General features: G+C 58.1%; 55 protein-coding genes and 3 pseudogenes (1 of these 58 only partly in view). 31 read left to right on the top strand and 27 right to left on the bottom strand.

Annotated elements, in window-relative coordinates:
* Window positions 1-2,176, top strand: a pseudogene (locus FYB76_RS19565) (Tn3 family transposase); it begins 780 nt to the left of the window's first position.
* Window positions 2,177-2,218: 42 nt separating this feature from the next.
* Here the strand turns inward: FYB76_RS19565 and FYB76_RS19560 are convergent.
* The 7 genes from FYB76_RS19560 to FYB76_RS19530 all read right to left on the bottom strand — a co-directional run bounded on the left by FYB76_RS19560 (window position 2,219) and on the right by FYB76_RS19530 (window position 9,957).
* Window positions 2,219-4,567 carry a heavy metal translocating P-type ATPase gene (locus FYB76_RS19560; protein WP_370516381.1) on the bottom strand — a complete coding sequence of 783 codons (2,349 nt, stop codon included), beginning with the start codon at window positions 4,565-4,567 and terminating at the stop codon, window positions 2,219-2,221.
* 77 nt (window positions 4,568-4,644) lie between these two features.
* On the bottom strand, window positions 4,645-5,073 hold the full coding sequence (locus FYB76_RS19555) for a hypothetical protein (protein ID WP_077235353.1): 429 nt from the start codon (window positions 5,071-5,073) through the stop codon (window positions 4,645-4,647).
* A 141-nt stretch (window positions 5,074-5,214) separates the two neighbouring features.
* Window positions 5,215-5,676, bottom strand: a complete 462-nt coding sequence (locus FYB76_RS19550; protein ID WP_229297034.1) for a DUF411 domain-containing protein — start codon at window positions 5,674-5,676, stop codon at window positions 5,215-5,217.
* Between the two features lie 25 nt (window positions 5,677-5,701).
* The gene (copD, locus tag FYB76_RS19545; RefSeq protein WP_139347064.1) at window positions 5,702-6,625 is read right to left on the bottom strand and encodes a copper homeostasis membrane protein CopD; all 924 of its coding nucleotides are present in this window, start codon (window positions 6,623-6,625) and stop codon (window positions 5,702-5,704) included.
* A gap of 7 nt (window positions 6,626-6,632) precedes the next feature.
* Window positions 6,633-7,019: a copper homeostasis periplasmic binding protein CopC gene (gene copC, locus FYB76_RS19540; RefSeq protein ID WP_077235354.1), complete on the bottom strand. Its 387-nt coding sequence runs from the start codon at window positions 7,017-7,019 to the stop codon at window positions 6,633-6,635.
* Window positions 7,020-7,065: 46 nt separating this feature from the next.
* The gene (locus FYB76_RS19535) at window positions 7,066-8,061 is read right to left on the bottom strand and encodes a copper resistance protein B (protein WP_077235355.1); all 996 of its coding nucleotides are present in this window, start codon (window positions 8,059-8,061) and stop codon (window positions 7,066-7,068) included.
* A 30-nt stretch (window positions 8,062-8,091) separates the two neighbouring features.
* Window positions 8,092-9,957: a copper resistance system multicopper oxidase gene (locus FYB76_RS19530; RefSeq protein ID WP_077235356.1), complete on the bottom strand. Its 1,866-nt coding sequence runs from the start codon at window positions 9,955-9,957 to the stop codon at window positions 8,092-8,094.
* Between the two features lie 150 nt (window positions 9,958-10,107).
* Between FYB76_RS19530 and FYB76_RS19525 the strand changes: the two genes are divergently transcribed.
* The 7 genes from FYB76_RS19525 to FYB76_RS19495 all read left to right on the top strand — a co-directional run bounded on the left by FYB76_RS19525 (window position 10,108) and on the right by FYB76_RS19495 (window position 16,793).
* Window positions 10,108-10,812, top strand: a complete 705-nt coding sequence (locus FYB76_RS19525; RefSeq protein WP_077235357.1) for a heavy metal response regulator transcription factor — start codon at window positions 10,108-10,110, stop codon at window positions 10,810-10,812.
* Complete coding sequence (locus FYB76_RS19520; protein ID WP_229297033.1) at window positions 10,809-11,726, top strand: histidine kinase dimerization/phospho-acceptor domain-containing protein; 918 nt, start codon at window positions 10,809-10,811, stop codon at window positions 11,724-11,726. Before FYB76_RS19525 ends, FYB76_RS19520 begins: the two co-directional genes overlap by 4 nt.
* A 151-nt stretch (window positions 11,727-11,877) precedes the next feature.
* Complete coding sequence (locus tag FYB76_RS19515) at window positions 11,878-14,817, top strand: Tn3 family transposase (protein WP_034302318.1); 2,940 nt, start codon at window positions 11,878-11,880, stop codon at window positions 14,815-14,817.
* 135 nt (window positions 14,818-14,952) lie between these two features.
* Window positions 14,953-15,663, top strand: a complete 711-nt coding sequence (locus FYB76_RS19510) for a hypothetical protein (RefSeq protein WP_034302359.1) — start codon at window positions 14,953-14,955, stop codon at window positions 15,661-15,663.
* Window positions 15,664-15,938: 275 nt separating this feature from the next.
* The gene (locus FYB76_RS19505) at window positions 15,939-16,217 is read left to right on the top strand and encodes a type II toxin-antitoxin system RelE/ParE family toxin (protein ID WP_034302356.1); all 279 of its coding nucleotides are present in this window, start codon (window positions 15,939-15,941) and stop codon (window positions 16,215-16,217) included.
* Window positions 16,218-16,236: 19 nt separating this feature from the next.
* A complete protein-coding gene (locus tag FYB76_RS19500) occupies window positions 16,237-16,512 on the top strand; it encodes a HigA family addiction module antitoxin (RefSeq protein ID WP_034302315.1) in 276 nt (91 codons plus the stop codon).
* 86 nt (window positions 16,513-16,598) lie between these two features.
* A complete protein-coding gene (locus tag FYB76_RS19495) occupies window positions 16,599-16,793 on the top strand; it encodes a hypothetical protein (RefSeq protein ID WP_134222396.1) in 195 nt (64 codons plus the stop codon).
* A gap of 91 nt (window positions 16,794-16,884) precedes the next feature.
* Here the strand turns inward: FYB76_RS19495 and FYB76_RS19490 are convergent, their stop codons facing one another.
* From FYB76_RS19490 to FYB76_RS19475, 4 genes are read right to left on the bottom strand one after another with little or no spacing between them, the layout of a single operon-like run.
* Window positions 16,885-17,589, bottom strand: coding sequence for a hypothetical protein (locus FYB76_RS19490; protein WP_134222395.1), 705 nt, complete (start codon window positions 17,587-17,589; stop codon window positions 16,885-16,887).
* 8 nt (window positions 17,590-17,597) lie between these two features.
* Window positions 17,598-18,569, bottom strand: a complete 972-nt coding sequence (locus tag FYB76_RS19485; RefSeq protein ID WP_134222394.1) for an ExeA family protein — start codon at window positions 18,567-18,569, stop codon at window positions 17,598-17,600.
* On the bottom strand, window positions 18,559-20,193 hold the full coding sequence (locus FYB76_RS19480; protein ID WP_134224091.1) for a DDE-type integrase/transposase/recombinase: 1,635 nt from the start codon (window positions 20,191-20,193) through the stop codon (window positions 18,559-18,561). Before FYB76_RS19480 ends, FYB76_RS19485 begins: the two co-directional genes overlap by 11 nt.
* A 4-nt stretch (window positions 20,194-20,197) precedes the next feature.
* On the bottom strand, window positions 20,198-20,773 hold the full coding sequence (locus tag FYB76_RS19475) for a recombinase family protein (RefSeq protein ID WP_134222393.1): 576 nt from the start codon (window positions 20,771-20,773) through the stop codon (window positions 20,198-20,200).
* 488 nt (window positions 20,774-21,261) lie between these two features.
* On the opposite strand from FYB76_RS19475, the gene phnC reads away from it, so the two are divergent.
* Genes phnC through FYB76_RS19450 form a run of 5 tightly spaced genes read left to right on the top strand, consistent with a single transcriptional unit; the run spans window position 21,262 to window position 25,669 of the window.
* On the top strand, window positions 21,262-22,080 hold the full coding sequence (phnC, locus tag FYB76_RS19470; protein WP_020200553.1) for a phosphonate ABC transporter ATP-binding protein: 819 nt from the start codon (window positions 21,262-21,264) through the stop codon (window positions 22,078-22,080).
* 2 nt (window positions 22,081-22,082) lie between these two features.
* The gene (gene phnD, locus FYB76_RS19465; RefSeq protein WP_088757440.1) at window positions 22,083-22,943 is read left to right on the top strand and encodes a phosphate/phosphite/phosphonate ABC transporter substrate-binding protein; all 861 of its coding nucleotides are present in this window, start codon (window positions 22,083-22,085) and stop codon (window positions 22,941-22,943) included.
* 12 nt (window positions 22,944-22,955) lie between these two features.
* Window positions 22,956-23,753, top strand: a complete 798-nt coding sequence (gene phnE / locus FYB76_RS19460) for a phosphonate ABC transporter, permease protein PhnE (RefSeq protein WP_009238668.1) — start codon at window positions 22,956-22,958, stop codon at window positions 23,751-23,753.
* A gap of 24 nt (window positions 23,754-23,777) precedes the next feature.
* Window positions 23,778-24,788 (top strand): phosphonate dehydrogenase, encoded by a 1,011-nt coding sequence (locus tag FYB76_RS19455; protein ID WP_009238667.1) that lies wholly within the window; start codon window positions 23,778-23,780, stop codon window positions 24,786-24,788.
* Entirely contained in the window at window positions 24,785-25,669 is an 885-nt protein-coding gene (locus tag FYB76_RS19450) for a LysR family transcriptional regulator (protein ID WP_080324167.1), read from the top strand. Before FYB76_RS19455 ends, FYB76_RS19450 begins: the two co-directional genes overlap by 4 nt.
* A 173-nt stretch (window positions 25,670-25,842) precedes the next feature.
* Here FYB76_RS19450 and FYB76_RS19445 read toward each other — a convergent pair whose 3' ends face one another.
* The 6 genes and pseudogenes from FYB76_RS19445 to FYB76_RS19420 all read right to left on the bottom strand — a co-directional run bounded on the left by FYB76_RS19445 (window position 25,843) and on the right by FYB76_RS19420 (window position 29,790).
* A complete protein-coding gene (locus FYB76_RS19445) occupies window positions 25,843-26,466 on the bottom strand; it encodes a recombinase family protein (RefSeq protein ID WP_003155741.1) in 624 nt (207 codons plus the stop codon).
* Window positions 26,467-26,527: 61 nt separating this feature from the next.
* The gene (locus FYB76_RS19440) at window positions 26,528-27,745 is read right to left on the bottom strand and encodes a TniQ family protein (protein ID WP_050470032.1); all 1,218 of its coding nucleotides are present in this window, start codon (window positions 27,743-27,745) and stop codon (window positions 26,528-26,530) included.
* Between the two features lies 1 nt (window position 27,746).
* Window positions 27,747-27,932, bottom strand: a complete 186-nt coding sequence (locus FYB76_RS19435; protein WP_050470034.1) for a hypothetical protein — start codon at window positions 27,930-27,932, stop codon at window positions 27,747-27,749.
* Window positions 27,933-27,989: 57 nt separating this feature from the next.
* A complete protein-coding gene (locus FYB76_RS19430) occupies window positions 27,990-28,325 on the bottom strand; it encodes a PepSY domain-containing protein (RefSeq protein WP_050470036.1) in 336 nt (111 codons plus the stop codon).
* Between the two features lie 143 nt (window positions 28,326-28,468).
* Window positions 28,469-28,834: pseudogene (locus FYB76_RS19425) on the bottom strand (chromate transporter); the annotation flags it as partial.
* Window positions 28,831-29,790 (bottom strand): chromate resistance protein ChrB domain-containing protein, encoded by a 960-nt coding sequence (locus tag FYB76_RS19420; protein WP_050470039.1) that lies wholly within the window; start codon window positions 29,788-29,790, stop codon window positions 28,831-28,833. The gene FYB76_RS19420 and the pseudogene FYB76_RS19425, both read right to left, overlap by 4 nt.
* Before the next feature lie 112 nt (window positions 29,791-29,902).
* On the opposite strand from FYB76_RS19420, the gene FYB76_RS19415 reads away from it, so the two are divergent.
* Genes FYB76_RS19415 through FYB76_RS19405 form a run of 3 tightly spaced genes read left to right on the top strand, consistent with a single transcriptional unit; the run spans window position 29,903 to window position 32,597 of the window.
* Window positions 29,903-30,172, top strand: coding sequence for a metal-sensing transcriptional repressor (locus FYB76_RS19415; RefSeq protein ID WP_050470040.1), 270 nt, complete (start codon window positions 29,903-29,905; stop codon window positions 30,170-30,172).
* A gap of 9 nt (window positions 30,173-30,181) precedes the next feature.
* Window positions 30,182-31,279 (top strand): nickel/cobalt efflux transporter, encoded by a 1,098-nt coding sequence (locus FYB76_RS19410; RefSeq protein WP_050470042.1) that lies wholly within the window; start codon window positions 30,182-30,184, stop codon window positions 31,277-31,279.
* Window positions 31,280-31,292: 13 nt separating this feature from the next.
* Window positions 31,293-32,597 (top strand): MFS transporter, encoded by a 1,305-nt coding sequence (locus tag FYB76_RS19405; RefSeq protein WP_050470046.1) that lies wholly within the window; start codon window positions 31,293-31,295, stop codon window positions 32,595-32,597.
* 221 nt (window positions 32,598-32,818) lie between these two features.
* Here the strand turns inward: FYB76_RS19405 and FYB76_RS19400 are convergent, their stop codons facing one another.
* The gene (locus FYB76_RS19400) at window positions 32,819-33,001 is read right to left on the bottom strand and encodes a hypothetical protein (protein WP_050470049.1); all 183 of its coding nucleotides are present in this window, start codon (window positions 32,999-33,001) and stop codon (window positions 32,819-32,821) included.
* A 324-nt stretch (window positions 33,002-33,325) separates the two neighbouring features.
* On the opposite strand from FYB76_RS19400, the gene FYB76_RS19395 reads away from it, so the two are divergent.
* From FYB76_RS19395 to FYB76_RS19370, 6 genes are all read left to right on the top strand, one after another.
* Window positions 33,326-34,429, top strand: a complete 1,104-nt coding sequence (locus tag FYB76_RS19395; protein ID WP_050470050.1) for an efflux RND transporter periplasmic adaptor subunit — start codon at window positions 33,326-33,328, stop codon at window positions 34,427-34,429.
* Window positions 34,429-37,524, top strand: a complete 3,096-nt coding sequence (locus tag FYB76_RS19390) for an efflux RND transporter permease subunit (protein ID WP_061286720.1) — start codon at window positions 34,429-34,431, stop codon at window positions 37,522-37,524. The genes FYB76_RS19395 and FYB76_RS19390 overlap by 1 nt, the downstream gene beginning before the upstream one ends.
* Complete coding sequence (locus tag FYB76_RS19385; protein WP_050470052.1) at window positions 37,517-37,819, top strand: DUF3240 family protein; 303 nt, start codon at window positions 37,517-37,519, stop codon at window positions 37,817-37,819. Before FYB76_RS19390 ends, FYB76_RS19385 begins: the two co-directional genes overlap by 8 nt.
* On the top strand, window positions 37,816-39,057 hold the full coding sequence (locus FYB76_RS19380; RefSeq protein ID WP_050470053.1) for a TolC family protein: 1,242 nt from the start codon (window positions 37,816-37,818) through the stop codon (window positions 39,055-39,057). The genes FYB76_RS19385 and FYB76_RS19380 overlap by 4 nt, the downstream gene beginning before the upstream one ends.
* A gap of 70 nt (window positions 39,058-39,127) precedes the next feature.
* Entirely contained in the window at window positions 39,128-40,084 is a 957-nt protein-coding gene (locus FYB76_RS19375; protein WP_050470055.1) for a hypothetical protein, read from the top strand.
* A gap of 63 nt (window positions 40,085-40,147) precedes the next feature.
* Window positions 40,148-40,678 (top strand): hypothetical protein, encoded by a 531-nt coding sequence (locus FYB76_RS19370; RefSeq protein WP_154134752.1) that lies wholly within the window; start codon window positions 40,148-40,150, stop codon window positions 40,676-40,678.
* Window positions 40,679-40,877: 199 nt separating this feature from the next.
* On the opposite strand, the gene FYB76_RS19365 is transcribed toward FYB76_RS19370, so the two are convergent.
* The 7 genes from FYB76_RS19365 to FYB76_RS19335 form a co-directional block, all read right to left on the bottom strand.
* A complete protein-coding gene (locus tag FYB76_RS19365) occupies window positions 40,878-42,284 on the bottom strand; it encodes an ISL3 family transposase (RefSeq protein ID WP_154134751.1) in 1,407 nt (468 codons plus the stop codon).
* Window positions 42,285-42,286: 2 nt separating this feature from the next.
* Window positions 42,287-42,652: a hypothetical protein gene (locus FYB76_RS19360; protein ID WP_154134750.1), complete on the bottom strand. Its 366-nt coding sequence runs from the start codon at window positions 42,650-42,652 to the stop codon at window positions 42,287-42,289.
* An 88-nt stretch (window positions 42,653-42,740) separates the two neighbouring features.
* Complete coding sequence (locus FYB76_RS19355) at window positions 42,741-43,025, bottom strand: hypothetical protein (RefSeq protein ID WP_154134749.1); 285 nt, start codon at window positions 43,023-43,025, stop codon at window positions 42,741-42,743.
* Window positions 43,022-43,366: a hypothetical protein gene (locus FYB76_RS19350; protein ID WP_154134748.1), complete on the bottom strand. Its 345-nt coding sequence runs from the start codon at window positions 43,364-43,366 to the stop codon at window positions 43,022-43,024. Before FYB76_RS19350 ends, FYB76_RS19355 begins: the two co-directional genes overlap by 4 nt.
* A complete protein-coding gene (locus FYB76_RS19345; protein ID WP_154134747.1) occupies window positions 43,356-43,616 on the bottom strand; it encodes a hypothetical protein in 261 nt (86 codons plus the stop codon). The genes FYB76_RS19350 and FYB76_RS19345 overlap by 11 nt, the downstream gene beginning before the upstream one ends.
* Window positions 43,609-44,046, bottom strand: a complete 438-nt coding sequence (locus tag FYB76_RS19340; protein ID WP_154134746.1) for a DUF551 domain-containing protein — start codon at window positions 44,044-44,046, stop codon at window positions 43,609-43,611. Before FYB76_RS19340 ends, FYB76_RS19345 begins: the two co-directional genes overlap by 8 nt.
* Window positions 44,047-44,048: 2 nt before the next feature.
* Complete coding sequence (locus FYB76_RS19335) at window positions 44,049-44,849, bottom strand: Fic family protein (RefSeq protein WP_154134745.1); 801 nt, start codon at window positions 44,847-44,849, stop codon at window positions 44,049-44,051.
* 147 nt (window positions 44,850-44,996) lie between these two features.
* Here FYB76_RS19335 and FYB76_RS19330 point away from each other — a divergent pair, with 147 nt between their 5' ends.
* Window positions 44,997-46,616 (top strand): chorismate-binding protein, encoded by a 1,620-nt coding sequence (locus FYB76_RS19330; RefSeq protein ID WP_154134744.1) that lies wholly within the window; start codon window positions 44,997-44,999, stop codon window positions 46,614-46,616.
* A 15-nt stretch (window positions 46,617-46,631) separates the two neighbouring features.
* On the opposite strand, the gene FYB76_RS19325 is transcribed toward FYB76_RS19330, so the two are convergent.
* Window positions 46,632-47,585, bottom strand: a complete 954-nt coding sequence (locus FYB76_RS19325) for a LysR family transcriptional regulator (RefSeq protein WP_154134743.1) — start codon at window positions 47,583-47,585, stop codon at window positions 46,632-46,634.
* A gap of 235 nt (window positions 47,586-47,820) precedes the next feature.
* On the opposite strand from FYB76_RS19325, the gene FYB76_RS19320 reads away from it, so the two are divergent.
* The 8 genes from FYB76_RS19320 to hpxZ all read left to right on the top strand — a co-directional run bounded on the left by FYB76_RS19320 (window position 47,821) and on the right by hpxZ (window position 55,534).
* Entirely contained in the window at window positions 47,821-48,780 is a 960-nt protein-coding gene (locus FYB76_RS19320; RefSeq protein ID WP_195724678.1) for an ABC transporter substrate-binding protein, read from the top strand.
* On the top strand, window positions 48,777-49,610 hold the full coding sequence (locus FYB76_RS19315; RefSeq protein ID WP_154134741.1) for an ABC transporter ATP-binding protein: 834 nt from the start codon (window positions 48,777-48,779) through the stop codon (window positions 49,608-49,610). The genes FYB76_RS19320 and FYB76_RS19315 overlap by 4 nt, the downstream gene beginning before the upstream one ends.
* Window positions 49,607-50,350, top strand: a complete 744-nt coding sequence (locus FYB76_RS19310) for an ABC transporter permease (protein WP_154134740.1) — start codon at window positions 49,607-49,609, stop codon at window positions 50,348-50,350. Before FYB76_RS19315 ends, FYB76_RS19310 begins: the two co-directional genes overlap by 4 nt.
* A 5-nt stretch (window positions 50,351-50,355) precedes the next feature.
* Window positions 50,356-51,477: a ring-opening amidohydrolase gene (locus FYB76_RS19305; RefSeq protein ID WP_154134739.1), complete on the top strand. Its 1,122-nt coding sequence runs from the start codon at window positions 50,356-50,358 to the stop codon at window positions 51,475-51,477.
* A 186-nt stretch (window positions 51,478-51,663) separates the two neighbouring features.
* A complete protein-coding gene (locus FYB76_RS19300) occupies window positions 51,664-52,557 on the top strand; it encodes an outer envelope protein (protein ID WP_229297031.1) in 894 nt (297 codons plus the stop codon).
* A 12-nt stretch (window positions 52,558-52,569) separates the two neighbouring features.
* Window positions 52,570-54,420, top strand: a complete 1,851-nt coding sequence (gene atzF / locus FYB76_RS19295) for an allophanate hydrolase (RefSeq protein WP_229297030.1) — start codon at window positions 52,570-52,572, stop codon at window positions 54,418-54,420.
* A gap of 18 nt (window positions 54,421-54,438) precedes the next feature.
* Complete coding sequence (locus tag FYB76_RS19290; RefSeq protein WP_154134738.1) at window positions 54,439-55,131, top strand: cysteine hydrolase family protein; 693 nt, start codon at window positions 54,439-54,441, stop codon at window positions 55,129-55,131.
* Window positions 55,132-55,156: 25 nt separating this feature from the next.
* Window positions 55,157-55,534, top strand: a complete 378-nt coding sequence (gene hpxZ / locus FYB76_RS19285; RefSeq protein ID WP_154134737.1) for an oxalurate catabolism protein HpxZ — start codon at window positions 55,157-55,159, stop codon at window positions 55,532-55,534.
* Between the two features lie 47 nt (window positions 55,535-55,581).
* Here the strand turns inward: hpxZ and FYB76_RS19280 are convergent.
* Window positions 55,582-55,875: pseudogene (locus tag FYB76_RS19280) on the bottom strand (integrase core domain-containing protein); the annotation flags it as partial.
* Between the last annotated feature and the right edge of the window lie 129 nt (window positions 55,876-56,004).

Here is a 56,004-nt window from a genome sequence, read left to right as displayed (position 1 = left end):
GATGACACCCACCGACTTGGCCAAGTTCGAACCGCAGCGGCGCAATGCCACCCTCGTGACGGTGGCCATCGAGGGCATGGCCACCGTCACCGACGAAATCATCGACCTGCACGACCGCATCCTGGGCAAGCTGTTCAATGCCGCCAAAAACAAGCATCAGCAGCAGTTCCAAGCATCCGGCAAGGCCATCAACGCCAAGGTGCGCCTGTACGGGCGCATCGGCCAAGCGCTGCTCGAGGCCAAGCAGTCGGGCCGCGACCCGTTCGCCGCTATCGAGGCCGTCATGTCCTGGGATGCCTTCGCCGAGAGCGTCACCGAAGCGCAGAAACTCGCGCAGCCCGAGGACTTCGATTTCCTGCACCGCATCGGCGAAAGCTACGCCACGCTGCGCCGCTACGCGCCGGAATTCCTCGACGTGCTTAAGCTGCGGGCTGCGCCCGCTGCCAAGGATGTGCTCGACGCCATCGAGGTGCTGCGCGGCATGAACAGCGACAACGCCCGCAAAGTGCCCGCCGATGCACCTACCGATTTCATCAAACCGCGCTGGCAGAAATTGATGATACCCGACACCGGCATCGACCGGCGCTACTACGAGCTGTGCGTGCTGTCGGAGCTGAAGAACGCGCTGCGTTCCGGCGACATCTGGGTGCAAGGCTCACGCCAGTTCAAGGACTTCGAGGACTACCTGGTGCCCACCGAGAGGTTCGCCAGTCTCAAGCAGGCCAGCGAACTGCCGCTGGCCGTGGCCACCGATTGCGACCAGTACCTGCATGACCGGCTGACGCTGCTGGAAACGCAGCTCGCCACCGTCAACCGCATGGCGCAGGCCAACGACCTGCCGGACGCCATCATCACGGAGTCGGGCCTGAAGATCACGCCGCTCGATGCGGCGGTGCCCGACACCGCGCAGGCCCTGATCGACCAGACGGCGATGATCCTGCCGCACGTCAAGATCACCGAGCTGCTGATGGAGGTGGACGAGTGGACGGGCTTCACCCGGCACTTCACGCACCTGAAATCGGGCGACCTGACCAAGGACAAGAACCTGCTGCTGACCACGATCCTGGCCGACGCGATCAACCTAGGCCTGACCAAGATGGCGGAGTCGTGCCCCGGCACGACCTACGCGAAGCTCGCTTGGCTGCAAGCCTGGCACATCCGCGACGAGACCTATTCGACGGCGCTGGCCGAGCTGGTCAATGCCCAGTTCCGGCACCCGTTCGCCGAGCACTGGGGCGACGGCACCACGTCATCGTCGGACGGCCAGAACTTCCGCACCGGCAGTAAGGCCGAGAGCACGGGCCACATCAACCCGAAATACGGCAGCAGCCCAGGGCGGACGTTCTACACCCATATCTCCGACCAGTACGCACCGTTCCACACCAAGGTGGTCAACGTCGGCGTGCGCGACTCGACCTATGTGCTTGACGGCCTGCTGTACCACGAATCCGACCTGCGCATCGAGGAACACTACACCGACACGGCTGGCTTCACCGATCACGTCTTTGCGCTGATGCACCTGCTGGGCTTCCGCTTCGCGCCGCGCATCCGCGACCTGAGCGACACCAAGCTCTACATCCCGAAGGCCGGTGCTGCCTACGAGGCATTGAAACCGATGATCGGCGGCACGCTCAACATCAAGCACGTCCGCACCCATTGGGACGAAATCCTACGGCTGGCCACCTCGATCAAGCAGGGCACGGTGACGGCCTCGCTGATGCTCAGGAAGCTCGGCAGCTACCCGCGCCAGAACGGCTTGGCCGTGGCCTTGCGCGAGTTGGGCCGCATCGAGCGCACGCTGTTCATCCTCGACTGGCTGCAAAGTGTGGAACTGCGCCGCCGTGTGCATGCCGGGTTGAATAAGGGAGAAGCACGCAATGCTCTGGCCCGTGCCGTGTTCTTCAACCGCCTGGGCGAAATCCGCGACCGCAGCTTCGAGCAGCAGCGCTACCGGGCCAGCGGCCTCAATCTGGTGACGGCGGCCGTCGTGCTGTGGAACACGGTCTATCTAGAGCGGGCAACGAAGGCCCTGAACGGTCACGATGCCGCGCTGTTGCAGTACCTGTCGCCACTTGGCTGGGAACACGTCAACCTGACCGGCGATTACCTCTGGCGCAGCAGCGCCAAGATCGGCGCGGGCAAGTTCAGGCCGCTACGACCGCTGCAACCGGCTTAGCGTGCTTTATTTTCCGTTTTCTGAGGCGACCCCAGCTAACGCTTAGCCTCGGGTTCCGCGCAGGCGCAGCGCATTCGCGATCACTGATACCGAGCTCAGGCTCATTGCCAGTGCCGCCAACATCGGTGAGAGCAATTGTCCGGTAAACGGGTAAAGCAAGCCTGCGGCCAAGGGAATGCCCAATGCGTTGTAGAGAAAAGCAAAGCCCAGGTTCTGACGCATGTTGCGCACAGTTTCTACTGACAGTTCTGTCGCGCGAGCGATGGCCCGCAGGTCGCCTTTCACCAGTGTGACATGGGCGCTATTGATTGCCACGTCGGTGCCGGTTCCCATAGCGATCCCAACATTTGCCTTGGCTAGCGCCGGAGCGTCGTTGATTCCATCACCCGCCATCCCGACGACCTTGCCTTTGGCCTGGAAACGCTCTACAAGTGCCAGCTTGTCTTGCGGTTTCACTTCACCGTAGAACTCGGAGATGCCAAGCTTATTGGCAACCGATTTAGCGGTAGTAGTGCCATCACCTGTGGCCATGACTACCGAGATCCCGGCCTCTTTTAGGCTGGCCAACGCCTCCCGTGTTGTTCCCTTAACGGGGTCCGAGACTGCCAGTAGCCCCAAAAGTGCGCCATTCCTCGCCAGATACATCACGCTGGCACCTTCAACACGCAAAGCTTCTGCTTCCGACAACAGAGATTCCGAAGAGACGCCTTCCGATTCCATCAACGTCGTATTGCCTAGCGCTAGACGCTCTCCGTTGACTACGCCTCGAACGCCTATGCCACTGGAAGATTCAAAGCGGCTGGGTGTCGATAAGGGAAGCTGGCGCCGGCGTGCCTCGGTAACGATCGCGTGCGCTAGTGGATGCTCACTTCCTTGGTCGAGGCTTGCCGCCAGTTGCAAGATCTCCGCTTCTTGACTGCCCGGTGCGGCAATTATTCGATCGAAAGCAGGTTTTCCTTCCGTAAGGGTGCCAGTCTTGTCGACGATGAGCGTATCCAGCTTTTTCATACTCTCGATGGCCGCTGCATCTCGAAACAGGATGCCTTGGGTTGCCGCACGGCCAGTGGCGGCCATGATGGACATAGGCGTGGCCAAGCCAAGCGCACATGGGCAAGCGATAATCAGGACCGCTACCGCGTTGACAAATCCATAGACCCAGCTTGGCTGCGGTCCAAAAAATCCCCAGCCTAGCAGCGTCAGCAAAGCAATACCCACCACGATGACGACAAAATAGCCGGCGACGACGTCCGCCAACCGCTGCATGGGAGCGCGCGAGCGCTGGGCTTGGGCTACCATCTGAACGATTTGGGAGAGCATGGTCTGCGACCCGACCTTCTCGGAGCGGATGATCAGACTTCCGCTGGCATTGATCGTTGCCCCGATAACCTTGTCACCAGGTCGCTTGGTAACGGGGACAGGTTCACCGGTTAGCATCGACTCGTCGATGGCGCACTCTCCCTCAACGACCACCCCGTCGGTAGCGACTTTTTCGCCTGGCCGAACGCGGAGCAGGTCGCCAATATGAACGTTGCTCAAAGGGATGTCTTCTTCCGTACCATCTGCTGTGATCCGTCTGGCCGTCTTGGGCGCCAAGCCGAGCAGTGATTTAATGGCGGCAGACGTCTGCGAGCGCGCCCGGAGTTCCAGGATCTGTCCCAGCAGCGTCAGCGAGATGATGACCGCCGCGGCCTCGAAGTAGACGCTAATCCGCCCATGTTCCATGAAGGTCTGGGGGAATAGCTCGGGGAAAACAGTTGCGACTACGCTATAGCCGTAGGCGGCTACCACGCCCGTGCTGATGAGAGTCCACATGTTGGGGCTACGGCGGACAATCGAGTCGACTCCTCGACGCAAGAACGGCCAGCCGGCATGCAAGACCACGGGCGTACCAAGCCCCAGCTCGATCCAGCTTTGACCGTGCAGACCATGTGGGAATATTCGGCCACCGGCCATGGCCAGTACCGTGACCAACACAGTCAAGGGCAAGGTGAACCAGAATCGCCGCTGGAAGTCACGCAGCTCAGGGTTCTCCTCTTCTTGCTCCGTCGGTAGCAGCGGCTCCAGGCTCATCCCACAGATGGGGCAATTCCCCGGAGAAGTCTGCCTGATCTGCGGGTGCATGGGACAGGTATAGACGGCTCCATCAGCTGGCGTACTGCTTGCCTCGGGCTTTGATGAAGCTCCGACGAATGCAGCCGGATTAGCACGGAATTTTCCCATGCACTTGTCGCTGCAGAAGTAAAAATCACTTCCGCCGTACTCTATCCTCCGGTATGGATCGGGAGTCACCTTCATGTGGCAAACCGGGTCAGTCTGGCTTTTTTCCGTGGGCGAGCTCATTTCAACGCCTGGATCTGGTGCGGTATGATGATGGTGATGATGTTCATCCATAGTTACTGCTCTCCCGTCAGGCCTACCCATTAGGTCACGTGACGGGCACACGGAGCACCCCATCACGCTATCAGTACTTACTTCGACATTGACATCGGCATTTCCATACAGTCCATCATCATCTGCATAGTCATCTGCATCATGTCCATTTGTTTCTGCATCATCGCCGGTGTCGGTGCCGATTTGTGTTCCGTCCTGGCCGCCATCATGCTTTGCATCATGGCCATACTGTCCTTCATGGTTTTCATGTGATCGGCCATTAATTGGCGCCGATCTTCAGGAGAAGCGGCGCTCATCATTTTCTGATGCATATCGCGCATGACTTTCATCTGATCATCCATCTGAGCCATGGGTGCGCCCTCAGATCCCGGTTCGGCGGCGGAGGACGGTGAAGTGACGGCCGGTCCCGGATGATGCCCTTCATGCTCAGCGGCGGTTTGTGCAAATCCGGAAATGGCGAATGATGCCATTGCGACCGTACCGATCAGGTTGGCGACGCGTTTCATGGTTTCTCCTTAATTTGAGATGAGGCCGTCGAAAGGTTGCCTCTCTCTACAGTCTAGTAAGGACCGGATCGGACGGCGTGACCCAGGTCAAACCAAGTTCATATGCGTCCTGACGGAATGAACCGCATCGCGCTATCGGCGTCAGTCTTGAGAAAAATCCTTACCGACGAAGTCCACCGTCACCAGCTTGCCATCCATCTTGCCCATGCCCGGAGAGTTGGCGGGCATGCCCGGTACCGCTACACCTTTGGTTGGCTTGGATGCAATGAGTTTTGCAACGACCGGTGCTGGGACATGGCCTTCGATCACCTGACCCGTTGCTTCTACCAGGCCGGTATGGCACGACTGCAGAGAGTCAGGCACACCCAGTCTCTTTTTGATCGCCGACATATCTTTGCTGTCAACGACCTTGAGCTTGTAGCCTGCTCGGCGCATGTGATTTGCCCACGCCGTGCAGCAACCACATTGAGGATCCTTATAGATGGTGATCGTTTCACCTGTCGCATGCGCAGCAAAAGAGGTCAGCACGAGTAGATTGGCGACAAAAAGCTCTTTCATCCATTTACCTTTACAGAGACAGGAAAAATTGGTGCGGCGTTTCATATTCCGCGCTAGCTTGGCGTGAGCCTCATTCCGTCATCGGTCCCAAGGTGCCGAGCCAAGCGACCAGAGCGAGAATCAGGAATGCACAGCATGTTTCGATAAAGAGGCTTTTGCGTAATGCAGCGATGGCTTGGCTATGTTCGCCGGAGACATGGACGCGCTCAAGCAAGGGACTGAGGCGGTACCGGTTTGCCGCGGCCAGCGCCAGCATCAACGCGAATAGCCCCAGCTTGGCGAGCAGCAGCTGGCCATAGGGCGACGACAGCAGGCCGTTGAACGTAGGGCCAACGATGAGCCAATAGTTGATTGCGCCAGTGACGACCAGCGACCCCACGATGACCGTTCCCATGAGGGCAAAGCCGTTGAGAGTGCGGCTGAGCAAGGAAACGTCAGCCGCCTCGTTACCATACCGCAGCAGAAGCAATAGGATAAATGCTGCCAGAGCGCCTATCCATCCACCCGCGGCAAGCAGATGAATGATGTCTGCCGTGAGGTGGATTTGGCCACGCATACCTTCATCCATTGCGCCGTGACCAGCCCAAGACAAAGTGGCCAGTGCGACGGCCCCCGCCATACTCATTACGGCAGCGCTCAAAGTCGGCAATGCGGCGCAAAGCAGTGACACCATTACAATCACCAGCAGCATGGCCATTCGCAAGCACCACGCCATGCCGAATGCTGTGTCGGTCAACATCATCTCGAAGACGTGCTGCTCAATCGAGCTGAAATCGGCGGCGCCGGTCATTGCCTTGGCCATGAGGAACATACTCACCACCGAGAGCGCCATGCCGATGACGGCTGATATCACCGTCAAGGTACAGAACTTCCTGCCCAGGGCGGATGAACGTTCGGTCTGGCGCAAAGCATGGAGCTGAAACAAGGGCAGACCAAAAACAAGCATCAGGTCTAGGTAGAGCGCAAAGCGCACCAAAACGGTCATCCCGTCCATTACCGGCTCACTTCACCGTGAAAGTGATCTTGCCAGTGATAGGGTGCGTATCCGACGACACCGCACGCCATTCGATGCTGTATACGCCAGGCATCAGCGGCTGGCTGGGAGTGATCACCATGGTCTTCGGGTCATCCGAGCCGGACACCTTGGCGGCCATTTTCATGGGCGACGCGTGATTCATGCCAGGCATGCTAGCCATCAGGAGGCTGGCACCGGAAAACTGCTTGGAAAGGTTCTCCGAGAAGTGCAGCTCGATCTTCTCGGGGGCACTCACCGTCGAATTGTCTTCGGGGGTCGACCCGAGCAGTTTCGGGTGAGCGAAGGCGGCGGTAGCAAAAGCGGCTGCAGCGATCGTGACGGCTGTTTTGGCGAAGAGAGACTGGTAGGACATGGCGATACTCCTTGGAGATGTTGTGGAGGGTTAAAAAAGTGGAGAATTAAAACAAGACGCGTACACCGGCCACAAGCCGGGTTTCCCCGGCATTGCCCCCGGCACCACGGACGTAGGTCGCGGTACGGCCGAAATTCTGGCTACGCTCGATCCCGACATAGGGAGCGAGCTGCCGGGAAAACTCATAGCGCAGTCGCACACCGTAGGCGGCACTGGACAGGCCACGTCCGATACCCAGCTCGGAATCCTCTTTACCGTACAGGTTGGCCTCGACGCGCGGCTGAAGTATCCAGCGCTGGGTCAGCAACACCTCATATTCGGCAGCCACACGCAACGCGGTACGGCCTTGCTCACCCACGTAGCCCGTCGCTTCGACCTCGAACCAGTACGGTGCCAACCCCTGCACGCCAAAGGCAAGCCAGTTGCGCCCTGGTCGGTTGCTGCCCACGTCAACGCGCAGCCCTAACTGGCTGTCCCAATACGGCGTAATTGCGTGGCTCCACAGCAATTCCGTACGAGAGTCGCCCACGCGGCCTTGTTCGATATCACCTTCGGCCTTGATGTAGAACTTGTCATAAGAATTGCCAATCCAGCCTTGCGTGTCATAGGCGATGGAATTTCCATCACGGGTATGCACGTGCTCCAGCCGGTCGATCAGGAAGGAGCCAAAGGAATGCATATCCGACATCATTAATGCACTGGTGTCCTTCTGGGCATAGGGGCCCGTATTGAGGGTATAGCCATTGGAATAGCCATGTGGATCTCTGGCATCCGCTGGCGCTGTCGAGCTGGAGCCCATGTCCATGCCCCCCATATCCATACCGTCATTCATGCCGGCGTGGTTCATCGCCCCATGATCGATTGATCCCGCCGTGCTGGCGGTGCCGCCGTCCATACTGTCCATAGTGGTAAGGGCCGGCTGCGAGGCCGAGCCAGCCGCAGGCGCGGTATGGCCTTCGTGGGACTGGGCCAAAGCTGCGTTCATGCTTGCCGACGCCAGGGCCAGTGCGAGAATCTGAGTTGAATAGCGAGTAAGAGTCATTCTAGGTATGCCTTTCGGTGCAGGTCCTGGTTAGCTGACGACGACTTCACGGAACATGCCCATGTCCATGTGGTACATCAGGTGGCAATGCCAGGCCCAGCGGCCTAAAGCGTCCGCTGTGACCAGAAAACTGATGCGCTGTGCCGGCTGGACTGGAATCGTGTGACGTCGTGCCAGGAAATCGCCATTCGGCATTTCCAGCTCACTCCACAGTCCATGCAAGTGCATCGGGTGGGTCATCATCGTGTCGTTGTGCAAGATGACGCGCAGGCGCTCACCGTAACGGAAATGAACGGGCGTGGACTTGCCGAACTCCAGACCATCCAACGACCAGGCATAGCGCTCCATATTGCCGGTCAGGTGAAGTTCGACTTCGCGCTCCGGACCGCGCTGATCGAGCGGACCGCCGATCGTGTGCATGTCGGCCAAGGTCAGTACACGGCGCCCGTTATTGCGCAGGCCGACACCCGGATCATCCAGATTGGTGCGAGCGTTATCGACACGAGCGTCTGTGCTAGGCCCATACTCGGTGCTGGCATGACGCGCCTTCTTGCTCGGCACTTTCAGCGGACTGGCTGCGCTCATCTGGTGCTGGCTGTGATCCATGGGCTGCGTGGCCGGCTTGCTGTCCATGGAATCCATACTGTCCATGCTGGACATCGAGTCCATGCCACTCATGGAAGACATGCCGCCCATCGCGCCGTGGTTCATATGCCCCATGGCACCATGATCCATGCCACCCATCGAGGACATATCGCCCATCATGTCACCCATGCTGAGCCATTCCGGCTTGTCTACTGCCGGCACCGGGGCCGTCAGACCGGCACGGATGGCCAGCGTGCCTCGGGCGTACCCGGTGCGATCCATCGACTGTGCAAATACCGTATAGGCGTCTTCCTTGGGCTCAACGACCACGTCACAGGTTTCGCCCGGCCCAAAGCGGAATTCATCCACGCTGACCGGCTCGATATCCACGCCGTCCACCTGGACAACCTTCAATTTGAGTCCCGGAATACGAACGTCATAGAAGGTATTGCCAGAGCCATTGATACAGCGCAGGCGTACTTTCTCCCCAGGCTTGAACAGTGCGGTCCAGTTGCCCGCTGGCGTGACGCCGTTGGCCAGATAGGTCAGGGCCGCCGCAGACAAATCCCCCAGGTCCGTGGGGTTCATCCGCATCTCATTCCACATCGCACGATTGTCCATAGCCGCCTTCACGCCATCTTTGCGTGCGTCGCGGACAAAATCGCCGGCCGTCAGGCGATTTAGATTGTAGAAATCGCCTTGCTTCTTGAGCTTGGAGAGCACCGACATCGGATTTTCATCCATCCAGTCAGAGAACAGAATGACATGCTCCCGATCTGCCAGCTTCTTGCTGGCATCCACCGGATCGATGACGATGGCGCCGTACATTCCGGTTTGTTCTTGCATCCCCGAGTGGGAGTGATACCAGTAGGTGCCGCTTTGCTTGACCTTGAATTTGTAAGTGAAGGTCTCACCAGGCGCAATGCCAGCAAAGCTGATGCCCGGCACGCCATCCATCTGGAACGGCAAAATAATGCCGTGCCAGTGGATGGAGGTGTGTTCCCGCAGCTTATTGGTGACGTTGATGGTGACCATTTCGCCTTCTTTCCACCGCAACGTCGGCCCCGGCAGCGAGCCGTTGATGGTTGTGGCAACGGTCTGCTTCCCTGTGAAATTGACCGGCGACTCTGCAATTACCAGGTCAAATACGTTGCCCGTGAGAACGGGAGCAGCCGAGGCGCTTGCCGGCGTTTCGACTGCCTGGGCCACCGCCTGCATGGCGCGCGACGACAGCCCCAGCAGCACACCCCCTGCGGCCAGCCCTTTGACAAAGCGGCGACGGGAATTGAAAGGGGACGATGAGTTCGACATAGGATGGATCTCTCCGAAATGGGGATATGGCGCTGATGATAAGTAGGGCTGGCGATCAGCTGGATTACTCGCTCATTACATTCCTGTAATGATGTCGTCATCTTGTTCAACTGCACGTAAGATGTCTCTATCTTCTTAAGTGTTATTAATATGAAAATTCTTGTGGTCGAAGATGAGCCCAAAACAGGCGAGTACGTCCAGCGAGGACTGACCGAGGCGGGCTTTGTTGTCGATTTGGCCAAAAACGGCTTGGATGGCTATCACTTGGCCATGACCGAATCCTATGATCTGGTCATTCTGGACGTCATGCTTCCCGACGTGGATGGCTGGCGCATCGTCCAATCGCTTCGGGATGCCCAAAAGACTGTTCCTGTCTTGTTCTTGACGGCCCGGGATAGCGTTTCCGACCGGGTCAAGGGGTTGGAAATGGGGGCCGACGACTACCTCGTCAAACCGTTTGCATTCTCCGAGCTGCTGGCCAGGGTGCGCACCCTGCTGCGCCGGGGTAGCAATGTGGTTTTACAGGATCGCCTGACGGTCGCAGACCTGGTGCTCGATCTCCCCCGGCGCACCGCTAGCCGAGGCGGCCGCAAACTGGTGCTGACTAGCAAGGAGTTCGCCTTATTGGAATTCCTGGCGCGGCGCCGGGGAGAGGTGCTGCCGCGCTCCCTTATTGCATCCCAAATCTGGGACATCAACTTCAATAGCGACTCCAACGTCATCGACGTTGCCATCCGACGCTTGCGCGCCAAGGTTGATGATGGGTTCGATCATAAGTTGATTTTGACGGTACGCGGCGTGGGCTACATTCTGGACGATGAACAGCCCAAAGAGTCGGCTGAGAGCGCGACATGATTCGTCAACGCTCGCTGACTGTCCGCTTGACCGCCTTGTTTGCCCTGGCGTCCACGACTGTGCTGGTGGGTCTAGGGTTACTCATCATGTCCACCGTAGCCAAGCACTTTACCGACCAGGATGAGCAGCTACTGGAAAAGGAGCTTGAACTCATCCGCATGGTGGTCAATGAACGCGGCGCCGGCGCCATTACCAGTACCTTCGGCGAAGCGTTGCACAATCATCCAGGCTTTTTCGTTCACATCAGTGCGGCCAACGGCCAGCCAATGTATTCAACCCTGGCCGATGCGACCCGGCCCATATTGGCAGCCGCTAAACGGATCGCGGGCAACCACTCATTCTCCGTTGATGCGGGCGAGCATAAGCAATTTCAGGCCATCAAAGCACACTTGAAAGACGACAAAAGCGGCGAGCAGCTAGAAGTCATCGTTGCTGTTGACACGGAAATCCACGACCACTTCATGCGCAATTTCAAGACAACCTTGATTTTGTATGTAGCGGGATCTGCCTTGATTGTGGTCTTGCTCAGCTGGTGGGCGGCGCGGCGCGGGCTGGCGCCGCTGCGAGCGATGTCGGACAAAGTGCAAGCCGTGTCTTCGCATAACTTTGGCGAACGCATGCCCATCGAGACTTTGCCGGTGGAAATCGCCGACTTGGCGGCCAAGCTAAACGCCATGCTGGAACGGCTCCAACAAGATTTCCATCGCATCACCAACTTTTCGACCGATATCGCTCATGAGCTACGCACGCCTATCACCAACTTGCTGACGCAAACGGATGTGGTCTTGACCCAGCAGCGCACCAATGAGGCCTATCGGGACACGCTTTCGTCGAATGCCGAGGAACTGCAGCGCCTGGCCAGAACCATTTCCGACATGCTGTTCCTGGCGCAGACGGAAAAGGGGTTCCTTTGATTCCCCTGCACTCTACGACGGTAGCCACTCCTAGCATTCATGCGGGTTCCAGCGGTACTCATCGCAATATTTCCTTTTAAATCAGCCACTTGCTGTTTGCCATTTTCGCCGAGTATGATGGAAGTCATTTTTCTTTCCCCGAAGAATCAAAATGGACCACTGGCATGCTCCCTACCTCGGCTTGCGCCACATCCCGGCTGAACTCAACGAGTTTGAACTCAACACGTTCTTCACATTTTCCGTCAAAGAGCGCGGGCTGATCAACCAACGGCGCCGTGATCTATACCGACTGGCGCTGGCCCTACACCTCGGCTTCGTTCGTATGACTGGCCGCACGCTCGATGCCTATAAGCAGATCCCGAAGGCCCTTTGGACGCATCTTGGTGACCAACTAGGGATCGCGCCTCCGGAAATTGGCACCCTTCGCTCTCTGTACGACACCCGCCCGCGCACATTGATCGACCACCAACAGCTCGCTTATCAGACTCTCGGCTTTGGGGTCATGACCGAGCACCAGCGCCGCTATTTGGTGCGCTGGCTCAAGGAAACGTTAGTCGGACGGCCGGACACTTCAACGTTGCTGATGCAGGTCAAATGCTGGCTGTACGAGCATCGCATCCTGATTGCGCACGACCGTTTGCTTAAACGTGTGATCGCCGATGCGATTCGCAGCCATGAGGAGTTCCTGGAGACGACATTGCTGCAGTCGGTAGGTAACGCCACTATAAATGAATGGAGCCGGCATCTCCCCGCGCCAGAGGGCGAATACGGGAGTCTGCAACAATGGCTCTGGGCAGTGCCGCTGAAGCACTCGACAGTCCAGATGGCTGAATTGTTCGACAAGATCGACCGGCTCTATGTGCTGAAGGTAACCACAACTTGGCCTGCGGACGTGAACGAGACTCTGGTGCGGCATTACGCGCGCCGCTGCGCGAACCGCCCACCGTCGGTCAGCAAGCGCGTCCAGTCCCAGTCGCGTCGGCTGGAAGCCGCTTGTTTCATGCGCTATGCATTGTGCGCTGCCACAGACCAGTTGTTGGCTATGTTCCGGCGCTGGGCGATCGATGTGACCAGCGAGGCTGGCCGGCAGGTCGACAGCGGCCGCCCCGACCTCAAAAAGCAACTCTGCAGCTTTGCTGAAGCGATCAAGGCGCTGGCACAGGACAAGACTCTGCCGGCGGACGAGGCACTCACTCAGATTGCCGATCTGGCCGACCAGATGCTCACCCAGCATGCGCCGAGCCGGCGCAGCTTGATTCGCCTGCAGTTGATGACCAAGAGCGCCCAAGCACGCGCCATGCTGCACAAACTCGTCAAGCTGCCGTTCGAATCGGAAACGCAGCATCCCGTCATTGACGCGATTAACGTGCTACGCGATCTGTATGGTCTGAATGGCGGCAACGAACTGCCGCCGAGCATCAACCTCAAGCTCGGCCGCGTGTGGCAAGATATCATCTATGGGCAAGACCGTATTGAGGCGTTACGCGCATTCGAGTGGGCCACGATCTCCGCGCTACGTATGGCATTACGCAACGGTTCTGTGTATGTCGACCATAGCTTTTCCTTCCGCAGTAGGGCGACGCTACTCATTTCCGAGGCCGAATGGAAAGCCAAACGCCATCATTATTATGGCCATCTGGAACTGTCGCAGGACCCGAAGGTGTTTCTGGCCAAGGTCGTTGATCACCTCGACCAGGGGCTCGAACGTCTACGCGATGCCTACCTGCGCGGGGAGGTCCGGATCGAAGACGGCAGTATCCGTAACGAGGTGCTCAAGGCCGAGGACAAGGCGCCTCATCTGGACGCCTTGCGCCGGGCGATTTTCGAAGAGCGGCCCGTAGGGCAGCTGCCGAAAATTATCCTCGACATCGACAGCGAGGTGCGGTTTTCCTGGCTGTTACTCGGTCGTGAACCACGCTCGCGCAGCGAACTGCTGCTGGTCTACGCTGCCGTTCTGGCGCACGGCACGTCGCTATCGGCCGCTGACATTTCCCGCATGATCCCAGAACTGAAGGGATCGGCGATCCGTCAGATGATGAAGCTGGTCGCCGACGAGCGCAAGTTACGCGAAGCGGCGGATGCCATACTGGTCTACATGCACCGCCATCCGATTGCTGCACACTGGGGACGCGGAGATTTGGCATCGAGCGACATGATGAGCCTGGAGACGACGCGCACCGTCTGGCAGGCGCGCGCCGATCCGCGCCGCCGCACCGCCTCAATCGGTATTTACACCCATGTGCGGGACCACTGGGGCATCTTTTACGACATGCCGATTCTGCTCAAAGAGCGCCAGGTCGGCGCCGCCATCGAAGGCGTGGTACGGCAGGCAGGAACCGACGACGTCGCTCAGCTCGCTGTCGACACCCACGGCTATACCGATTTCGGCATTGCCGTGGCCAAGGGCTTGAAGTTTGACTTGTGTCCGGTCCTGCAACATATGCGTGACCGCTATCTGCATGTGCCGGTCGGCCACGAGGTACCGGGCGAAGTCCTCCCCGTGGTCGCCGGCGATGTGGACCTCGACGCGATTGAGGCGATTTACGACGAATTCGTGCGCGTGGTTGCGTCCATCCAAAGCGGTCGTTGCACGGCTGTGCAGGCCTTACAACGCTTCGGTTCCGCCGCTCGCGGCCAGGATGTCTACGATGGTGGCGTGCAGCTGGGGCGACTGCTGCGGTCAATTTTCCTGATCGACTATTTCACCAACCCTGTGTTCCGACGCGAACTACGGCACGCCTTGAACCGTGGTGAGGCTGTCCATGCTGTGCAGCGCGCCGTCCATACTGGCAAGATACCGACCGAACTGGCCAAGCGGCCGGAATCGCTGGCCGCCGTGTCATCGAGCCTGTCGCTCTTAACGAACGCCCTGATGGCGTGGAATACCCAGCACATGCAACACGCGGTCGAGCGAATAGAGGCCGTCGGTGGGGAAAGCCTGCCCCCGGAAGACCTGCGTCGCATTGCGCCTACCAATCTGGAAGGCATCAACCTGCGAGGCACGTTCGAATTCCCGCTGGCGGATTATGCGCAACGCATTCTGCCTAATAGCACAGCAGCTACTGTGGATGCTATCCGGAAACGGTCATAATAATGCTGTTTTCTACCGCAAAGGAACATGCGACGGACATGTCTCATTGGTTAGGGCAGCGCCGGCCTCGATGTGCAAGAACTCCCAGATAACGACATCGGCCCTGGGAAGTCGTTTAGAAACGAGTGTATGGATATGAAAATAAAACAGTTTTCGGTAGCATCTTGTTTTTCCACCTTTGTACTTCCTCATCTCCTTTTTATTAATGATTTGGAAACGAGAAACAAAACGGCGATGGTGTGCTGTCTCGCCTGGAATATCAGCTTGTTCCCCGACCCGGAGGAGCGTGAAAATCACATTAGCCGCGTCTGGGAGATCGGAGATGCCGACACACCAGAACAGGCTTTTCCAGGGCTAGAGCGTGAGTTTAAAGATGAGCTTCGCATGCTCGTGGTACAAAAGAATGATTTATTTCCTTGGACCAAGATCAATATTCCATCGGTACGCCTGGTGGCCTGCGATAAGTACGACATCTTGCAAGTAAAGACCGGAAATAGCGACGAGGAAGAGATCAAGGTCATTACCCATCCGGATCCGTTGGGGCTTCCTTTGATTATCGATCATCTACGGGATGTTCAAGAAAATACAGCCGAACAAATTATATTGTTGCAACGAGCTACGGGCATTTCTACGGCCCTCAGCGATGTTGAGAAGACCCAGTTGGCCACTTCTTATTGCGTGCAGCGAGCCGATATGATTGGATACCGCCGGATACTATCCGTATGGCGGGATGCACAACCTGGACCGAGTGTTAAACGTGTTATTGGCCACTGGCTGGGTGTCTTGGAAGAAATTGATTCGAATGCAAAATCCGTTTTGCATCTGTTGACCAGCATGCATCACTGAGCCATCTACCACTATGAATTCATCTGAAACGACAAGCGCAAATGACAAATCGCGACTGACATCCAATGTGGCACTGGTTACCGGCAAGTTATTCTGTGGGTATCATCAAGGATATGGAGACGCGCAGGTGGGCTCCTACCTGAACCGCAATGGTAGAAAAATGTGGATGTGTGCCGCTTGCATGAAACTGCGTGGCATTACCGCAAGATAAGAAAAAACTCATAATCCTCGCCTATTCGTTGCATTGTGTAGCGATACACGATACAATCCACCTCATGATTAAAAGCTTTCGACACAAAGGGCTGCACCGCTTCTTTGAAACGGGTAGCAAAGCTGGAATCCAGGCCGCACACGCGGCCAAATTGCGGCTTCAACTGGCAGCACTGGATCAAGCTGTACAGCCGGAAGATTTATCAGCCCCATCGTGGGGACTGCATCCTTTGAAAGGTGATCTAAAGGGACATTGGGCAATTACGGTCAATGGAAACTGGCGATTGATTTTCGCTTTTGAGGGTGCGGACGCGATCCTTGTGGATTATCTCGACTATCACTGAATTTTACGGAGGTTTTTATATGACTCGCATGCATAACCCGCCTCACCCCGGAGAGGTGTTGAGAGAATATCTGGGGGATGTCACCGTGACTGAGGCCGCCACTCGTCTTGGCGTTGGCCGGGTCACGCTTCAACGTGTCGTTACGGGCGCGGCCGGTATTTCGCCTGACATGGCGTACCGCCTTGGTTCTGCCTTCGGTACCAGCCCTGAATTGTGGGCAGGAATGCAGCTGCAATTCGACTTATACCAGGCCGGCAAGGTCAAGCGCCCAAAAATTGAACGCATCGCAGCATAGGCAGCTTGTATGCTCGCCGGATGACAGTTGATAAATGCGCGGTATTGGGCAATGTCGCACAATCAAGCCTCGTGAGGGGGAAATTAATGAACTACGACAATCTTCAAGAAGCAGCCAAGCAGTTGGCAGTCCCGTTGGAACGGTGGCTTGAAGCGAGTGGCAACGAGGTTATGCGAGAGGATATTGGAGCATTAAAACTTGCAAATTGGGACGCTAGGTGTAGCGACCTGCATTTGAAACAGGCCCGACCAGCATTCCAGCCGATTCTCGGCCAGGAATAACTGCAGCTGATGCCCCCTTCAAACCAGCATTAGCTGTAAATGAACCTGCATTTATCCGCGCCAACCAGCATTCCATCGCCGCGAACCAGAATTATCTGCAACTGACCAGGATGTTCAACACGGCCTTGGTATCGGCCTCGATTTCAGCCAGCACGCCCAGCCAATGACCTATGACCCGCTTGACGCTCGATGCCGGCTGGGTGTCGCGCCAAACCGTCAGGATGCGCTGGTAGCCGACCAGATCGGCCCGCTGGACGCAATACGCGATCGTCATTTGGGTTGCCTCGATGTCGGTAAATGCTCCGGGGGTACTGCGGGCCTGCTCCTGTAGGCCAACCTGGGCGGCCGTGTCGCTCTGGATGCGCCGCAGATGCTCGATGATGAGCGGCAATCCGGTTGGATTCGGCCAGGCAAGGATTTCGATTTCCTCGGTCGTGCCGGTGCCGGTGGCGATCCTCAATACATCGTGGACGCCCGCTCCGATCAAGTCTGCCGTCGGGATGTTCGTATGCGTCCACGGAAACAGCTCCTGTTTCTGTGCCACCAGCATGCGCAGGTCCTGCTTGAATCCCTGTTCCAATCCCGGAGGTGGTGCGTCCCGATTGTCGGCCTCGACCATTTTCCAAATTCGCTCGATGTGGTCCTCCTGCTCAGCTTCAGGAAACAGACTGATATTCCAGGCAAGACAGCAGCTCATGGCAGCCTTCTTTCGCGCCTCCTGTTCTTCAACGAAGAGGACGTGCGGCAGCATGAAGGACGAAAAGCAGGATGCGACTGTAAATTGTTTGAATTTCATGAGCAGAATTAGATGGGCAGGCCAGCGGCAAGCATCCGGTCGCGCAGCTCCGCTGTGCGCGCCGGTTCCAGTTTGTTGTTGAACAGCGCGCGGATTTCCGCTGGCTTGGCGTCGAACTGTTCGACCATATCCTTCAGTCTGTACCCGTGGCGGGTCAGGGTCGGCTCCAGATCGTCAAGCTGGCGCGACAGCACAGTTTCCACCAGCGCGGCCGTGACAGGCTTCTCGCCGGTCTGGTAGCCCGCTTCCAGCGACAAGGTCAGGTGCAGTTGGACTTGCAGCGGCGTGCGCAGCTTGGTGGACAGGATATCGATTGCCTCGCTGTTCAGGATCGATTCTGGATCAGTGTTCGGAGCCGCGCTGGCGCCAAGCAGCCACAGGATGTACTCGCGCTGGCTGCCGGCGACGCCATCGAGCGTGAAGATATCGGTCCGGTAGCCGATTTCTTCCATGGTCGGGCGGCGCAGGTCGTTGCGCAGCTTCGGATGGCCGGCCAGGATCACCGACAACCGGCCGCCTGCGTCCTCGACCACTTCCATCAGACGTTTGAGGCCGATGAGGGTGTGTCCGTTCAAGTCGTGCGCCTCGTCGACGAACAGTGCCACCGGCCGCTTCCCCTTTTTGACGATTTCCTGCAATTCGCGCTCGCGCTTTTCGCTCTGCTTGGGAATTTGCACCTGTTTGTCCTGCGTAAGGTCGTAGAAGAGCGTGGAGATCAAGGTGGCCAACTTGATGCTGTGCTTTTCCACGGACAGCGACTTAGCGACGGCAACGCGGTTCTCGTCTTTCAAAATCTGCTGAAGGCGGCGCAACGTGACTGTTTTGCCGCTGCCGACAACACCGCACAAGGCGATCAGCCGCCCCTCAAGGGTGGCCCCTTTGATGTCCTTGATCAGCTGCTTGTGGTGGTCAGTTTCGTAGTAGCCGGCCTGGCTCAGTGGTTGCGTCAGCCCGTAGTACTGCATCACTTCAACTCGCATGGTCCTCTCCAGTCTTCTTGTTTCGGAAATAATCTCGTATGCGCGCAAGCACCACGCTGCGCGTCAGCGTCTCGCTCAGTACCTGGTCGATGACGGCGCGATCTGCTGGCGACAGCTTGGCCAGCGGCTTGGCCAGCTCGCCCGCTATCGCCAGCTTGGCGGCGATGACGTTTGCAAAATGGAATTCGTGCGCCTCGGCGTCGAAGGGCTGGATTGGTAATTCGCCTGGTAGATTCAGCGGGGCCAAGTGCAGGTCCTTGCCGGCCAGCGCCTCGATGGGCAGCTTGAGCTGGTCGGCCAGGGTGCGTATACGGTCGGCGCGCGCGTCGGCCGCGCCGCGCTTGAAGGCGCGATAGCGGTTCAATGGAATCGGCCCGGCGACCGGGTAGTACGGGCCGGTGCGCACGCTTTCGTACTCCACGTACAGTTCGTTGTCGAACAGCCCCCACAGCAGCAACACATATTCACCGGCCATGTCCAGCTCGACTTCGTAGCTGGTACCCTCCACCGACACGCGCGCGTCCACGCCAACGCGGCGCCGCTCCGGCTCGCGGGCAAAGCGACAGTACTGCTCCCAGGCGCACATCTGCCGGATGCCGCCGCTCGGGAAATTGGCAAGCCAGTCCTCGATGCGCGAATGCTGCTCGGAGCGATGATCCTGGCGAATGTAACGCATCAGATAGCGCAACAGCCATTCGTTGGCCTGTTGCTCGGTCTCCGGCTTGTGGAAGTGGTACAGCGTCTCGTGGGCTTCCTTCACTGTGCGAAACGGCCGCTCGACCTTTCCCTTGGAGCGCGCTGTAACCCGCTCGCCGTCTTTGCCGGCCGGGATGTGTGTCATCCACTCGATACCAAGCGCGTGCATCACATTCTGGAATACGCGACTCTTGGCGACAGGGCCGTTGTCCAGGTAGATCATCAACGGCCGCCCCTGGAACGGATATTCGGGGTCCGCCTTCGCTGCCATCGCGTTGAACAGGAAGCGCAGCGCCGATTCGGCATCTTCGCCATAGACGCAGCGGTACTCCTGATAGGCCACACCGCTACGATCGTCCACGACGCTGTACAGCATCAGCGTCGGCTCGCCCTTTCCCGGTTCGATCCAGTCCGGCTTGTCGATCCGTTTGAGGTCGGACGGCGACATGTCGAACTGCCAGCAGTCGTTGCTGTGCTCGGCCTGGAAGCGCACGGCTGGCGGCTGCCGGCGCAGGCGCGGCTGGTCGAGGTGCCAAAGTGTGAGGTACTGGTTGACCGTGCTGCGCGTCAGCACCCCTTGCGGTGCGCGCACAAGTCCCTGTACCGTCTCGACGCCATATTCCTCCAGCAGCTCGATGGAGCGCTTCGTGGACAGGTGGCGGCCCTGCTTGTTGGTCGTGCGTAGCTTGAGGGCAGCGACCAGCTCGCAGTAGCGCTCCAGTTCCGATTTCGGCAGGACGCGCGGCTTGCCGTGATCGGTGCGGTGGACTACGCGCGGCTTCAGAAAGTCCTTCAGGGCGCGATACACCGACGTGGTGGACATGCCGTACAGCTCGGACATGGCGCGCACTTGGGCGGCACGCTCCGGACTTTTGTGAGGCAGACGGTCGAGCCGCTGCCGCAATTGCAGCAGCGATTCGGCCGGGATCTGCTTACGCCACCCGGCAGCCATCGCTCTCAGCCTTGTCTAGGTAGTTGTAGAGCGTGGATTTGGAAATCCCCATCATCTTGCAGATTTCCTCAACAGTGTGGTTGCGCTCCCGGTGCAATTTCACGGCGAGCGCGAGCTTGACAGGATCAAGGCGCCTCGGCCGACCGCCCATGCGGCCGCGCGCGCGCGCCGCGACCAGTCCGGCCTGCGTCCGTTCGCGGATCAGGTTGCGCTCGAACTCGGCCAGTGCGCCGAACAGGTGAAAGACCAGCTTGCCGCCGCTCGACGTGGTGTCGATGTTTTCTTGCAGGCTGCGCAGCCCGACCTTGGCTGATTCGAGCCGCTCGACCAGCTCGATCAGGTTCTTGAGCGACCGGCCCAGCCGATCCAACCGCCAGATGACTACGGTGTCGCCGGCGCGTAGCATGCTCATTAAGGTAACCAGCCCGGTGCGGTCCGCTCTGGCTCCGCTCACCATGTCCTCGAAGACACGCTCGCAACCGACCGCCTGCAACGCATCGCGCTGCAAGTCCAAGTTCTGGTCGTCGGTCGATACACGGGCGTAGCCGATCAGCATGGCGACTTGTCCAATAAATCACGAAAATTCAGTATAGCTGGACTTTGAATATTGGAAAGGGATTGTGGATTGTCGCTGTGCTTGAGCAAGCTGCCGCTTGTCGGCCGCGCTGTCGTTTTCAGAAGACGGCTGCACTGAACGTCAGAAGCCGACTGCACTATAGCAGCGGAGGGGTTGGATCCATCAGGCAACGACGGGCTGCTGCCGGCCAAGAGCGACCAACTGATGTGAGAACCCGAGCGGCAGTTTGAGGCTGAGAGCTGCCCCTCGTGCTGCGCGCTTGGATCGGCGGCTATCGACCGATAGCAGGCGTCTATATTTGGCATAGATAGCACAACTTATTTCCCTCACAGGCACCCGCGACCATGTCTCAAAAATGACATCAACGAGTCATCAGGGTGTCATATCACGACATTACCATCGCTGCAATTCAGATTCGTAATCAGGTCATCATTTTTGATTACGATTTCAAATCTACCGGAGGTGTCATGATCGAACTACAGAATGTCTCAGTCAGTTATGGTGATGCGATTGCACTGTATCCCACCACTCTCAAACTCCATCAGGGACAGTTCACCGTATTGCTCGGATCTTCCGGCGCTGGAAAATCCACGCTACTTCGCTGTATTAATTCGCTGCATGCGTCGCAGCGCGGCACCACCATTGTCGCCGGCTTAGGAAATTTGGCGAACTCGCGTGCATTGCGCATGCATCGCCGACAGACTGGCATGGTGTTTCAACAGCATCAATTGATTGGCCGACTGACGGCTTTGCAAAACGTTTCGATGGGCCGAATGGGCTACCACACGGCATTACGCAGTCTATTCCCCCTCCCGGCGAAGGATCAATCCATATGCCTGCAAAGTCTGGACCGAGTCGGCTTATTGCACAAAGCCTTAAGCCGTGTCGACGCATTGAGCGGCGGCCAGCAGCAACGCATCGGTATTGCCCGGGCTCTGGCTCAGCAACCTAAACTGGTGTTGGCTGATGAACCGGTAGCCAGCCTCGATCCTGCTACTGCAGAGCGAGTGCTAAGTCTGCTGCACCGCATTTGTAAAGAGGACGGGATTTCGGCGGTCGTCAGCCTGCATCAGGTAGACCTCGCTCAACGTTATGCCGACCGTATTATTGGCCTGTCCCATGGCCGAGTCATTTTTGATGCCGCCCCGCAGACTTTGGATCAAGCCAGTTACGACACGCTGTATGAACAAGTACCCCGTTCTTCTTTGAGCGTTCCACAAGACGCTCGAGAGGAACGGCTTATCGATACTTCATTTCCCATGCAACTTGCTACCGTAAAGGATTGATTATGAAAAAACTCGCATCCGCATTATTGTCTGTCTTGCTTGCCGCCGTCTGCAGCATTGGCCATGCATCATCCAATCCCGATCCAGAAACGCTCAAAGTTGCGCTGCTGCCGGACGAAAACGCATCGACCGTAATTAAAAACAACAAGCCGCTCGAAATCTATCTGGAAAAAGAGCTGGGAAAGAAAATTGAGCTGGTGGTTACCACTGATTACTCGTCAATGATCGAAGCCATGCGTCACGGCCGTATCGACATGGCATATTTTGGCCCCTTGTCGTATGTGCTGGCTAAGCAAAAGAGCGACATCGAGCCATTCGCAGCGATGAAGCAAAAGGGTAGCACTACCTACCAGTCCGTATTGATCGCCAATACTGGCGCCGGCATCGCCAAAATCAGTGATATCGTCAACAAGAATGTCGCTTACGGTGATAAGGCATCCACCTCCAGCCATTTGATTCCGAAGTCGATATTGGCGGAAAACGGTTTGAAAGCCGGCGAAAACTATCGCGAACACTTTGCCGGTTCGCATGACGCGGTGGCCATGGCCGTGCAAAACGGTCACGCGCAGGCTGGCGGCTTGAGTAAGCCGATTTTTGAATCCCTGGTTCAGCGCGGACTGGTCGATCCCAACAAAGTAAAAGTTCTTGCCGAATCGAAGCCATATCCGCAATACCCGTGGACCATGCGCAGCAATCTGAAGCCGGAACTGAAGGAAAAGATCCGTGCAGCCTTCTTGAATCTCAAAGATCCGGAAGTCCTGAAACCTTTCAAAGCCGATGGTTTCGGCCCGATCAGCGACAAAGACTATGACGTGGTGCGCAGCCTTGGCACACTGCTCAAGCTCGATCTGTCGAAGTTCTAAGTGAGCGACAGCATGCAAGCTGATTTTGGTTTGATTCTGGCCGAGCGCCAGCGCGTATGGAACCGCACGATACTGCAGTTTGCCGTTGTGCTGGCGATTGTGATCGGTTGCTGGTATTACGTCGGCCTATTTGATGCCGAGCGATTGAAGGATGGCATGCCAAGCCTGGTAAAAATTGCCGGCGAGATGTTCCCACCGAACTTCTCGCAGGCTGGCACCTGGGTCAAACCGGTACTGGATACCTTGGCCATGAGTATCGCCGGTACGGCAATCGCGGTATTGCTATCCATTCCCTTAGGAGTGCTCGCCGCGCGGAATACTAGCCCTCATCCACTCGTGTATCAAGCCACACGCGGCCTGTTAAACGCTTTGCGATCGATACCCGAACTGATCATGGGCATCCTGTTCGTGGCAGCCGTTGGCTTCGGCGCATTGCCGGGTGTTTTAGCCCTAGGCTTACATTCGGTTGGCATGATCGCCAAATTTTTTTCGGAATCGATCGAACATGCCGATCCGGCACCGGTAGAAGCCGCGCATGCAGCGGGCTGCACGCCATTGCAGGTGATTTTTCATGGGATCTTTCCCCAAGTGCTTCCGCAAATGGCCGATACCGCGATCTATCGATGGGAATACAACTTCCGTGCTTCGACCGTGATGGGCATGGTCGGCGCCGGTGGAATCGGGTTCGAGCTGATGGGCTCTCTGCGCATCATGCAATACCAGGATGTCTCGGCTATTTTGCTGGTTATTTTAGGCATGGTTACCCTCGTCGACGCCTTCAGCTCCTTCCTGCGTCGCAAGTTCAAATAACTCCCAAAGCTTACAAAGGTTTTTATGAAGCCCAAAGTCGTCCTCACCCACTGGGTGCACCCGGAAATCATCGAATTGTTGTCCGCTAGCGCCGATGTTATCCCCAACACCACACGGGAAACCTTGCCGCGTTCTGAGGTAATTGCGCGAGCCAAAGATGCGGATGCACTCATGGCTTTCATGCCGGACAGCATCGACAGCGCGTTTCTCGAGGAATGTCCAAAGCTGCGTGTCATCGGCGCCGCGCTTAAAGGCTATGATAACTTCGATGTCAACGCCTGCACACGCCACGGTGTATGGCTTACGATTGTGCCGGATTTGCTTACGATCCCGACCGCTGAACTGACTATCGGCCTTCTTCTCGGTTTGACAAGGCATATGCTGGAAGGCGATAGGCAAATCCGTAGCGGACACTTCCAAGGCTGGCGGCCGACACTATATGGCTCTGGTTTGACAGGAAAAACGCTTGGCATCATTGGTATGGGGGCGGTCGGCCGTGCAATCGCCCAGCGCTTGGCTGGCTTTGAAATGAATCTCTTGTATTGCGATCCGATTCCGCTCAATGCCGAACAAGAAAAGGCTTGGCACGTACAGCGCGTCACGCTCGATGAACTGCTCGAAAAATGTGATTATGTCGTGCCGATGGTTCCGATGGCCGCAGAGACACTGCATCTGATCGATGCCACCGCGTTGGCCAAGATGAAAACCGGTAGCTACCTGATCAATGCATGTCGCGGCTCGGTCGTGGATGAGAATGCGGTGATAGCAGCACTGGCGTCTGGAAAACTAGCTGGATATGCAGCCGATGTCTTCGAGATGGAAGAATGGATACGCGCTGATCGCCCGCAGGCTATCCCCAAGGCGCTGCTCGACAATACGGCACAAACGTTTTTTACGCCGCATTTGGGATCGGCGGTCAAGGAAGTTCGGCTTGAAATCGAGCGGCAGGCAGCGATGAACATCATCCAGGCACTCGCTGGTGAAAAACCGATGGGCGCGATTAATCAGCCGTATCCGGGAGTAAAGGCGGCGTGATAGATCTGGAGCGTGTGGCGACGTTCATTGCCGTCGTCAAATGCGGGGGCTTTCGCGAAGCGGCGAAGCAAACTGGATTGTCCCAGCCAACAGTAACGCAGCATATCAAGCGGCTGGAGCAGTCTTTGCAGGCCCGGCTGATTGACCGCGCAACAATGCCGCAAAGCCTGACATTGGAGGGAAAGATTTTTTTCCCCTATGCGGAACAATTGCTCCGTACTAGCCATAAGGCTACGGCAGCCCTCCACAATAAAAGCCTGGTCGTTGGTGCAAGCTCCAATATCGGCATTTATCTTTTACAACCCTATATCAAGGCGCTCCAAGATAAATTAGCAAACAAGATCGATGTGAGGATCGGCAAAAATATCGAGATTGCCGCTTTGCTGGAAACGCTTGAAGTGGATGTAGCGGTAATGGAGTGGTGGGACTCACGTCCTGGGTTCGTCTCAACAGTATGGCGGCGCGAGAGGATGGTTGTCATTGTTCGCCCCGGCCATCCTTGGGCTGCCGAGTCGACCATTCCACTTAAGTGGTTAAAATCCCAGATCTTGCTTGGAGGCGAAGCGGCTACCGGAACTGGGCGCCTACTACAACAATATGCCGGTGCCGACTCGGCAGAGTTCACAGTGGGTATGCAGTTAGGTAGCACCGAGGCGGTCAAACACGCGGTCCACGCAGGGCTAGGAATCTCGCTTGTGATGGAAAGCGCGGTCAAGCATGAACAGGCAAGCGGATGGTTACATGCAATTCCGATTGAAGAAGATGTTTACAAAGATCTTTATCTCGTACATCGCTCAGAAACTTCGTTAAGCGGTCCGGTGGCAAGCCTTGCAGATTTGATTCTCCATTCTCCGGATTTAGGCTCAATAGAATATAAATAGCAAAACGAATGTCTGCTTCTGGCCGAGAGCTGACCTTCTCTGCGCGCATCTCACTGACCGCAACCGCTGCACTGCCGGCGCTGGGCCAGAAATTCTGAGCGGCTCTTGAGGGTCGACACCGGTAATCGGATCGTTGCCGCACTGAACAGCGCCCCGTTCCAGGTCGCCTCCATTTATGCGGCTGAACCGAGGGAGAGCAGCTTTACGCCGTCTGGCCGCAGTTCGCCCTTGGGCGACACGTGCCGGTAGAGCGTCTGCCGGGTAATCCCGAGTTCTTCGCAGAGATCGCCCACCTTGGTTTCCGGTTGCCCCATGCTGGCCATCGCCAGGCGTAGCTTGGCGGCGGTCATCTTGAAGGGGCGCCCCCCTTTCCTGCCGCGAGCGCGCGCCGAGATAAGTCCAGCGACTGTTCGCTCGGAAATCAACTCACGCTCGAACTCGGCCAGCGCGGCAAAAATACCGAACACAAGCTTGCCGGCGGCAGTCGTCGTGTCGACCGCCGCACCGTGACCGGTCAGGACCTTCAGGCCCACGCTACGCGCAGTTAGGTCGTGCACGGTGTTGATCAGGTGGCGCAGATCACGGCCAAGCCGATCGAGCTTCCACACGATCAGCGTGTCCCCTTCACGAAGCGCCTTCAGGCAAGCAGCCAACCCTGGGCGATCATCGCGCCTGCCCGAGGCCAGATCCTCGTAAAGGTGCGCAAGGCTCACACCAGCGGCGATGAGCGCATCGCGTTGCAAATTGGTGGACTGGGATCCGTCCGCCTTCGATACCCGCATGTAGCCGATCAGCACCTTTTCACCCGTCACGTATACGTTCGATTATGTGACAGTGTGCGCCGGAAAGCTCAGGCCGTTAAAATTTGTCACTTAACCCGTCATTCTGTCTAAGGCATGCAAAGGGTCCATCAGGCTCATAATGTGACAGGAATTCCGGCGGGATGCCTTCCTTCACGAAGGTGGCTCGCAACCGTTCCAGGGAAGCTGGGTCGCGCCGACCATAGGAAGCCAACGCGAACAGCGAGCGTGCCGTCTCGGGGTTGTGCCGCGCTTCAATGATGGCTTCATCGATGGCCTGGACTGCACGTTGCCAGTGATTGACGGGTTCGGGCTTCGGCGCTTTCGCCGGCAGGCCACTGGTGAACTCGGTTTGGGGCTCGGACCAGAATAGCTTTGCATGCTCGCCAGGCGGGCTTATATCCCTCACTTCGATCAAGCTGATTGCCGTTGCCGCAGCCTCCAGCATCTGCAACCCTACTGCTAGGATCAGGGTTTCATACGGTCGCCACAGACTTTGCCCAGCACGCAGCGGATACCCACAGCGTTCCCAGATCAGGCGGAGATACCCCGCGTAGGTTCCGCACGCCGAAAGCGGGGTGTTCAGCTCATCAAGCAGCGTGCGTAGCAGCCGAAACCACAATCCGGCGTGGATGCGTCGGCGCGGCAGCTCAACATGGCCGGTCGTCAGTGCCTGCCAGGTACGCCGGTCCATCGTCGCAATCGCGTCGCTGGCCGTGCGTGGGTCGGCGTCGGCGTTTTCCCAGCCGAGAAACCGCCCAGGCACGCCCCAATACGATTCCAGCCAGCACCCATGCAGCGGGCAGCTCAGCATCAGGGGCAGCTTCCACGCAAGTAATACGGCTTGGTTTGCCGGATCGTTCAGGCAGAGTGGACAGGCGCGATGTAATGGCTGGCTGGGCAGCCAGGCGCGCCAGCTCGTGATAGATCGCGTCCTACGGCGGAGTTTCGGCAGCAACACCGAGAGCTGGAACGTATAGGTTTCTAAAGCGTCAGGAATCTGATCATCAAGGCTGTCCAGTAACCAAGGCACCCAGCCGGCGAAACTCATGCAACGCAGCCGATCCAGCTCGATGCCGCTCCGCCGGGAGAGCATTGTCAGCAGCGACTGTGGTGGCGCGGTATCCATGTCATCAGCCTGGCCGTGACCAAGATCGTGCTCCAGCAGCTCGGACACTTCCATGTGATAGCAAAGGGCCACGCGGTTGAGCCACGAAGACAAGGCTTCGCCTTCTCTGGGAGCCGGATGCAGCGGCCAGCGCGGCGCTGGCGTCACATCAGTTCCCGCTCGAACTGTCGTCGCCGCTCGCTTGGGCCGGTGTAGTCGGCCAGCCGATACCTATCACGAGCGGCATCGCCCAGATAAGCCGCTCGGCAAAAAAGACGGCGAGCGTCAGCGCCAAAGCGCTGGGGTGCTCCGGTGCGTTAAGCCAGAGAAACAATGTTTGGTTGAGTGATTCCATAGGGTCTCCGGGCTGGATCGCCTCACACGTGGGCGATCCAGCCATGCTGTCGGGAATTCAGTCACGCTTGTCGTGGTCGTCATCGTGATCCGCCTTGTCCTCGGCGGACGAGATGACCGTGCCCTTGTTGGCATCGACCCGGACATCGAAGACCTTGGCCCCGCTGACGACTTCGACGTCATAGACCCAGCCTTGCTTCGAGTTCTCGTACTCGGCGCGTGACGCCTTGCCATTGGCGTGCTGCTCGGCAACGGTGACCGCCTGAGTGAGCGGAATCTTGGCCTTGGCGATAGCCATTGCGTCGTTTCCCATACCGCCATTGGCGGCGTAGGCGACCGCGCCGGTTGTAGCGATGGCGACGGCTAGAAGGGAAAGTCTGGTGTAGCGGTACATGATGCTTCTCCAAAAGAGTGCAGGGATTTGCACAGTGGAGAAGGTACGCAGGCGGACTTAGCTCTCACTGAGCCGGGCCATCGTCCTTTGGGATGTCGGGCAACGGCTTAGCGTGCTTTATTTTCCGTTTTCTGAACCGACCCCCCATAGAACACAGCTTGCATCCAGCTAAGGCCGCCAAAATGCATGTAGGCCCAACCCAGCGCCACGACCATGAAGAACGACGGCAGAACGAAGGCGAGTCCGGCGATGGTGGCACCCCAGATGCGGTAGTGGACGTAGCCCAGGTAAATTTCCAGTTGGGCCGCTAGCGGCCCCGGTGCCAATTGCGCTAAGGCGAGCCCTTCCTTGTAGTCGGCATCGCTGATCCACTTGCGCTCTTCGACCAGGTCGCGGTGCATGTAGCCGACCAAGGCCACCGGGCCGCCAAATCCTAGGGTGCCCAGGCGCAGCATGTAGAGCGCCATTTGCCAGAGGGTGTACGGTATTTTTTCTGCGATGGCACTCATGGCGTTTCCTTGTTGCAATGAGCGTAGAGAGAATCGAGGATGGAACCGACTTCCGCCAAAAACGCATCATCGTCGGCCAAACGGGCACGCGCACCGGTCAGGATCGCTTCGAACCCGGCCGCTTCCGCCGGCGCCTCGCCACCGGCATCGAGCGCATGCACCAGGGCGGCCAGTTTGGCCATGCCTGGCGTCGAGGGGAGTTGGAAGCTGGCGACCAGCACTTCAAACGTCACCTTGTTACCAACGTGGGTGAACGTGGCGTCGTTAAAATCGAAGCCCAAGGCATCCACAGGGCAATTGGCAGGACTGTCCAGCCACAAAAAGGCCGCCTTGGAATCGATGAAGCGCTGGATCAGCCACGCGCTAGCCACCCGATCCACCCATAAATGGCGTCGCGTCGCCCAGGTACGCCTTTGGTAATCCTGAATTTGCAAGTAGGGAATGTCCCGTTCTTGCGGCTGCGGCTCGCCAGGCGACAAGATCGCATCGGCCTTCTCGGCGAAATCGGCCCAGGCAGCATTGGCGGCCAGGGCCGCTTCATTGGGGAAAAAATCGATGCGCTCGATCGCTTCACGTTCCTTGGCCAGCTTCTTGAGCGTCTTGGCGATATCCGCCGTGGCTTGCGACATCAGCGACTTCTTGGCCTCCACCACCATTTCCAGAAATTCGCCATATTCCTTGGCACGATCAAACCGTGCCAGGAAGGCCTGTTCATCGTCTGCGTTCCGGGGAACCACCTTCACTAGCCAGGCTTCGCCGCCTTCGGCATTGGTTTGGTCGACCAGTTCGGCCAAGGTGTCGGCATGCCCGGGGCGTTCGGGAAGGAGATAGGCGCCGTCGCGCAACGGGACGCACCCCAGGGCCTTGATGGCCCGCCAAAGGCGCATGCGGGCGGTGGCGCCGGTGGTGGGAAGGCTGGCAATGAGGAGGTGCCAGTGTGTCGATGTAGTATTCATGTATAAAACTCTACACCATGTAACGAAAATTACAAAGTTAACTTTAAGGGCATTGCTATCGTGCTGATTAGCAATCGTGATATCCTATCCCCCCCGATAGGATAAATATGCGATGAGCACCCACGCCTCCCATTCCGACATCATCAAACGCCTGAAGCGGGCCGAAGGCCATCTGCGCAGCATTATTGCCATGATGGAAACAGGACGCAGTTGCCTGGATGTCGCCCAGCAGTTGCAGGCCGTCGAAAGCGCTGTCGGCAATGCCAAGCGCACTCTGATCCACGACCACATCAGCCATTGCCTGGATCACGCCATGCAGTCAGACGGCCAGGACGCCGCCGAGGCGGTACGCGAATTCAAAGAAATCACCAAATACCTCTGAGGCACCTCCATGATCGATATCGCAGGCCTGCTCCAGCAAGGCGCCGGCAACATCTGGCTGTTCATCCCCAGCGCTATTCTCCTGGGCGCGCTGCACGGCCTGGAACCAGGGCACTCCAAAACCATGATGGCTGCTTTCATTGTGGCCATTCGCGGCACCGTCTCGCAGGCGGTGCTGTTGGGCATCTCTGCCACGCTGTCGCATACGGCCGTGGTGTGGCTGGTCGCCTTAGCCGGCATGTACTTCGGCAGTCAGTGGAGCGCGGAATCGTCGGAGCCTTACTTCCAGGTCGCCTCCGGCGTACTGATCATCGGCGTGGCGCTTTGGATGGCGTACCGAACTTGGCAGCAGGCACGTGAAGAGGTGCATGGCCATCATCACGACGAGACCAAGTGGATCAATACCGGCCATGGCATGCTGCGTGTCGATATCTTCGAAGAGAATGTGCCGCCGCGCTTCCGGTTATCGACCGAGCACGGCATGCATCGCTGGCCAGCCGCTGGCGTCGAGATTCACACAACTCGCCCAGATGGCACCGAACAGACCTTCAAGTTTGTCGACAAGGGAGCATTTCTGGAGTCGATCGATGAGATTCCCGAGCCGCATGAGTTCAAAGCACAAGTGTTTCTGTCGCACGGCGGTCACTTCCACATTTATGACGTCCAATATGAAGAGCATCACCACCACGATCATGGCGATGATGGACTGGACGTATCGGATGGGACGTACCAGGATGCTCACGAGCAAGCCCACGCGAACGACATCAAGCGGCGGTTCGCTAATAGGGACATCAGCACCGGCCAGATCGTCATGTTCGGCCTGACCGGCGGCCTGATCCCGTGTCCGGCGGCTATTACCGTGCTGCTGCTGTGCCTACAGCTGAAGAAGGTTTCCTTGGGCGCAGGCCTGGTGCTGTGCTTCAGTATCGGTCTGGCGCTGACCATGGTGGCCTCGGGTATCGTGGCAGCCCTGAGCATCCGTCATGTCAGCAAGCGCTGGTCGGGTTTCGGTACATTTGCCCGCAAGGCGCCTTACTTCTCCAGCGCAGTCATTATTATGGTGGGCTTGTATGTGTTCTATCACGGCTGGATTGCACTGCCGGCTTAAAGAAGGAAATACCATGTTTTCCGTATTTCGAAACCGCAGTTACCGCCACTTATTCTTGGCGCAAGTGATTGCGCTGGTGGGTACGGGACTTGCCACAGTTGCGTTGGGCTTGTTGGCTTTTGACCTCGCAGGAGATAAAGCCGGCACGGTACTCGGGACTGCATTGGCGATCAAGATGATCGCCTACATTGGCGTGGCGCCGATCGCGTCCGCGTTTTCCGAACGCCTGCCGCGACGCACTACCTTGGTGACCCTTGATCTCATTCGCGCCGCTGTGGCCATTTCGCTGCCATTCGTTACACAGATTTGGCAGATATACATCCTGATCTTTGTGCTCCAGTCGGCATCGGCTGCCTTCACTCCGACTTTCCAGGCCACCATTCCTGATGTGTTGCCGGAGGAGGACGAATACACCAAGGCCTTGTCACTGTCGCGCCTGGCCTATGACTTGGAAAGTGTCGTCAGTCCGATGCTAGCGGCTGCACTAGTGAGCGTGATCAGTTTTCACATGTTGTTTGCGGGAACTTCAATCGGATTCATCGGATCCGCTTTGCTAGTGGTCTCCGTCGTGTTGCCAAAAGCAAAGCTATCACCACCCCGCGGCATCTACGATCGCACGACCAAGGGCCTCCGGACTTACCTGGCTACGCCCCGATTGCGTGGCCTTCTGGCACTCAATCTAGCTGTTGCTGCGGCGAGCGCGATGGTGATTGTCAACACCGTGGTGTACGTCCAGGCCAGGTTCGGGTTGACGCAGACGCAAACTGCTTGGGCTCTCGCCGCTTTTGGTGGAGGCTCGATGGCGGCCGCTTTTATCTTGCCGGGCCTCCTAAAAAGCATTTCTGATCGTACTGCGATGTTATCCGGTGCTTCGGTACTGATAATCGGCCTATTCGCGGGTAGTACAGTAGACTCGTATCATTGGATGCTAGTACTGTGGGGGTTGCTGGGTATCGGTTACTCCTTGACGCAGACACCGTCCGGGCGACTGTTACGTCGATCCTCGTCAGCGGAAGATCGGCCGTCTCTGTTTGCCGCGCAATTCGCACTGTCGCACGCTTGCTGGCTAGTTACTTATCCGGTTGCGGGCTGGCTCGGAGCGCGTATCGGCTTGTCGCTAACATTTGTCGTCCTTGGTTTGATTGCCCTAGTGGCTGTAATTGCCGCTGCAAAACTATGGCCCGCTGTTGATCCTGAGCAAATAGAGCACGAGCATGCAGATTTAGATGAAGAGCATGTGCATCTCGCTGGGGGCGGAAAGCGTCATTGCCACCATTACGTCATCGATGACTATCATCGTGACTGGCCTCATCCATGACATGGCTCAAGATAATCGCTTATATCACCATTGTGCTGGTGCTATGCTTCAGCCTGTATTTTTTGTTGCAATACATCCTAATGGATTAAATTAAGGATGTTTTCTACCCCTGATAACGGTTGAGAACTAGCAGGCCTTAACGGATAATTTGAAATATTCAGCACTTAAAATGTGCTTTATCCAATTTTATGAAAAGAACCATCTGCCGACGTGTTGCTTTACTAATGCTCGCGATTTTTATTGCGAACATTGGCATTGCGCACTTGCGCACGCAATGGCTTCATCATGATCTGGATCACACCCTGAATGGGAAACTTGTTTCCTTGATGGATCAGCATGCCGACGAAGATGATCATGGCATTCTCACCGGCGCAGAACATCAATTGCTGCATGCTGCGGATCACGGGCAGCCCCTTCCTGCCTCCATGTCTGCGACACTGCAGGTATGGGCGTTAGCTACCATCCTGATCTTTTCCTTACTGGCTTCCCGTGTTCCGGAGTCGGTATTTCCTGCGCCATTCCGGCCCCCTCGACGTTCGTCGATCTAATTCCTTCGCCATTTTTTTGCGTCAGTAATCCTGGCGACTTGGAGTGACCCGCCGTTCGGGGGCTGTCTTCGTCAGCTCGGCCATCGCTGCATCGCGTCTCAACATTTCTCGCAGTGAACTAATCCGTCTGCCTCTGGGCTGCCTTGTGTTGCCCGGACGGATGGAGATCAGGACATCCATATGAAAACACCTGCTTTCGTCGGGCGACTTGCTCTTGCCATTCTCATCTTCCAAGCATTGTCGGCCCATGCAGCCGACAGGCCAAAATCATTCTCCATCACCGATCAACAGATTAAGGCACTGGGTATTCAGCTCGTGCGGCTCGATCAGCAATCCGAAGCGCTGGCAGTACAGTATCCCGCCCAAATCACCGTGCCGCCTGATCGCGAGCAAATCATTAGTTCTCCGCTGGCCGGCATGGTATCGCAGATTCTTGTACGTCATAACGAGACCGTGAAGCAAGGTGCGCCGCTACTGCGCGTCGTGAGTCCGGACTTTAGTCAGTTGCAGATGCAGTTGATGACAGCGAATGCAAAGTACAGCCTGGCCGCGCAAAATGCTCAGCGAGAGAAGGCGCTCTTTGATGAAGGCATCATTGCCCAGCGCCGGGTGCAGGAGTCGCAAGCCGCGCTGCAGGAGAGTGAGGCGGCCCTGTTCCAGGTCAAAGCAGCTCTCCGTATGGCAGGTTTTATGGACAGGCTGGGCACCGCCGGCACGGTCGAGGATGGTTTCATTCTACGCGCCGCCAAGGGCGGTATCGTGACTGATATCGAGGTCAAACTTGGGCAGCGTGTTGATGCCAGTACGCCGCTGATGCGCCTGACACAGGCTGACGTATTGACAGCAGATATCCATGTTTCTGCTTCGGATGCAGCCACTTGGCGTGCCGGGACGCCGGTGAAGGTCAAAGGCATCAATGTCAAGGGCAAACTCCTTAGCGTTGGCACCAGCGTGGCCGCGGGCAGCCAGAGCGTGACCTTGCGCGCCTCTCTGGAGGGCGGCCAGGGAGCGCTGCTGCCCGGCCAATTCGTGACCATGGAGCTGATGCCTGAGAAAACACCCGGTAGCTGGGATGTTCCGCTATCCGCCATCGCGTACGACGGGGATTATGCGGTTGTCTTCGTGCGCACGGCAAAAGGATTCGACGCCCGTCCGGTTAAGGTGCAAGCTAGCGCAGCTCAGCGTCTGCGTATCCTGGGCGCGCTGCAACCCAATGAAAAAATTGCCACTAGCGGCATCGTTGCCCTGAAAGGCGCGTGGTTGGATGACAAGGGAGGGAAATAATGCTCGCCCGACTTATCCAGTTCTCCCTATCCCAGCGACTGTTCGTGTTGCTAGGGGCACTTATGCTTGCCGGAGCCGGATGGTTTGCGTTCACCCAACTGCCGATCGATGCATTCCCCGATGTATCCAGTACGCAGGTCAAGGTAATCATGAAAGCGCCCGGCATGACCCCCGAAGAGGTCGAGAGCCGTATTGCAGTACCGATCGAGGTGGAAATGCTTGGCATTCCCAAGACCAAGATCCTGCGCTCGGTGACCAAGTACGGACTGGTCGATGTCACGATCGACTTCGAAGATGGAACCGACCGCTATTGGGCACGCCAGCAGGTTAACGAGCGCCTTGCCGGGATCGCAGAGTTGCTTCCTCAGGGAATCAGCGGCGGCATGGCCCCCGTGACAACACCATTAGGTGAAATGTTTATGTTCACCATCGAAGCGGATGGAATGAGTCTGGCGGACAAGCGCAGTTTGCTCGATTGGGTAATTCGTCCCGCGTTGCGTACGGTCCCAGGCGTAGCGGATGTAAATTCATTGGGTGGAATGGTCCGTTCGTTCGAGATCATCCCCGATCCACTCAAACTTGCCAGCGCCGGTATCACGATGGCGCAACTGAAAGATGCATTGCGCAGTAATAACATGAATGATGGTGCCGGACGCCTGTCTGAAGGTGGCGAGGTTCTCCTGGTCCGAACCGAAGGCAGTATCCAGAATCTGGATGACCTGCGTTCCGTTGTCGTCACCGTTAAGGACCGCTCGCCCGTGCGTGTCGGTTCATTGGCCGAAGTTCGTGTCGGAACGATGACACGCAATGGTGTGGTCACCAAGAGCGGACAAGGCGAGGCGGTGCAAGGGCTGGTATTGGGGTTGGCCGGCGCCAATGCACAAAAGGTAGTCGAAGGAGTCAAAAAGAAGCTTGAAGAGATCCAGTCGACTTTACCCAAAGGGGTAACGCTCGATGTCTTTTATGATCGGGCCTCGTTGGTTGATAAGGCGGTAGGTGCGGTTTCTCGTGCACTGCTGGAAGCGACCATTTTGGTTCTGGTACTGCTCGGACTGTTCCTCGGCAACGTGCGGGCAGCAGTAACCGTCGCTTTAGTACTACCGCTCGCGGCTCTTATCACATTCATCCTCATGCGCAGCTTTGACATGTCGGCCAACCTTATGAGCCTGGGAGGGCTGACGATTGCGATCGGTATGCTGGTGGATGCAGCAGTGGTGGTAACTGAAAACATCGTGCAGCGGCTGGCCGACGACAAGAGTGACGGAAAACTTCCCAGATTGCATATCGTATATCGGGCCGTAAAGGAAGTTGCAGTGCCCGTGACATCTGGAATCCTGATCATCATCACCGTATTTTTGCCGTTGCTGACTTTGCAGGATCTGGAGGGCAAGTTTTTCGCGCCGGTGGCAATGGCTATCGTTTTCGCGTTGGCCGGCTCCCTGCTGCTTTCCTTCACCGTCATTCCCGTCATCGCATCTTATCTCATCAAGAATGTCAGCCATGAAGAACCTTGGCTGCCGCGTAAGCTGCTGCAAGCATATTCCCCTTTGCTTGAATGGGTACTTAGACATCAGCGGGTGGTATCGATTGGCGCAGTCCTGATGTTGGCGCTGGCTGGCGTGCTCTACACGCAGGTAGGCAAGACATTCATGCCGACCATGGATGAGGGGAGCTTGATTGTCGGCATTGAAAAACTCCCCTCCGTGAGCCTGGAGGAAAGCGCAGCAATTGACTTGAAGATTCATCAGGCACTGATGAAAGAGATCCCGGAGGTGACGGGAGTGGTGGCGCGCGCCGGTTCCGATGAGATTGGCTTGGATCCAATGGGTCTTAATCAGACCGACACTTATCTGCTGCTTAAGCCGCAGAGTGAGTGGCGCATGAAGACAAAGGACGAGTTGCTGGCAGAAATTCGCAAGGTCCTGGATACCCTGCCTGGCATCTCTTACAGTTTTACCCAGCCTATCGAAATGCGCGTCTCCGAGATGATCATTGGCGTACGGGGCGACATTGCGGTCAAAATATTCGGCCCCGACCTTGAACAGCTCAACTCATACGCGACCCAGGTTGAACAAGTGCTCAAGACCATCTCCGGCAATCAGGACGTATATACGGTTCAAAACGATGGGGTGCAATACATGCGGGTGATCGTCGACCGTATGCAGGCAGGCCGCTTGGGCCTCTCGGTGGAAGACGTCCAGGATGCGCTGCGGGTGCAGATCGAGGGCCAGCAGACAGGCACGGTGATCGAAGGCAACCGTCGTACCCCCATCCTGTTACGTGCTTCTGAATCGATTCGGCTGTCACCTGCCGAGTTTTCGGCAGTTCGTATCACTGGAAAAGATGGTATGACGGTTCCTCTGTCCAGTATTGCGACTCTGGAGCGCGCGGCTGGACCAGTCAAAATCGACCGGGAGATGGGTAGCCGCTACAGTGTTGTTATCGCCAACGTCAGCGGCCGCGACCTGGTGGGCTTCGTGCAAGAAGCGCAAGCCAAAGTGGCGCAGAAGCTGAAATTGCCAACCGGCTATCGTATGAGCTGGGGTGGGCAGTTTGAAAACCAGCAACGTGCTGCGGCCCGTTTGGGCGTAGTAGTGCCCATTTCGCTGGGATTGATCTTCGTACTGCTGTTTGCCACTTTCGGGTCGATCAGGCAGGCACTGCTTATTCTCAGCATCATTCCGTTCGCGCTTGTGGGTGGCATCGTGGCCTTGTGGCTGACCGGTGAGTACCTGTCTGTTCCTGCTTCGGTGGGCTTCATCGCCTTACTCGGGATTACGGTGCTCAACGGTGTCGTTCTCGTGGGCTATTTCAATCAGCTGCGACATGAGGGAATGCCGTTGCGCGAAGTCGTAGTCACCGGTGCCAAGCGACGTTTGCGGCCTGTGATGATGACCGCGTCCATCACGGCGTTTGGCCTGATTCCGCTGCTGTTCGCAAGCGGTCCCGGATCCGAGATCCAGCGCCCGCTGGCCATCGTGGTCATTGGTGGCCTAATTACTGCAACCGCATTGACCCTGATGCTATTGCCTATCCTCTATCTTAAGTTCGCTGGCGCCGACAAAGAACCCAGCCAGGAGATCAAGCATGTCTGATTCCATCATCACTATCTTATGTCCACGCAATCTTGAAGAGCAATTGCTGGATTCATTGCTCGTCGCGCCTGACGTCGCTGTGTTTACCAGCGTAACCGTGGCAGCACACGGGGTTGAGCGGGAACGCCTGTCCGCGTCCGAACAAGTTCTGGGGCGTGCGGTCATGACGCAAGTTCAAATCCTCTGCACTGAGCAAGCCAAAGATAAGTTGCTCTCCGGTCTGAAAAACACATTTGCTCGTTCGGGGCTGCGCTACTGGGTGACGGCCGTGTTCGAACAAGGAGAATTTGCATGAATCTTCGTAGCACTTTACTGACAGCGCTCTTTCTGCCGTTGTTCGCGCAAGCCCAAAGCTCCCCCGGCATACCGGACGGTCCGATCCCGGCGCTGGTTGCGCGCCCCCTGTTGGAACAGGATCCCTCCGTTGCTGCTGCGCGGGCCACGCTGGATGCGGCACGTCGAGAATCCAATATTCTTGACGCATCGCCCTATGAATGGACGGCGCGCGCTACCGGCCAGCGCCGTCGTGTCGAAAACGAAGCGAACTCGAATGAGTGGAACGTCGCTCTGGAGCGCACGATCCGCCTGCCCGCCAAGGCGTCGGCAGACCGCAAACTTGGTCAGGCGACGGTGGATGAAGCCGAGGCGCGCTACGGCGAAGCCATGCACGAGGCTGCGCGCGATCTACTGGAGTTATGGATGGCCTGGTTGCAGGCCAATGCCAACTATGAACTCAGCAAGAGCATGCAGCAGTTTGCGGTAGAAAATCTTTCTGCCGTACAGAAGCGTGCGAAAGCCGGTGATGCCGCCAAGCTCGATGTGAGCCTGGCGCAGTCCGAGTTGGCGGAACAGCGTCGACAGACCAACGAAGCCAAGCTTGGTGCTTCATTGACATGGACACAACTGCATAGCCGCTTCCCAGGTTTTGATGGACAGTTCTCCAATTTCCCCAACATCTCCGCGCTGGCGCAGGATTCTGGTTATTTACAAGCCCGAATTCGCGAGCAAAGTGACCGGTTTAAGGCTGCCGAGGCCGCATGGCGAAGCGCAGATGCACAAGCACAGCGCAGCAGAGCCGAACGGACGCCAGACCCCACTCTTGGGGTCTTCAGTGGATCCGAGGCGCGCGGCAGGGAGCGACTCGTCGGCGTATCGATCAGCATCCCGATCCCGAGTGGGTCCCGCAGCGAGAGGGCTATCCAAGCGACGCATGTGGCGGAGGCCAAACGCCAGGAACTTGAGGCTATTCGGAGGCAGATCGGCGCCGAAATCGATTCATCGATCATCACTGTGCAAAGCAACTACGATGGCATGCTACTGGCAGAGGAAAGCGCGAACTCCATGCGTGAGAACGCGCGTCTGATGCAGCGAGCCTACTTGTTGGGTGAGGGCGATTTGCAAGGATTGTTGCTTACCCAACGCCAAGCCGCCACTGCCCAGCAAGGGGCATTGGGAGCCAAGACTTCGGCGATCAGGAGTTATTACCAACTATTGATTGACTCTCATCTGATCTGGGGGCTGGAACAGAACTGACCTGAGCGCCGCCGGCTGATCGATGGAATGCTTGGCAGACGGCCCGGGATATGTATGTTCACGTCTATAGATGATGAAGACGCCCCAAGATATCGTCCGCTGGTTGGCAACCAGACCCAAACTGATGGATCTCTGTAATGAGTTTCCAGAACAATGGGAAATCGCCCAGCAGCAATTGAACGAAGTGATTACAACAGGCAGTCCCGAGGATTTGAGGCGACTGACAGAGAATCCGCCCGAGTGGCCACGGCATCGTAAGGGTTTTCGGCAAGAGGTGCTAACAAAGGCCATGTGGGAGGCGACATACAGGCAGGTTCGATATCAGATGATTTGCTTGGCCGTGAAGGACTGCAGTTTGTCGTTGGCAAGCGGAAATGCCAGAGGAAAAGTGCGCTTCAACTTCTGGAACGGGGGGCTTGCTCAGTGGCTGCTATTCTCCCGCGGGTTGGAACGGAAGATGGTCAGCTTGCGACTATTCAGGCTGATCTGGCCCTTGTTGGGCCAGCGGGAGCTTCTGATGCCGTTGGTATCGTCTAAGGGGATTTACTGTTTTTACAGTCGCGATTTCGTCAGGACTCTTGCAAAGCTGATCGGCCCTAGAAAAACGCTGGAAATAGGTGCGGGCGACGGAACTCTGACACGCTTCTTAAAGGGATGTGGAGTGAAGGTTACCGCAACCGATGATTACAGTTGGGGCCACCGGATAAAGTATCCCTCTGACGTAGTGAAATGCGATGCGGTCTCTGCCCTTGAGCGGTATGCGCCAGAAGTCGTAGTGTGTTCGTGGCCCCCGGCAGAAAATCCGTTTGAGCATCATATTTTTCAGACATCCAGCGTACAGCTCTACATCATGATCGGAAGCCAGTATCAAGTGGCGAGTGGAAGTTGGGGAGCCTATTCTGAACAAGAGAACTTTGAGATGGTGGAGGCAGCAGAATTAGCGAAAATGCTGATCCCCCCTGAGTTGGGATCTGCGGTCTACTTATTCACTCGGATAAAAAGTGTGAAAAATGAAAGCAGAAAATGAATTCCTTCGATTTTCGGTGAGATCGCTTAAGTCGTGTGACGGAGTGCCCCAGTTCGGTGGGGTATGCGCGTCATCTTCAAGGTATTGATATGGGTGAGGTTAATGATGTCTATTCTGTCTAATTTACTTGAGGCCACCAAGGTGGTGCACGCCAGGCACAGCAAGATCGCCGCCTATGTCAGCGCACTCGTGGCGATTCCGATCTTGGTTGCTTGTGCCCATACACATCCGGGCGTCGCCCACTGTACCATTCTGCTGCAGTCCAGCCACTGCGTTGAAGTACCGGTCGAAGAGGAAGTCGTGGCGGCACAGGCCCGTACACTCAATTCAGCACCGGTTGGAAAAGTGGCGATCTACGTGTTGCGGCCCTACGCACAACAGCGCAACACCGTTTCGCAAGTCTTCGTCGACGACCGTCTGGCGGCGACGCTAGGCCCGATGACCTTTTTCCGCATCGTGGCTGAGCAAGGCACGCATCGGATTCGAATTGAAACAACGGGGGTGGCGAACCGGGAGTATGAGATTTCCGGCGACGCTACTAGGGGTCTCTTTGATTCCCGTGCAATTTGCGACGGTAGGTGGATCCAGAGCTGACGCGGCTTTCCGGTCGATTGCATTCAATTTTTCTTTTTAAATCAGTTACTTGCTGACTGGTCTGTTTTCCCCTCCCAACGCTCCCTTTCTTCTTGCGCTGCACTTGCACCTCCGGCATTCCAGTCGACGCTAGGCTCGTTTCGCAACGATAATATTAGTTATCTTGTTTGGCTATCCGATTTCCGTGATTGAAACGGGTTCATAGCTCTCCGCTCTCGATCATGCGGATGAGTGTTGAAATGTCCGCGCCGTAGTTCTTTCCCGGCTTTCCCGATTCTGTTGATTTCGGGACGTAGGGCTTCGGCTCAGGTGGCGGCTTCGGCGTCATCCGTGCAAAGGAGTCACACACCTCAAAATTCCTGATGTTGCCGGGTAGCCCATAACCCATTTCAACTGGCTCAGGCTCACGCCTGCGCTCGAACTTCGGGCGCGACAGCTTGTGCTTGTGAGCGCCTTCCGAGAACAGAATCTTGGCCCGCAGCGCCTCGAAAGAATAGCCACGCCCCAATCGGTTCATCACGCGGATCAAACTGTTCAAGCTCTCGGTGTACGCATTCGTGACCGGGTGGTTGAAGTAGTTGAGGATCGGCATCGTCCAATTACCCCACGCCCGCTCGATGTCGGCAAAGGCGTCTGCGATCTCGGACGGAATGCTCTTCTGCCACTGGATGAACTTGGCTTGCGCCTCGTCTGGTGACTCGGCATCGTAGATGCCGAAGAACTGCTCCTTGAGTCGGTAGGCTTCACCAAGCTCCGGGTAGTTCTTCGTCCAGCCGTCGAGGTTCAACCGTTCCTTGTCATTCAGGTCGCGCTCGCGCTTGAGCAATACAAAGCGGTCGTGCATCAACCCGCGACGTTGTTTTGGTGTCAAAGATTCGCGCAAGCTCTTTCTGACCCGTTCCATCGCATCGTTCGCCATGCGAACAACGTGGAATTTGTCCACCACGATCTCGGCCTGCGGAATGACCGCCCGAACAGCATCGCGGTATGGCGTCCACATATCCATTGCGACGTACTGGATGCGCTCTTTGCCTTCCAAGTGGTGCAGGAATCGAACCACGGTGTCCTTGTTGCGGTTCGGCAGTAGTTCAACGATGGTGTTGTTCTGGATGTTGGCGATGACGCCACGCGGCTTGATAAGGTGGATTTCGTCGATGCCCATCCACTTTGGCGTCTCGAAGCGAATGGTCTTCTCAAGCTCATTCACGTAGTCATTGAAGACAGCACGCACAGTAAATTCCGTGCAGCCAACTTCCTCGGCGATGCTGGCGAAGGTGCGCTTGATGGCTTGCTTCCCCATCCATTGCGCCAGCCGCTTGGTCATCAAGCGTTTTTCGTCAATCTCGGGTAGCCCCTCGTAAAACGTTTTGCCACAGTTGCGGCAGCGGTAGCGGCGGGTGTCGATGTAGAGGCCGACACGCCGGCCATGCATCGGGAGGTCTTTGACCATCTGTTCCCGGCGACCGAAGCCGACAAGGTTGGCAGACTGGCAATGCGGGCAGGACGTTGGCGCGTGCAGCGTTTCAACGTCGATGTGGTAATCATGCTCGTTCTCTTGGATGCCCAATACCTTGTAGCAGGGAAGATTGAGGATGTTGGCTGGCATGGTCAGGCTTTTCCATCAATCGCTTTGTTGCGATACTCTGCATATCCCAATTGGAAATGCCCTGCCAATGCCTCGCCATATGAGCGTCTCGCGTCAGCGACCGCTTCGTTTTCAGGAATGTTTCGTCGCGCAGCTTCGTAGCCATTGCAATACGCGCCACTTGCGTCGATGAGACGGTCCATTACCTCTGCTACAAGCGGCCCCGGTTCCAGCCAAACAGCATTTCCGGCTACCTTATCAAGATCGACAGTGACAGAAACGTAACGATCTTCTTCCCCGTCACCGAACAATGCCACGTCATCAGGTATGCCGCTGAGCGCTTCGCGGAGTTCGCCCACTGTCTGGCAGGTGGAGTATCGTTTGGTCATGGTTATTCCCAGTGCTGTTGTACAGGCGGTTCAGCCAGCAGGATGGATGCCGTTGCAGCAACCGAATCGCCGTCCTGATATGCCTGAATCAACCGGCGCGTGCGCGGGCTGATAAAGTCGATGTCACCTCTGCGCCACGAATCACCTTGGGTTGTAAGTTTTTGATTGCCTCATCCAGCACTCCGTATGCGCCGCAGTCTTGCGGGGCCAGCGATAGCGCCGCAACAATCGTTGCGAACATTTCGTCCGACAATTCTCGCAGCCGAGTGACTTCGGCCTGTAGGCGTGCCTTGTCACGCTCAAGCTCGATGACGCGATCAATCCCGTTGCGAGCGATCATCGCCACGTCCTGAATGGCCTGCTCGGTGGTCATGCCTTGCCCTCCGTGGCCGCCGTGTAGCCCCATCCGAGATCACGGAACATCTTCATGCCGCGCTCGGTGACGCGCCAGCCGCGCTTCTTGGCGCGCGGTTCATATTCCTCGACGAAGAAGTCCGGCACAGGTGCCCAATGTCCCAGCGGAATCAGGCTGAATTCGCTTTTTCCGATCAACTCGTCCGAGAAGAACTCGACCAGCATCTCGCTGCCCTTGCGGCTGACGATCTTGCCAACACGGCCCGCATCTTGGTGTTTGCTGTCGGGATGCAGGACAACGAAGCATCCCGGCTGGAACATGGCTTCCTGCTCTTTCGTCAGTTCAAAATCAGTTGTCATATTGACCTTCGCATTCGCACGGACGCCACTCACAACGTGGGCAGAAGCCCATCGCCATGACAGCCTGCTTGAGTTCAAAGTGGCATTCAGGGCTTTCGGGGTGATTCAATACGCTGAACGCGGCCAACGCCATCCGCTCCACCGCCTTGTTTTCGTGCTGCCAACGTTCAATATTGTTCTTCTCCAGCAGGCGCAGCCGGTCGATTTCCTTCTGCTGTTCTGAGATCACTCGCTCAAGTGCTTCACTCATCGCCGACTCCCCGCTTGGCCGATCCGTGGGAGATAACCCACTGCGCTGCGCGCAGATCGTCCGAGTTGTCGGCCATCAAAAGCGCCTTGACCGCACCTACCTGCTGACCGTTCACCTCTGGCCGAAACACGGTCATGGACGTTTGCGTTCCGGTAGGCAGGGCGTCCATCAGGTCGTGCAGTGCGTTTGCTGCCTTTTGTTCGCCCGTCCAGTTCGGACTGCCGTTATTGGACGGATGGGGCATCCAGTGGGATGCAACCTTGCATTCCTCCGGTTGATCCTCTGGATCGGCATAGAAACACTCGTTCAGTGTTTCTGCCTGCACATCAAACACCTGTTCGCCGTTGAAGTCGTGGCCCTCGGTGTAGATCAACACCCGTCCATGCTCGTCCGGGTTCGGCATCCTGTCGGTCAGCTTGATCCATTGCATGATTACGGCTCCATTCCGCTGTCGTGGCTTCGATCTTCCTCGGGGGGAGGAACAATTGCCTCTGCATCCGGGTGGCACCCGGCGAGGAAATCCATCATCTCCGTGGCATCCTTCGAGAGATAGAAGCGCACCATCTTCTCGTTGAACTCCTGCGCTTTGGCCGCTGGCACGCTGATGGCGTCGATGCCATGCGACATGAGCACGCCGTTCATCATGAAGCGCGAGGTGCGCTTGTTGCCGTCGAAGAAGAACTGCTGCAAGGCGCCGAACAGGAAGAACGCCGTTGCACGTTCAAATGGTTCGCACTCTTGCAGTGCTGTCACGCCTTCGCTGAACACTCGGTTCAGTTCCGGTGCTCCGGGGAGTGTCGGCAGCGGGGTATAGCGGCCATGCTCACCAAGGCCGACATCCGGCGTGTAGTTTTTCTCCTGCCCTTCGCCACGGAACACACCCCACTCCAAGGCTTCCTTGCGGGCGACGATGCTATTCAGTTCGGTGAATACCGGCTTGGAAATGGAGAAGTGACCGCCCTTGACCATCGCCAGCAGACGTTTGGAGCTTTCCGCGAGATTCAGGATTTGTTCCTGATCGGAAATCTTGCGCCCGCCGATAGTCACGCCATCCAGCAGCGTCTTGACTTCGGGGAACGTGAAGGGGTTGCCTTCGAGCACCGATGCATCCCACACAAACTCAGGCAGCATCTTGTGGAAGCGGAAGCAGACCCGCTCAAGCGAGTGAGCCGGAACGGAAGTCGGCACTGCCGATCTGTCCCATCGGAAGCCAAGCGCATCAAAGAGGGTCATGTTGCTGCACTCCATCAATCATTGAACACGGATTTATGATAGCAATACATAACACTTGCGTCAATCACGTAACACGCTTTTGCGCCACCAAGCCATCGACGACACGACACGGCATTTCAATCACGGAAAACGGATACCCCCGAAATTTTGCTGTTCGCCCACTGCAGGCGCCTCGATCTGCGGCAATTGGGCGACTGGCTGGAGCAGCATCGCCAAACCCCGGCCCATATCGCCAATCTGCAGGCAGACACCGACCGCGACGGCTTCGACCGCGCCATCGCCCGCATCCGCGAGTACATCGCCGCCGGCGACTGCTATCAGGTCAATTACACTTACCGGCTGCATTTCGACGTGCGCGGCGCGCCGCTCGATCTCTATTGCCGATTGCGCAAGCGCCAGCCGACGCGTTACGGCGCGCTGATCGCCCTGCCGGACGGCCGCGCCGTCATCTCCTGCTCGCCGGAATTGTTCATGCGCCACGACGCCGGCACGCTGACCGTGCAGCCGATGAAAGGCACCGCCGCAGCCGCCGAAGACGCTGATGCGGCGATCGCTGCGGCGATCAACGAAAAGCGCGCCGCGGCGCTGGCCGGCGATCCCAAGAACCGCGCCGAAAACCTGATGATCGTCGATCTGCTGCGCAACGATCTGGGCCGTGTCGCGCAAACGGGCTCGGTCCGGGTGACCGATCTGTTCAAGGTCGAGCGTTTCGAAAGCGTGCTCCAAATGACGTCCACCGTGCAGGCGCGGCTGCGGCCGGATGCGGATCTGCCCGAAGCGATTGCCGCGCTGTATCCCTGCGGTTCGATTACCGGCGCGCCGAAACGGCGGGCGATGCAGATCATCCGCGAGATCGAAACCGCACCGCGCGGCATATATACCGGTGCGCTGGGCTGGTTCGATGCGCCGGCATCGGCATCGGCATCGACATCACCATCGCCATCGCAAGCCATTGGCGATTTCTGCCTGTCGGTGCCGATACGCACGCTGATGCTGGACGCGCCCCGAAACGGACTGCGGCGAGGAAAAATGGGCATCGGCGCAGGCATCGTGCATGACAGCGTCGCCGCGGACGAATTCGAGGAGTGCAAATTGAAAGCGCGTTTTCTGACCGGGCTACCGAAGGATTTCCTGCTGTTCGAAACCATTTACGCCACGCGCGCCGACGGTTGCCGGCATCTCGGGCTGCATCTGCAGCGCCTTTCCCGCTCGGCAGCGGCCTGCGGGTTTTCCTGCGATATCGATGCCGTCCGCGGCGCTTTGCAACAGGCCGCCGGCGCCCTCGCCGACGAACGCCCGTACCGGATGCGTCTGACGCTCGCGCAGGACGGCGCCGTCGCACTGGCTTCCGCCCCGCTGGCGCCATTGCAGGAGCCGGTCCGGCTGTTCATCGCCGCGGAGAATACGGACAGCGGCGATTTCTTCATCGCCCACAAAACCACCGTGCGCGAAGCCTATGACCGCGCCTGGCAGGAAGCAGAACAGCGCGGCGGCTTCGATCAGCTGTTCGTGAACCAGGACGGACAGATCACCGAGGGCGGCCGCAGCAATGTGTTCGTCCGTTTGCGGAATGGCTGGTACACGCCGCCGTTGCGGGCAGGCGTATTGCCCGGCGTCATGCGCACCGTTCTGCTGGAAGATCCTGCATGGAATGCGAGCGAACGCGACCTGTCGCTGGAGGACTTGCGCAATGCCGAGGAAATCGTGGTGTGCAATGCGCTGCGCGGCGCCGTGCGCGCGAACCTGGCGTGGGAGCAAATCCCGTAGGCCTTCTGTCAGGCGTTACGCCATCTCATCGAAAATTGCCGACATATGTTCGGAAAAAGCCGCCGCCGCGCCCGGCAGCGATCTGCCGCGCCGCATGGCCAGGAACAACTCCGTCTTGGCCAGTCCCGGATCGGTCAGCGGGATCGAGACCATATCCGCATCGAACGCCGTCCCGACCCGAAACTGAAAGCACACCGCCTGGCTCAGCCGGGCATATGCCTTCATCGTTTCGATGGAATTCGATACCAGCGCCGGCTCGAACTGAAAAGAGGCCTTCAGCAGCGCCCGGTCGATCAGTCCCCGGCCGGCCAGGGACTCGTCGGCCAGCGCGATCGGATAGGCCAGGCAATCCCGCAAACGCAGCGTTGCGTGCGAAGCCAGCGGATGATCCTGCGACACCACCGCGCAAAACGGCTGGGTGGCGACGGCGAGAATGCTGACGTCGGAGCGGTTATATAAATCGTGCGTCAGAATCAGATCGGCGGTATCGGCCGCCAATGCATCCAGCAGGCGGCCGGCGGCTTCGATCACAACGTTGAAATACACCCCCGGATGCTTGAGCTGGAATTTCGCAATCGCGGCCGGCAATAAACGGCCGGCGACCGATTCCGTGGCGGCAATCCGCACCCGGCCGCGCACCAGGCCGCGCAGATGCTCGATCTGCGAACTGACCAATTCCAGATCGGTCAGCGCGCGGCGCACGTAGTTCATATAGACCTCGCCGGCCGTCGTCAGGCGCACCCCGCGCGCCAGCCGCTCGAACAGGGTGGTGCCGAGTTCGTTTTCCAGATCGAGTATGCGCCGGTTCAGCGCGGAGGAAGCCATGTGCAGCGATTCGGCAGCCTTGCGGATGGAACCGTGGCGCGCGACGGCATTGACGTAAATGAGAATGCGCGGCGGCCTCAGCACGCCTTTGGCGGCATTTGCCTGACGCCCGGAGGCAGTTTCTCCGGAGGTGGATTTTTCCATGATTCAGCCTGTATAAAAATTTCCGCGGCCCGCCCCAAAAAACAGGCTGGAGCGCCCCATAAACGCCCTCGAACGACTGCAGCCGCACCAGGATTGCGCCGCCCGCGCACCACCGCCGGGCAATCCGGCGAGTGCGCTGTTTTTGGCATCGCAATGCGCTAATTCTAATGCTAGATGAGCGCGCATGGAGTGATTAAACTTCATTCATCTTCTTCCACCAATGCAAAGGATCGTTATGCGAAACATCTGGTTGTCCGTCTTCGCCGGCGCAATGATTGCCGCTTCGTCGTTCACGGCGCAAGCCGCCGATTCCGTCACCGTGCGCCTCAAATGGTTTAACCAGGCGCAATTCGCCGGCTTTTACGTGGCCAAGGAAAAAGGGCTGTATCAGGCCGCCGGCCTGGATGTGGCCGTGCAGCCCGGCGGGCCCGACTTTCCGTCGATTCAAATGGTGGCCGGCGGCAATGAGCAATTCGGCGTCACCAGCGCCGACCAGATATTGATCGCGCGCGGCAAGGGCGTGCCGGTGGTGGCGTTGGCTGTGATCTACCGCAAGAGCCCGTTCGTACTGTTTTCGCTCAAAGGCAGCGGCATCGATACGCCGGCCAAATTCGTCGGCAAGAAAATCGGCCTCAAGGTCGGCGGCAATGAAGAACTGGTCTATCGCGCCCTGCTCAAGAAAACCGGCGTATCCAGCAAAAGCCTGACCGAGATCCCGGTCAAGTTCGATATGACGCCGCTGCTCACCAAACAGCTCGACGTCTGGCCCGGCTATCTGAACAACGAAGTGATCGCCGCGCGTGAAAAAGGATTCGACGTCGACATCATCTCGCCGGCGGATTATGGGCTGGATTTCTATGCCGATACGCTGTTCACGACCGAAGCCATGGTGCGCGATCACCCCGATGAGGTGCAGCGCTTCGTGACGGCGACGCTCAAAGGCTGGGCCGACGCCGTGGCGCATCCGGAAGAAGCCGCGAAGTTGACGGTCAAGCAGGACAGCAAGCTCAGCTATCCCCATGAGCTGACCATGATGAAAGACAGCATCCCGCTGCTCAAGCCGGACGCGCAGCCTATCGGCTCCATGCAGCTGGCGAACTGGACTTCGCTGCAGAATCTGCTGATCCAGGGCAATTTCCTCAAGGGCCCGCTCGATCTGAACAAGGCCTTCACAACCAAGTTCCTCGCGCCATGAAAACCTCGCCGACACTTGCCTGCGTCAACGGCGCCCCTCTGAACAAGGGCGCGCCTTCGCCGACGGCCATCTCCGTCAATGCCCTGCATATCCGCTTCGGCGCATTGACGGTGATTGAAAACATGGATTTCACCATCCGCTCGCAGGAGTTCGTTTCGCTGCTCGGACCGAGCGGCTGCGGAAAATCGACGCTGCTGCGCGCCATTGCCGGCCTGATCGCGCCGACCAGCGGCTCGGTGCGCCTGGGCGACGTCGATGCCGTCGAGAGCAAGCAGGACAATGCGGGACTGCGTGTCGGCCTGATGTTTCAGAAACCGCTGCTGCTGCCGTGGCGGACAACGCTGGAAAACGTTCTGCTGCCGGTGGAAATCGAACGCGGCGGCAGCCGTGTCGACGACATCGATATCGTGCGCGCCAAGCGGGTGCTGTCGCTGGTGCGGCTGACGGATTTCGAACAATCGTATCCGCACCAGCTCTCCGGCGGCATGCAGCAACGCGCCGCGCTGGCGCGCGCGCTGATGTCGGACCCCGATCTTCTGCTGCTCGACGAACCCTTCGGCGCCCTCGACGAGTTGACCCGCGATGCGCTGAACGAAGAACTGCTGGCCATCTGGCGCAGCACGGAAACGCGCCTGAAGACCATCGTCATGGTGACCCACTCGATTCCGGAAGCAGTGGCGCTGTCTGACCGCATCTTCGTTTTCGCGCCACGTCCGGCGCGCCTGGCAAAAGTGGTCGACATCGAACTGCCGCATCCGCGCGACCAGGAAAACATGGCTTTCATGCAATCGGTAAGCCAGGTCCGCCAACTCGTCAGGAGCTTGTCATGAAATTGCGCTCTTTCATTCCCGCAGGCTTTCTGATCGGCGCCCTGTGCCTGTGGGAAGCCGCCGTCAGGACGCTCGACGTGCCCGCCTACATATTGCCGCCGCCGTCGGTCATCTTCGCGGCGATCGACCGGAATCTGTTTGCCGATCTCGGCTATACGATGATGGAAGCCATGACCGGTTTCCTCATCGCCAGCGGATTTGCATTCTGCATCGCCCTGCTGTTCGTGCGTTCGCCGATGCTGGAGCGCGGCCTGTTTCCGATTGCGATCACGCTCAAGACCACGCCCCTGGTCGCCATTGCGCCCTTGCTGGTGCTGTGGATGGGCACCGGCTGGTGGTCGAAAATCACCGCCGCGGCGCTGATCTGCTTCTTTCCGGTGCTGGTCAATACGGTCAAGGGCCTGAAGGCGGCGGATGCGGAATATTACGAACTGTTCCGCTCCCTTCATGCATCGCGGGGAGAGGAATTCCGCAAACTGCGCATTCCGTATTGCCTTCCTTACCTATTCTCTGCGCTCAAGATTTCATCCTCGCTGGCGATTGTCGGCGCCATCGTCGGCGAGTTCGTCGGTGCAACGCATGGCCTCGGCTATCTGATCATGATTTCGTCATCGCATCTCGACACCGACATCCTGTTTTCCGCCATCTTTGCCGCAGCCGGCGCCGGGATTGTGCTGTTTCATGCGATCAGCTGGTTGGAACAACGTTTAATTTTCTGGCATAGCGCCGAATTGGAGTGAAGTTAATGACAGTCCATCAAGTCGATCTTTTTCGAATTCAAATGCGCGGCCCCGGCGATATCAGCGGTCTGCACGCACTGGTCGGAGAAGGCAGGATCGATCCGAAAGACATCGTGGCCATTCTCGGCAAGACCGAAGGCAACGGCGGCGTGAACGATTTCACGCGCGAATATGCGAGTAAGACCTTCGCGGCCGCGCTCGCCGAATATCTGGGCTGCACCCGGGATGAGGTGGAATCGCGCGTGGCGCTGGTCATGTCCGGCGGCACCGAAGGCGTGCTGAGTCCGCACGCCACCGTTTTCGTGCGCCGCGCCGTCGCGAAAAAGGAAAGCGGCGGCAAGCGCCTGGCGATCGGCGTGGCGCACACCAGGGATTTCCTGCCGGAGGAACTGGGAACGCAAAAGCAGATCGCGGAAACCGCGCAGGCGGTGCGGGAAGCCATGTCCGACGCCGGCATCGCCGATGTATCGGATGTGCATTTCGTGCAGATCAAATGCCCTTTGCTGACGGCTGAGCGCGTGGAGGACGCCAAGCGGCGCGGCCATGCCACGGTTACCGCCGACTCCTATGCGTCGATGGCCTATTCCCGCGGCGCCTCCGCGCTCGGCGTGGCGCTGGGCCTGGGCGAAATCGACGAAGCGGCCGCGCTGGAAAGCGCCGTCCTTTCGAACTGGAGCCATTATTCTTCCGTCGCATCGACCTCCGCCGGCGTCGAACTGTTCTGCAACGCCATCGTGGTGATGGGAAACAGCGCATCGGCTGCCGGCGACAACATCATCGGACACTCCGTCATGCGCGACGCCATCGATCTGCGCGGCGTGCTGGAAGCCTTCCACAGCGTGGGCTTCGATGCGGCCAGCGTACTCAGCGGCGAGGCCGGCGCTCGCGTCCTGAACGTATTTGCAAAAGCGGAGCCGTCGCCGGAAGGACTCATCAGAGGCATGCGCCATACCATGCTGGACGACTCCGACATCAATTGCACCCGCCATGCGCGCGCCGCGGTGGGCGGCCTGGTCGCCTCGGTCGCGGGCTGCGGCTCGGTCTACATTTCCGGCGGCGCCGAGCATCAGGGACCGCCCGGCGGCGGCCCCATCGCCGTCATTGCCAAGAGCATCGCCATGAGCTGATCCGCCGAGCTCGCCGCGGATACCGCATCCGCCAAACACCCGCCACGCAAGTTCCAAGTCCTCCTGAAATCAGTCTGACGATTGAGGACGGCTCACGCCCCTTGTCTGGCTTTCGGACAGTTTCGCATTGTTGTTGAACACGCTGTCAAACCCGTAACCAAACCTTGCTCCATGGGGGAATATTTTATGAAAAGCCTACTCAAGAACATACATCGCCAAACAAGCGCAATTCGCGCGAACCGCGCGCCGTTTGGCGCCGCCTGCCTGCTTGCGCTATGGGCGCTCGGCGCCTGCGGCGCGGCGTCGGCGGAGGAATGGAGCGACACCTCCATCGGTTATCGGCACGGTACCAAGTTCGCCGAGCCGTACAACTCCAAGGACATCACCAAGGACGTCTTTTCGCTGACCCATGCGGGCGGATACAAATACGGCACCCAGTTTTTCAATATCGACCTGTTCGAATCGAATTCGGCCGATCCGGGAACGGGAACCAATAGCGGCGCGCAGGAAGCCTATATCGTCTACCGGAACACTTTCGACATCGGCAAGATCGCGAACAAGTCGCTGGCGTTCGGGCCGGTGCGCGGCGTCGGCGTTACCGCCGGCTTCGACTGGAATACCAAGAACAACGTCGGCTACGAGTCGAAAAAACGCATGCTGGTGCTGGGGCCTACCCTGATGATGAATGTGCCGGGCTTCCTCAACTTCGATCTGCTTCTGCTCTATGAAAGCAATGCGCCGGTCGGCGTGGCCGGGCGCTATACCTACAAGCTGCATCCGGCGCTCGGCGCCGAATGGGCGATTCCGGTCGGCGCGCTGGGGCCGGTTCCGGTCTCGTTCGAAGGATATGGCCTGTATATCGCCGCCAAGGGCAACAATGAATTCGGCGGCCCGACAGCGCCGGAAACCAATGTCGACATGGAATTGATGTTCGATGTAAGTTCCGCCGTCGGCGCCGCGCCGAAGACCTTCCGCCTCGGCCTCGAATATCAATACTGGCGCAACAAGTTCGGCAATCCACCCTCGGTGCCGGGTTCGCTGGCAAAGACGCCGATGATCCGCGCCGAATATCATTTCTGATCCCGGAATTTCATGCAATCGCCCATCATATCGCCGGCCCCGGCCATGCCCGAAGCTGCGAATAACAAGCGCGACGCTTCAAGCATTCCGGAACTGCATGCGTCCTATGCCGCCCGGCAGATCACGCCAAGCGAAGCGATCGACGCATCGAGGGCCGCCATCGAATCGTCCGAACGCGGCGAAGTCTGGATATCCCGTATTGCGCGTGATGTCTTGATGCGGCAGAGCGCGGTGCTGGACGCCATGCTGCGGGAAGAAGGCGAGGCGGTTTTCCGCAAGATGCCGCTGTTCGGCATCCCGTTCGCCGTGAAGGACAATATCGACGTGGCGGGCATACCCACCACGGCTGCCTGTCCGGATTATGCCCGCATCGCCGAATCGACCGCCTTCGCGGTCGCCAGGCTCCAGCAGGCCGGGGCGGTATTGATGGGTAAAACGAACCTCGACCAGTTTGCCACCGGCCTGGTCGGCGTTCGTTCACCCTACGGCGCAGTACGCAATGCGTTCAAGCCGGAGCATGTATCGGGTGGCTCCAGTTCCGGCTCCGCAACGGCGGTCGCGCTGGGGCAGGTGCTGTTTTCGCTGGGCACCGATACCGCCGGCTCCGGACGCATTCCCGCCGCGTTCAATCATCTGGTCGGCCTCAAACCCACGCGCGGCCTGATCAGCGCCGGCGGCGTGGTGCCGGCCTGCCGCACGCTGGACTGCGTTTCCATCTTCGCCAACGACGTCGGCGATGCATGGCGCATAGCGCAGACGGCGGCCGGATACGATCCGGCGGACGGCTACTCGCGCACGCCGCCGATGCTGGGCGTCAAATGCGGCGGCTATCGCATCGCCGTTCCCGAACATCCGGAATTTTATGGCGATCGCCGTGCTCAGCGCGCATTCGAGCAGTCTCTGAAAACCATCGGGGAACTGCCCGGCGTGAGCCTGCATCCGGTACCGTTTCCTCTGTTTGCGGAAGTGGCGCAACTGCTTTACCAAGGACCCTGGGTGGCGGAGCGGCGCGCGGCGGTCGGCGATTTTTTTGCCCCTCATGCCGACCGCATGGATCCGGTAGTCCGCAGCATTCTGGGGCAATCCGACCGTTTCAATGCAGTCGATGCATTCAATGCGCAGTATCGCCTGGCCGACTTGCGCCGCCGGGCCGAACATCTGCTCAAGGACGTCGATTTCATGCTGACCCCGACGGCGCCGACCTTCCCTACCATCGACGCGGTCCGGGCCGATCCGGTCGCGCTGAATTCCCAGCTCGGCTATTACACCAACTTCGTCAATCTGCTGGACATGGCGGCGCTGGCGATCCCCGCCCATTGGCGGGAAGACGGCTTGCCGGCCGGCGTGACGCTGATCGGGCCGGCCGGATCGGATCACCGGCTGGCGCATGCCGGCGCGCGGCTTCAGGAAGCCTTTGGCGGGAAGGCGCAGGCCGATGTCATTGCCGCCGAACCGCTGCCGTTCAATGAAGCCACCGTCAAACTCGCCGTGGCCGGCGCCCATTTGCACGGGCAGCCATTGAATTGGCAACTGCTGGAAGCCGGCGGCAGGCTGCTGGCCGCGACATCGACCAGTCCGGAATATCGCCTGTACGCCCTGGCCGCCTGCGAGCCGCCCAAACCGGGCCTGGCGCGCGTGGCAACGGGCGGCGCGGCCATCGCCGTGGAAGTCTGGGAACTGCCTCTGCGCAACTTCGGTGCCGTGGTGGCCGCCGTTCCGGCGCCGCTCGGCATCGGCTCGCTGATGCTGCAAAACGGCGAATGCGTGAAGGGCTTTATCTGCGAACCCGCGGGCCTGGAAGGCGCGCTCGACATCACGCTCCATGGCGGCTGGCGCGCCTATCTTCATGCAACGCAAACCTGAATCCAAGCGGAGAATTCGATGCCTGCCTCTTTCATCCATGCCGAGCCTTACCCCTGGCCTTACGACGGCGATCTGACGCCGGCCAACACCGCGCTGATCGTCATCGACATGCAAACCGATTTCTGCGGCGTCGGCGGCTACGTCGACAAGATGGGTTACGACCTGGCGCTCACGCGCGCGCCGATCGGCCCCATCGGCCGCGTCATGCGGGCCTTGCGCGCCGGCGGTTATCCCATCATCCACACTCGCGAAGGCCACCGGCCGGATCTGTCCGATCTGCCGGAAAACAAACGCTGGCGCTCGCGCCGCATCGGCACCAATGGCGTCGGCATCGGCGACGACGGCCCTTGCGGAAAAATCCTGGTGCGCGGCGAGCCCGGCTGGGAAATCATCCCGGAACTGGCGCCGCTGCCCGGCGAAATCGTCATCGACAAGCCGGGCAAGGGCTCCTTCTGCGCCACCGACCTGGAATTGATTCTGCGCACACGCGGCATCCGCAACCTGATCCTGAGCGGCATCACCACCGACGTCTGCGTGCATACCACCATGCGCGAAGCCAACGACCGCGGCTTCGAATGCCTGCTGCTGGCCGATTGCTGCGCGGCGACCGATCACGCGAATCATCTGGCGGCCCTGTCGATGATCAAGATGCAGGGCGGCGTCTTCGGCGCGGTGACCGATTCGAACGCCCTGCTGAAGCTACTGGGCTGAACATTCACTTTCAAGAGGAATTTCCATGCAAATCAACTTGCCTGACGTCGTCGAAGAAGTCCGCACCGCATTTCACGATTACGAAGACGCCCTGCTGCGCAACGATATTGCCGCGCTGGATCGCTGGTTCTGGTATTCGCCGCAAACGGTGCGCTACGGCGTCGCGGAAAACCTGCTGGGCGGCGAGGCGATCCGCCAATACCGGCAGGCGTGCGCCCCTGTGCATCCTTCACGGCTGCTGCAGCGCACGGTGATTACGACCTTCGGACGCGACTATGCCGTCGTCAGCACGGAATTCACGGCCGACGATTCGGCGCGTCCCGGCCGCCAAATGCAGACCTGGGTCCGCCTTGAGAACGAATGGCGCGTGGTCGCGGCCCACGTCAGCCTGATCCAGCAATAAATTCGGCAGTAAATTCAGTGTCCAGTCCTAAAATAGGTTGACAGGTTTTATTGCAACAGAGACGCCCGATGCACCGCATCGGGCGTTTTGTATTTCAAAGCCGTATGTGGCCGTTCTTTGTTGTAAATGCGAACCGATTGCGCCACCATTTTTGCTGCTTGGGGCAAGTCCGCGGGACGATTGAGTAAGAACTCCCCTTTGAGGATGCCGTTGACCCGCTCAGCCAAGGCATTCTGGTAGCAATCGTATCCGTCCGTCATCGAGCAAACCAGCCGGTGCCGGCGGTGGATATCCTGGTAATACGTCGAGCAATACTGAATGCCTCTATCAGAATGATGGATGAACGGATAGGAAATTCAACCGCATGAGGCCAAGTATGGCACGAGTTTTGGGCCTCGAAACACGTTCGGCCAAGGAAGGTTGAGCGCTCGCTTGCCGCTCAATGGCAAGAGCTTGGGAGGCAGTATGCA

Source organism: Herbaspirillum sp. CAH-3, from assembly GCF_009668275.1.
Taxonomy (GTDB): domain Bacteria; phylum Pseudomonadota; class Gammaproteobacteria; order Burkholderiales; family Burkholderiaceae_D; genus Herbaspirillum; species Herbaspirillum aquaticum.
Note: the sequence above shows the minus strand (reverse complement) of the source record. Positions and strands in the feature narration are given on the sequence as shown.

What these genes read in the sequence shown, in the direction of transcription:
- FYB76_RS19560 (WP_370516381.1), bottom strand. Translation starts at nt 4,567, where the DNA reads ATGGATGAACATCATCACCATCATCATACCGCACCAGATCCAGGCGTT.
- FYB76_RS19555 (WP_077235353.1), bottom strand. Translation starts at nt 5,073, where the DNA reads ATGAAACGCGTCGCCAACCTGATCGGTACGGTCGCAATGGCATCATTC.
- FYB76_RS19550 (WP_229297034.1), bottom strand. Translation starts at nt 5,676, where the DNA reads ATGAAACGCCGCACCAATTTTTCCTGTCTCTGTAAAGGTAAATGGATG.
- copD (WP_139347064.1), bottom strand. Translation starts at nt 6,625, where the DNA reads ATGGACGGGATGACCGTTTTGGTGCGCTTTGCGCTCTACCTAGACCTG.
- copC (WP_077235354.1), bottom strand. Translation starts at nt 7,019, where the DNA reads ATGTCCTACCAGTCTCTCTTCGCCAAAACAGCCGTCACGATCGCTGCA.
- FYB76_RS19535 (WP_077235355.1), bottom strand. Translation starts at nt 8,061, where the DNA reads ATGACTCTTACTCGCTATTCAACTCAGATTCTCGCACTGGCCCTGGCG.
- FYB76_RS19530 (WP_077235356.1), bottom strand. Translation starts at nt 9,957, where the DNA reads ATGTCGAACTCATCGTCCCCTTTCAATTCCCGTCGCCGCTTTGTCAAA.
- FYB76_RS19525 (WP_077235357.1), top strand. Translation starts at nt 10,108, where the DNA reads ATGAAAATTCTTGTGGTCGAAGATGAGCCCAAAACAGGCGAGTACGTC.
- FYB76_RS19520 (WP_229297033.1), top strand. Translation starts at nt 10,809, where the DNA reads ATGATTCGTCAACGCTCGCTGACTGTCCGCTTGACCGCCTTGTTTGCC.
- FYB76_RS19515 (WP_034302318.1), top strand. Translation starts at nt 11,878, where the DNA reads ATGGACCACTGGCATGCTCCCTACCTCGGCTTGCGCCACATCCCGGCT.
- FYB76_RS19510 (WP_034302359.1), top strand. Translation starts at nt 14,953, where the DNA reads ATGAAAATAAAACAGTTTTCGGTAGCATCTTGTTTTTCCACCTTTGTA.
- FYB76_RS19505 (WP_034302356.1), top strand. Translation starts at nt 15,939, where the DNA reads ATGATTAAAAGCTTTCGACACAAAGGGCTGCACCGCTTCTTTGAAACG.
- FYB76_RS19500 (WP_034302315.1), top strand. Translation starts at nt 16,237, where the DNA reads ATGACTCGCATGCATAACCCGCCTCACCCCGGAGAGGTGTTGAGAGAA.
- FYB76_RS19495 (WP_134222396.1), top strand. Translation starts at nt 16,599, where the DNA reads ATGAACTACGACAATCTTCAAGAAGCAGCCAAGCAGTTGGCAGTCCCG.
- FYB76_RS19490 (WP_134222395.1), bottom strand. Translation starts at nt 17,589, where the DNA reads ATGAAATTCAAACAATTTACAGTCGCATCCTGCTTTTCGTCCTTCATG.
- FYB76_RS19485 (WP_134222394.1), bottom strand. Translation starts at nt 18,569, where the DNA reads ATGCGAGTTGAAGTGATGCAGTACTACGGGCTGACGCAACCACTGAGC.
- FYB76_RS19475 (WP_134222393.1), bottom strand. Translation starts at nt 20,773, where the DNA reads ATGCTGATCGGCTACGCCCGTGTATCGACCGACGACCAGAACTTGGAC.
- phnC (WP_020200553.1), top strand. Translation starts at nt 21,262, where the DNA reads ATGATCGAACTACAGAATGTCTCAGTCAGTTATGGTGATGCGATTGCA.
- phnD (WP_088757440.1), top strand. Translation starts at nt 22,083, where the DNA reads ATGAAAAAACTCGCATCCGCATTATTGTCTGTCTTGCTTGCCGCCGTC.
- phnE (WP_009238668.1), top strand. Translation starts at nt 22,956, where the DNA reads ATGCAAGCTGATTTTGGTTTGATTCTGGCCGAGCGCCAGCGCGTATGG.
- FYB76_RS19455 (WP_009238667.1), top strand. Translation starts at nt 23,778, where the DNA reads ATGAAGCCCAAAGTCGTCCTCACCCACTGGGTGCACCCGGAAATCATC.
- FYB76_RS19435 (WP_050470034.1), bottom strand. Translation starts at nt 27,932, where the DNA reads ATGGAATCACTCAACCAAACATTGTTTCTCTGGCTTAACGCACCGGAG.
- FYB76_RS19430 (WP_050470036.1), bottom strand. Translation starts at nt 28,325, where the DNA reads ATGTACCGCTACACCAGACTTTCCCTTCTAGCCGTCGCCATCGCTACA.
- FYB76_RS19420 (WP_050470039.1), bottom strand. Translation starts at nt 29,790, where the DNA reads ATGAATACTACATCGACACACTGGCACCTCCTCATTGCCAGCCTTCCC.
- FYB76_RS19415 (WP_050470040.1), top strand. Translation starts at nt 29,903, where the DNA reads ATGAGCACCCACGCCTCCCATTCCGACATCATCAAACGCCTGAAGCGG.
- FYB76_RS19410 (WP_050470042.1), top strand. Translation starts at nt 30,182, where the DNA reads ATGATCGATATCGCAGGCCTGCTCCAGCAAGGCGCCGGCAACATCTGG.
- FYB76_RS19405 (WP_050470046.1), top strand. Translation starts at nt 31,293, where the DNA reads ATGTTTTCCGTATTTCGAAACCGCAGTTACCGCCACTTATTCTTGGCG.
- FYB76_RS19395 (WP_050470050.1), top strand. Translation starts at nt 33,326, where the DNA reads ATGAAAACACCTGCTTTCGTCGGGCGACTTGCTCTTGCCATTCTCATC.
- FYB76_RS19390 (WP_061286720.1), top strand. Translation starts at nt 34,429, where the DNA reads ATGCTCGCCCGACTTATCCAGTTCTCCCTATCCCAGCGACTGTTCGTG.
- FYB76_RS19385 (WP_050470052.1), top strand. Translation starts at nt 37,517, where the DNA reads ATGTCTGATTCCATCATCACTATCTTATGTCCACGCAATCTTGAAGAG.
- FYB76_RS19380 (WP_050470053.1), top strand. Translation starts at nt 37,816, where the DNA reads ATGAATCTTCGTAGCACTTTACTGACAGCGCTCTTTCTGCCGTTGTTC.
- FYB76_RS19375 (WP_050470055.1), top strand. Translation starts at nt 39,128, where the DNA reads ATGATGAAGACGCCCCAAGATATCGTCCGCTGGTTGGCAACCAGACCC.
- FYB76_RS19370 (WP_154134752.1), top strand. Translation starts at nt 40,148, where the DNA reads ATGCGCGTCATCTTCAAGGTATTGATATGGGTGAGGTTAATGATGTCT.
- FYB76_RS19365 (WP_154134751.1), bottom strand. Translation starts at nt 42,284, where the DNA reads ATGCCAGCCAACATCCTCAATCTTCCCTGCTACAAGGTATTGGGCATC.
- FYB76_RS19360 (WP_154134750.1), bottom strand. Translation starts at nt 42,652, where the DNA reads ATGACCAAACGATACTCCACCTGCCAGACAGTGGGCGAACTCCGCGAA.
- FYB76_RS19355 (WP_154134749.1), bottom strand. Translation starts at nt 43,025, where the DNA reads ATGACCACCGAGCAGGCCATTCAGGACGTGGCGATGATCGCTCGCAAC.
- FYB76_RS19350 (WP_154134748.1), bottom strand. Translation starts at nt 43,366, where the DNA reads ATGACAACTGATTTTGAACTGACGAAAGAGCAGGAAGCCATGTTCCAG.
- FYB76_RS19345 (WP_154134747.1), bottom strand. Translation starts at nt 43,616, where the DNA reads ATGAGTGAAGCACTTGAGCGAGTGATCTCAGAACAGCAGAAGGAAATC.
- FYB76_RS19340 (WP_154134746.1), bottom strand. Translation starts at nt 44,046, where the DNA reads ATGCAATGGATCAAGCTGACCGACAGGATGCCGAACCCGGACGAGCAT.
- FYB76_RS19335 (WP_154134745.1), bottom strand. Translation starts at nt 44,849, where the DNA reads ATGACCCTCTTTGATGCGCTTGGCTTCCGATGGGACAGATCGGCAGTG.
- FYB76_RS19325 (WP_154134743.1), bottom strand. Translation starts at nt 47,585, where the DNA reads ATGGAAAAATCCACCTCCGGAGAAACTGCCTCCGGGCGTCAGGCAAAT.
- FYB76_RS19320 (WP_195724678.1), top strand. Translation starts at nt 47,821, where the DNA reads ATGCGAAACATCTGGTTGTCCGTCTTCGCCGGCGCAATGATTGCCGCT.
- FYB76_RS19315 (WP_154134741.1), top strand. Translation starts at nt 48,777, where the DNA reads ATGAAAACCTCGCCGACACTTGCCTGCGTCAACGGCGCCCCTCTGAAC.
- FYB76_RS19310 (WP_154134740.1), top strand. Translation starts at nt 49,607, where the DNA reads ATGAAATTGCGCTCTTTCATTCCCGCAGGCTTTCTGATCGGCGCCCTG.
- FYB76_RS19305 (WP_154134739.1), top strand. Translation starts at nt 50,356, where the DNA reads ATGACAGTCCATCAAGTCGATCTTTTTCGAATTCAAATGCGCGGCCCC.
- FYB76_RS19300 (WP_229297031.1), top strand. Translation starts at nt 51,664, where the DNA reads ATGAAAAGCCTACTCAAGAACATACATCGCCAAACAAGCGCAATTCGC.
- atzF (WP_229297030.1), top strand. Translation starts at nt 52,570, where the DNA reads ATGCAATCGCCCATCATATCGCCGGCCCCGGCCATGCCCGAAGCTGCG.
- FYB76_RS19290 (WP_154134738.1), top strand. Translation starts at nt 54,439, where the DNA reads ATGCCTGCCTCTTTCATCCATGCCGAGCCTTACCCCTGGCCTTACGAC.
- hpxZ (WP_154134737.1), top strand. Translation starts at nt 55,157, where the DNA reads ATGCAAATCAACTTGCCTGACGTCGTCGAAGAAGTCCGCACCGCATTT.